At 72.0% G+C, this 50,900-nt stretch carries 10 protein-coding genes; 4 read left to right on the top strand and 6 right to left on the bottom strand.

Annotated features, from left to right (window positions below; genetic code table 11):
- Positions 1-1,771: type I polyketide synthase (locus ACIP8W_RS29225; protein WP_402154084.1), on the bottom strand; the 1,771-nt coding region annotated here is incomplete at its 3' end.
- Between the two features lie 47 nt (positions 1,772-1,818).
- A complete protein-coding gene (locus ACIP8W_RS29220) occupies positions 1,819-5,967 on the bottom strand; it encodes a type I polyketide synthase (RefSeq protein WP_402205363.1) in 4,149 nt (1,382 codons plus the stop codon).
- A gap of 296 nt (positions 5,968-6,263) precedes the next feature.
- On the opposite strand from ACIP8W_RS29220, the gene ACIP8W_RS29215 reads away from it, so the two are divergent.
- The 4 genes from ACIP8W_RS29215 to ACIP8W_RS29200 are packed head-to-tail and all read left to right on the top strand — an operon-like array spanning position 6,264 to position 10,194.
- A complete protein-coding gene (locus ACIP8W_RS29215) occupies positions 6,264-7,646 on the top strand; it encodes a glycosyltransferase (RefSeq protein WP_401958402.1) in 1,383 nt (460 codons plus the stop codon).
- A 12-nt stretch (positions 7,647-7,658) separates the two neighbouring features.
- Entirely contained in the window at positions 7,659-8,717 is a 1,059-nt protein-coding gene (locus ACIP8W_RS29210) for a DegT/DnrJ/EryC1/StrS family aminotransferase (RefSeq protein WP_401958403.1), read from the top strand.
- Positions 8,718-8,759: 42 nt separating this feature from the next.
- On the top strand, positions 8,760-9,965 hold the full coding sequence (locus ACIP8W_RS29205; RefSeq protein WP_401958405.1) for a cytochrome P450: 1,206 nt from the start codon (positions 8,760-8,762) through the stop codon (positions 9,963-9,965).
- 28 nt (positions 9,966-9,993) lie between these two features.
- Positions 9,994-10,194, top strand: coding sequence for a ferredoxin (locus ACIP8W_RS29200; protein ID WP_402153432.1), 201 nt, complete (start codon positions 9,994-9,996; stop codon positions 10,192-10,194).
- A gap of 86 nt (positions 10,195-10,280) precedes the next feature.
- On the opposite strand, the gene ACIP8W_RS29195 is transcribed toward ACIP8W_RS29200, so the two are convergent.
- The 4 genes from ACIP8W_RS29195 to ACIP8W_RS29180 form a co-directional block, all read right to left on the bottom strand.
- Positions 10,281-11,465, bottom strand: a complete 1,185-nt coding sequence (locus ACIP8W_RS29195; RefSeq protein WP_401958409.1) for a cytochrome P450 — start codon at positions 11,463-11,465, stop codon at positions 10,281-10,283.
- Between the two features lie 84 nt (positions 11,466-11,549).
- A complete protein-coding gene (locus ACIP8W_RS29190; RefSeq protein ID WP_402205360.1) occupies positions 11,550-17,702 on the bottom strand; it encodes a type I polyketide synthase in 6,153 nt (2,050 codons plus the stop codon).
- A gap of 91 nt (positions 17,703-17,793) precedes the next feature.
- A complete protein-coding gene (locus ACIP8W_RS29185) occupies positions 17,794-34,488 on the bottom strand; it encodes a type I polyketide synthase (RefSeq protein ID WP_402205358.1) in 16,695 nt (5,564 codons plus the stop codon).
- A gap of 26 nt (positions 34,489-34,514) precedes the next feature.
- Positions 34,515-50,900, bottom strand: a 16,386-nt coding sequence (locus tag ACIP8W_RS29180) for a type I polyketide synthase (RefSeq protein WP_402205356.1), incomplete at its 5' end; no start/stop codon positions are given.

Here is a 50,900-nt window from a genome sequence, read left to right as displayed (position 1 = left end):
GCGACTCCTCCAACAAACGAGCCCCCATCCCCACCCACTGCGACCCCTGCCCCGGAAAAACGAACACCGTCTTCCCCCCGACATCCGCCACACCCTCGGCAAGACCGCTCCAGGGGCCTCCAGCTCCCAAAGTGCTTGTTCCTGCGAGGAGTTCGTCGCGGTCCCTGCCGATGACGACGGCCCGGTGCTCGAAGAGGGAGCGGGTCGATACCAGAGAGTGGGCCACATCGACCGCGCGCTTCTCCGGGGAGGTTTCCAGCGCCGTGACCAGCGCCCGCGCCTGGCCCCGTACGGCTTCCCGACCGTGGCCGGACAGGACCCACGGAATGCCGTTCGCCGCGACCGTGTTCCCGGTGCCCGGGTCCGGCTGTTCCGTGTCCGACGGCGTCTCGGGGGTCGGCGCCTGCTCCAGCAGTGCGTGTGCGTTGGTACCGCTGATACCGAACGACGACACCGCGCATCGGCGCGGCCTGCCCGTCTCCGGCCACTCCACGGCCTCCGACAGCAGCCGGACCGCGCCCGCGTCCCAGTCGACGTGCGAGGACGGGGTCCCGGCATGCAGTGTCCTGGGCAGTACGCCGTGGCGCATGGCCTGCACCATCTTGATGACACCCGCGACACCGGCCGCCGCCTGCGTGTGCCCGATGTTCGACTTCAGAGAACCCAGCCACAACGGCCGCCCCGGCTCCCGGTCCTGCCCATACGTCGCCAGCAACGCCTGCGCCTCGATCGGATCACCCAACCTCGTACCCGTACCATGCGCCTCCACCACGTCCACATCCGACGCGGACAACCCCGCATTGGCAAGCGCCTGACGAACAACACGTTCCTGGGAAGGGCCGTTGGGCGCGGTCAGGCCATTGGACGCACCGTCCTGGTTGACGGCGGAAGCGCGCAGCACGGCGAGGACCTGGTGACCGTTGCGCCGGGCGTCGGAGAGCCGCTCCGCGACGAGCACACCGACGCCCTCGCCCCAGCCCGTACCGTCGGCTTCGTCGGAGAACGCCTTGCAGCGACCGTCGGCGGCCAGCCCGCCCTGTTTGCTGAACTCCACGAAGACCGAGGGCTCGGTCAGTACGGTGACCCCGCCGATGAGCGCGAGCGAGGACTCGCCGTTACGCAGGGACTGTGCCGCCACATGCAGGGCGACCAGCGAGGAGGAGCAGGCGGTGTCGACGGTGAGGGCGGGGCCTTCGAGCCCGAGGGTGTAGGCGAGGCGTCCCGACAGCACGCTGGCCGCCGTACCGGTCAGCGCGTGGCCCTGGAGCTCTCCCGCGCTCTCCGCCGACGGCTGTCCCCAGTGGTAGGCGCCGACGAACACACCGACATCGGTGCCCCTCAGTGTGCCGGGGGCGATCCCGGAGCGTTCGAGCGCCTCCCACGACACTTCCAGCAACAGCCGCTGCTGGGGATCCATGGCGAGGGCCTCGCGCGGCGAGATCCCGAAGAATCCGGCGTCGAACTCCGCCGCCTCGTAGAGGAATCCGCCCTCGTGAGTAGTGCTGCTCCCTTCGCCGTTCCCGGTGAGCCGGTCCAGGTTCCAGCCCCGGTCCGTGGGGAATCCGGCGATGGCGTCGCCGCCGGAGGCGACCAGGTCCCAGAGTTCCTCGGGGGACCGGACGCCTCCGGGGAGGCGGCAGCCCATTCCGACGATGGCGATGGGTTCGTTGCTCTTGAGTTCGAGTTCGCCGATGCGCTGGCGCGCGCGGCGGAGATCGGAGGTGACTCGCCTCAAGTAGTCGACGACTTTTTCCTGCTGCTCTTCTGGCACCGGCCTGTCCTTATTATCATCGTGTCGCGAACGAAAACAGCAATTCTCTACATGGTTTCGAACTCTTCATCGATGATGTCGAGCAATCTGTCGACCGAAACCGTCTCGATGTCCTCGTCGGAGCATTCCATGGCGTTCCGCTTGGACGGTCTGAGTTCGGAAATGATGCGTTCCATTCGATCGACGATCGTCTGCCGTTCGGAACCGTCCGCCGACATCGCGCGCAAAGCCGTCTCGAACTTCGTGAGTTCGTCGTCCGCCGACCCGGTCGCGGTGCGGGCCCGTCCGCCGAGAACCTTCGCGAGATGCCCGGCGACCAGAGCCGGCGTCGGGAAGCTGAAGACGAGGGTGCTGGGGAACCGGCGCCCGGCGAGAGCACCCAGCCGGTCCCGGAGTTCGACCCCGGCCAGCGAGTCGAACCCCAGCTCCTTGAAGACCTCGTGCGCCCCGACCGCCTCCGGGCCGTCGTGTCCCAGGACGGCCGCGGTCTCGGACCGTACGAGATCCAGCAGATACCCGCACTGTTCGGCCTCGGGCAGCTCCGCCAGCCGGGCGGCGAGCGCGGGCCGCGCCCCGCCGCCCCGCGCCACCGGCCGCGAAACAGAAGATGACCCCGCGGAAGAGGACCGCACGGAGGACGACAGCGCGGAAGAAGGCAGCGAAGAGATACGGGAGCCCCCCGGCGAGGACCCGGTCGCCGAGTCGCCCGCGTCCAGCGGCCGTACGCGCAGCGCCTCGGCCGAGAAGACCGGCGCTCCGGAGCCATCGGCGGCCAGCAGCGCCATGGTCCCGTCGCTGTCGGGGGACATCCTGACCCGCAGCGCGGTCGCCCCCGAGGCGTGCAGGGACACCCCGCGCCAGGTGGCCGGGAGACCACCCGCGCCGTCCGTCATGGCCGGGTGGCGGGCCGCGTCGAGCAGGGCGGGGTGAATGCCGTACGGCTGCGCTTCGGCGCCCAGAGCGCCCACATCGTCCAGAGCAACCTCGCCGAAGAGGTCGTCGTCGCGTCGCCACAGCGCCCGCAGCCCCCGGAAGGCCGGGCCGTAGTCGAAGCCCCGGTCGGCCAGCCGCTCGTAGTGGTCGTCGATGTCCACCGGTTCCGCGCCCGGCGGCGGCCACGCTTCCGTACCGAGGCCCGTACCGGAGGAGGTCTCCGTGGCCGGGGCCAGGACGCCGGTCGCGTGCCGGGTCCAGGGCTCCTCGGGCGCGCTCCCCTCGGGCCGGGAGTGGATGGTGAGGGTGCGGCGGCCGATGCCGTCGGCCACGCCGACGCGTACGAGCAGCCGTACGGCGCCGTGTCCCGTCAGGACGAGCGGCTCGGTCAGGTCGAGGGTTTCGACCCGGTCGCAGCCGGTGCCGTCGCCCGCGTGGACCGCCAGTTCCACGAGGGCCGAGGCGGGCAGCACGGTGCGGCCCGCGATCGTGTGCTGGAGCGTCCAGGGGTGTGTGTGCGGGGAGATCCTGCCGGTGAACACCGTGCCCTCGTCGTCGGCGAGTTCCAGCCCGGCGCCCAGCAGCGGGTGTCCGGGGGTGTCGGTGTTCTCCGGCGGCGGTGCGGGCCAGAAGCGTTCGTGCTGGAAGGCGTAGGTGGGCAGGTCGACGCGGTGGGCGCCCGTACCGGCGAAGTAGGCGTGCCAGTCGACGGAGACCCCGGCGGTGTGCAGCCGTCCCAGCGCGGTGGCGAAGGCGCCCTCCTCGCCGCGCCCCTTGCGCAGGGCGGGTACGGCGGTCGGCCGCCGGGCGGGCGCGCTGCCACCCGGGGCAGGGCTGTCGTACCGCTCGAAGCTGTCCTCGGCCATCGCGCACAGGACGCTGCCGGGGCCCAGCTCCAGCAGGATGTCCACGCGCGCGTCCTGGAGCGCCGCGATGCCGTCGGCGAAGCGCACGGCCTCCCGGGCGTGCCGTACCCAGTGGTCGGGTGTGGTCAGTGAGCCGGTCGTCGACCGGCCCGCGAGGTGGGAGATCACGGGCAGGGTGGGCGGGTGGAAGGCCAGGGACTCCGCGACGGTCCGGAAGTCGTCGAGCATCGGGTCCATCAGAGGGGAGTGGAAGGCGTGCGAGACGGGCAGCCGCTTCGTGGCGCGTCCCCGGCCGGCGAAGTGCGCGGCGATCTCCTCGACGGCGCGCTCCTCGCCCGCGACGACCACCGCCGCGGGGCCGTTGACGGCGGCGACCGACACCGTGTCCTCCCGCCCGGCGAGCAGCGGCGCGACCTCGTCCTCCGTCGCCTGTACGGCCACCATCGCGCCGCCCGCGGGCAGCGCCTGCATCAGCTTCGCGCGGGCCGCGACCAGGGTGCACGCGTCGGCCAGCGACAGCACCCCCGCCACATGCGCCGCGGTGATCTCGCCGATGGAGTGGCCGCCGACGACGGCCGGGCGGATGCCGAGCGATGCGGCCAGCCGGAAGAGCGCGGTCCCGACCGCGAACAGGGCGGGCTGGGTACGGTCGGTGCGGTTCAGCGGCTCCGGGTCGTCGCCCCACATGATCTCGCGCAGGGGGCGGTCGAGGAGCGGATCGAGTACGGCGAGTACGGCGTCCAGCGCCTCGGCGAACACCGGGAAGCGCTCGTACAGTTCGCGTCCCATGCCGAGCCGCTGGCTGCCCTGGCCGGGGAAGAGTACGGCGACGGCGGGGTCGCCCGCGCGGCCTCTGGCGGCCTCGGTGACGCTCCGCCCGTCCGCGAGGAGGACCGCCCGGTGGCGCAGCGCCGCCCGGCCGGTGGCGAGCGAGAAGCCGATGTCCACCGGGGCGGCGTCGGGACGGGCGGCCACGAAGGAGGCGAGCCGGTCGAGTTGGGCGTCGAGCGCGACTTCGGTGGCGGCCGATACGGGCCAGGGGACGGCCGTGGGGGTCGGCGCCGGTGCCATGGCGGGGGGCGCGGGGGCTTCGGGTGCCTGTTCGATGATCATGTGCGCGTTGGTGCCGCTGATGCCGAAGGAGGACACTCCGGCACGGCGCGGGCGCCCGTTCTCCGGCCAGGCGAGGGTGTCGGTCAGCGGTTCGACGGTGCCGGCCGACCAGTCCACGTGCGAGGTGCGCCGGGTCAGGTGCAGGATGCGGGGCATCGTCGCGTGCCGCAGGGCCAGCACGGTCTTGATGACGCCCGCGACCCCGGCCGCCGCCTGGGCGTGTCCGATGCTGGACTTCACCGAGCCGATCCGCAGCGGCCGCCCGGGGTCGCGGCCCTGGCCGTACGTGGCGAGCAGGGCCCGTGCCTCGATCGGGTCGCCCAGTTTCGTACCCGTACCGTGTGCTTCGACGAGGTCGATGTCGGCGGCGGAGAGTCCCGCGTCGGCCAGGGCTTGGCGGATCACCTGTTCCTGTGCGTGGCCGCTGGGTGAGGTGAGTCCGTCGGAGGCGCCGTCCTGGTTGACGGCGCTGCCGCGCAGCACGGCCAGGACGGTGCGCCCGGCGTCCCGGGCGGTGGAGAGGCGTTCCAGGACGAGGATGCCGGCACCCTCGGCCCAGGCGGTGCCGTCCGCGTCGGCGGAGAAGGGTTTGCAGCGCCCGTCGGGGGCGAGGCCGCCCTGCCGGGAGTAGCCGACGAAGCCGATGGGGGTGGACATCACCGTGACTCCGCCGGCCAGGGCCATCCCGCACTCCCCGGCGCGCAGCGAGCGCGCGGCCCAGTGCAGGGCGACGAGGGAGGAGGAGGACGCGGTGTCGACGGTGACGGCGGGGCCTTCGAGGCCGAGGGTGTAGGCGACCCGGCCCGAGGCGACGCTCGGCGAGAGGCCGGTCATGGCGTGGCCCGCGAGGTCCTCGGCGGAGCGCCGGGTGACGTCGGCGTAGTCCTGGCCGTTGGTGCCGACGAACACGCCGGTACGGGTGGAGCGCAGCGCGTGCGGGTCGAGGCCGGCGCGTTCCAGCGCCTCCCAGGAGGTTTCCAGGACGAGGCGCTGCTGGGGGTCGGTGGAGCGGGCCTCGCGGGGGGACATGCCGAAGAACGCGGCGTCGAAGCCGGCGGCTCCGTGCAGGAATCCGCCGTGCCGGGTGACGCTGGAGCCGGGGCCGTCCCCGGCGAGTGCGGCGAGGTCCCAGTCACGGTCCACCGGGAAGCCGCTGATCGCGTCGCGGCCGGACAGGACCAGTTCCCAGAGATCCTCGGGGGACCGGACTCCGCCCGGATAGCGGCAGGCCATCCCGACGACCACGATCGGGTCTTCGTCGGCTCCGCTCGTCATGACGTGCACACCCCTCGGGAATTACTCGGGACCACCGGATCAGGCCGTGGACCGGTATACGGATCCGGCCCTGGGTCAAGCCTCGGACAACTTTTCATCAGCTCTCCGTGCCGGATCGTACGGGCGTCAACGCTGTACTTTTCCCTAGGGAATTCGGCGGGACCGCCCCGGCCTGTGGGATTCCCGGCGGAAGTTCACCGAAGACTAGGGATTCTCCGGAACGTGGCGTGAGATCAAGTTACGTGTTCCGCTTCATCGCACGGCGCACCGAGCCATCGGGCCGCCGCTTCCGGAGGGTGTAGTTCATGAGCTCGAATCGGCGGCCGATCCTGTTCGTCAGTTATGCCGAGAGCGGTCTTCTCAATCCGCTGCTCGTGCTGGCGGAGGAGTTGTCCCGGCGCGGTGTGGAGGACGTGTGGTTCGCGGCCGACGAGAAGGCGCGTCCGGCCGTCGAGGCGGCCTCGGTGGGAACGCCCGTCTCGTTCGCGTCGCTCGGTGATGTCGTCTCCACGATGTCGGCCGTCACCTGGGACGACGCGACCTATCGGGAGGTCACGCAGCGTTCGCGGTTCCGGGCACACCGCGCGGTGGTCAGGAAGTCGTTCGTGCCGCGGGCGCGGGTGGACAAGTACCGGCGGCTGGAGGCGGTCGTCGACGAGGTCGGGCCGGCGCTGATGGTGGTCGAGAGCATGTGCCAGTTCGGCTACGAGCTGGCGATCACGCGGAAGATCCCGTACGTGCTGGGGGTGCCGTTCGTACCGAGCAATGTGCTCACCTCGCATGTGCCGTTCGCCAGGTCGTACACCCCTAAGGGGTTTCCGGTGCCGCACTCCGGGCTGCCGGGGGCGATGAACTTCACGCAGCGGGTGGCCAATCAGGTGTTCCGGCTGCGGACGCTGGGGCTGTTCATGACCTCGTCGATGCGGAAGGTGGCGCAGGAGGACAACCAGGTCCGTGCGGAGCTGGGGATCTCTTCGGAGGCACGTCAGATGATGGCCAGGATCGACCATGCCGAACAGGTGTTGTGTTATTCGGTGCCCGAGCTGGATTATCCGTTCACCGTGCCGGAGAAGATGCGGCTGGTCGGGGCGATGGTGCCGCCGCTGCCGCAGGCGCCGGACGACGACGGTCTCTCGCGGTGGCTGGACTCCCACGAGTCGGTGGTCTACATGGGATTCGGCACGGTCACCCGGCTGACGCGGGAGCAGGTCGGGAAGCTGCTGGAGGTGGTGGGGCGGCTCTCGGACCGGCACACGGTGCTCTGGAAACTCCCCAAGGATCAGCAGGAGTTGCTGCCGCCGAAGGAGGCGCTTCCGGGGAATCTGCGGATCGAGAGCTGGGTTCCCTCGCAGCTCGATGTGCTGGCGCATCCGCATGTGCGGGTCTTCTTCACCCACGCGGGCGGCAATGGTTTCCACGAGGGGCTGTACTTCGGCAAGCCCCTGGTGGTGCGGCCGTTGTGGGTGGACTGTGACGATCAGGCCGTCCGGGGGCGGGATTTCGGGGTGAGCCTGACGGTGGGGCGTTCGGAGACGATCGATCCGGACGATGTGTTCGACAAGTTGACCCGGGTGCTCGACGACGGCGCGTTCCGTGAACGCGCCGAGTACTTCGGTGCGTTGCTGCGGGCCGCCGGTGGTCGTGACGCCGCGGCTGATGTTCTCCTCGGCCTTCCGGCCCTGAACTGATCGAGGCATTCCATGTCATTCACTCATCCTGTCGCCATGCCCTGGCTCGCCGGGCGGGAGCTGGAATATGTGACGGAGGCGGTAAGCGACGGCTGGATCTCGTCACAGGGGCCGTATGTCCGGCGGTTCGAGGGCGCGTTCGCCGAGTATCACGGGGTCGCGCACGGGGTCGCCTGTTCCTCCGGTACGACGGCGCTCACCCTGGCGCTGCGGGCGCTCGGGATCGGTCCGGGGGACGAGGTGATCGTCCCCGAGTTCACGATGATCGCGAGCGCGTGGGCGGTGACGTACACGGGTGCGACGCCGGTGTTCGTGGACTGCGGGGACGATCTCAATATCGATGTGTCGCTGATCGAGGCGCGCATCACCCCCCGGACCAGGGCGATCATGCCGGTGCATATCTACGGGCGGCGCTGCGACATGGGTCCGATCATGGATCTCGCCCATGAGTACAACCTGCGGGTGGTGGAGGATTCCGCCGAGGCGCACGGGGTGGAGCCGGTCGGGGACATCGCCTGTTTCTCGCTGTTCACCAACAAGATCATCACGGCTGGTGAGGGCGGCATCTGCCTGACGGACGACCGTCGGCTCGCGGAGCAGATGGCGCATCTGCGGGGGATGGCGTTCACCAAGGACCACAGTTTCCTGCACAAGAAACTGGCCTACAACTTCCGGATGACGAGCATGCAGGCGGCCGTCGCGCTCGCGCAGACCGAGCGGTTCGCGACGATCCTGGAGCGGCGCCGGGAGATCGAGCGGCGTTACGACGAGGGGCTGCGCGGTATCGAGGGGATCACCCTGATGCCGCCGCGCGATGTGCTGTGGATGTACGACCTGCGCGTCGAACGCCGGGAGGAGTTGCGGGACTTCCTCGCCACGCAGTCGATCGAGACCCGGGTCTTCTTCAAGCCGATGAGCCGGCAGCCGGGGTACTACGACGCGAACTGGCCGGCGCTGAAGGCCAGCCGGTTCAGCGAGGACGGCCTCTATCTGCCGACACACACCGGGCTGTCGGCGGAGGACCAGGAGTTCATCACGGGAAGGATCCGCAAGTTCTACAGCGTGCGGTGAGTGTGCCGCCGGGACGTTTTGACCCCTCAGGGAAATCGAGAGATGACAACTACCGACAGATGCCCGGTCGCCTTCCCGCTGCGGCGGCCCGGCAAGCCCTTCCCGCCGCGGGAGTACGTGGACTACCGGAAGCTCGACGGTCTGGTCGAGTCGGTGCTGCCCACGGGTGCCCGGGTCTGGCTGGTGACCCGGCACGAGGATGTGCGGACGGTGCTCACCGATCCGAGGATCAGCTCCAACCCCTCGCATCCGGGTTTTCCCCGGCCGGGGAAGACCGTCGGGGTGCCGTCCCAGGACGAGGTGCCCGGCTGGTTCGTGGCGCTGGATCCGCCGGAGCACGGCAGGTTCCGCAGGACGCTGATCCCGGAGTTCACGGTCCGTCAGGTCAGGGAGATGCGGCCGGCGATCCAGCAGATCGTGGACGCGCGGATCGACGCCCTGCTCGCCGCGGGGAACACCGCCGATCTCATCGCGGACTTCGCGCTGCCCGTGCCGTCCCTGGTGATCTCGAATCTGCTCGGGGTGCCCAGGGCGGACCGTGATTTCTTCGAGGCGAAGACGCGGGTCATGGTGACGCTCACCTCGACGGACGAGGAGCGGCAGGCGGCGTCCCAGGCGCTGCTGCGCTATCTCAACCGGCTGATCGCCGTCAAGCAGAAGCGGCCGGGGGACGATCTGCTCAGCAGGCTGCTGGCCGACGCGACGCTGTCGAAGCAGGAGTTGTCCGGTGTGTCGATGCTGCTGCTCATCGCCGGGCACGAGACGACGGCGAACAACATCGGGCTCGGGGTGGTGACCCTGCTGTCCCATCCGGAGTGGATCGGCGACGAGCGGGCGGTGGAGGAGCTGCTGCGCTACTACTCGGTGGCGGATCTGGTGGCGTTCCGGGTGGCCGTCGAGGATGTGGAGATCGGCGGGCAGCTCATCAGGGCGGGCGAGGGCATCGTGCCGCTGGTCGCCGCCGCCAACCACGACGGCACCGTCTTCGACCATCCCGCCGAGTTCGACCCCGGCCGGTCGGCCCGCTCCCATGTGGCGTTCGGGTACGGGGTGCACCAGTGCCTGGGACAGAACCTGGTCCGGGTCGAGATGGACATCGCGTACCGGACGCTGTTCGAGCGGATCCCCTCGCTGGAGCTGGCCGTGCCGGTCGAGGAGCTGCCGCTCAAGTACGACGGAGTGCTGTACGGGCTGCACGAGCTGCCCGTCCGCTGGCAGGCCGGCCAGTGCCCCTCCCGGCAAGGTTGACCTGTCCGACTCAGTGACCGACGGAGGAATGATGGTTCGTATCGGTGTGGACACCGAGCGCTGTGTCGGAGCCGGGCAGTGTGTGCTGACGGCTCCGGACGTCTTCGACCAGGGCGACAACGGGATCGTGCTGCTCCTGGGGGAGCCCGGGGACGAGCCCACACGCGACGCGGTACGGCAGGCGGTGACCGCCTGCCCGTCCCAGGCGATCACCGTACGGGAGGAGTGAGCCGGGGCGTACCGCGGCACATGCGACGGGCGCTGTCCCCCACTGGCCGGTGGGGGACAGCGCCCGTCCCGCTGCTCGGGCGGCCGTTACCAGACGACCGGGAGTTCGCTGAGGCCGCCGGACAACTGACCGCCGGGCACCCGCAGTTCCTCGACCGGGCGGGCGAGCCGCAGCCCGGGGAGGCGGGTGAACAGCAGGGTGTACGCCGTCCTGAGCTGCATCCGGGCCAGCGGGGCACCGATGCAGTGCCACATCCCGTGGCCGAAGGTCAGATGCGGGTTGGGCGAGCGGCGGATGTCGAACAGCTCGGGGGCGTCGAAGACCTGCCGGTCGAAGTTGGAGAGGGTGAAGTCCAGCAGGACGAGTTCGCCGGTACGGATGGTGACTCCGCCGATCTCGACGTCGTCGGTGGCGTAGCGCGGCAGTACCGAGCCGCCGGCCTTGGCCGAGCGCAGGATCTCCTCCACGGCGCCCGCCATCAGCCCGGGGTCCCCCATCGCCGCGGCGCGCTGTTCCGGGTGGAGGCTGAAGAGCGCCACGCCCAGGTCGATATGGCCGGCGACGCTCTCCAGTCCGGCGAAGAGCAGTCCGGCGGAGATCGGGCCGATGCGTTCGTCGGAGGGCTCGCTCTCGCAGAGCCGTGAGATCACGTCGTCGGCCGGTTCGGTCCTCTTACGGCCCGCCAGTTCGCCCAGATAGCCGAAGAGGTCCCGCTGTCCCTCCTGGACGCCCGCGAGGTCGCCGAGGTCGCCCATCCGGGCCAGCGCCGAGACGAGCCTGCCCCGGTCCTCGGCGGGCACCCCGAGGAGTTCACTGAGCACACCCAGGGACATCGGGGTCGAGAACCCGCTGTGCAGGTCGGCGGGTGGCCCCTGGGCGAGGAAGTTCTCCAGCACCGCTTCGGCGACGGCCTCGACCTTGGGCATCAGATTGAGGACACGGCGGGCCGAGAAGTTCGGTGTGAGCAGCGCGCGGGCCTCGGCGTGCACCTTGCGGGCGAGGTCCGCGTCGTCGACGACGAGCATGTCCAGGAACGGGTTGCGGACATACCGTGGGGCGTTCGCGAGGTCCGCGTGTGCCCGGCCCAGCCGTTCGTCGTGGAGCAGCTGCTTGAGTTCGGCGTGGCGTGTCACCAGCCAGCCCTCGTCGCCGGCCGGTGTGCGTACCTTGCACAGCGGTGCGCGGGTCTGGAGGTCGCGCAGCAGCGGGCTCAGCCGCAGCACGGACGGTGACTCACCCCGGTACGCGGGCAGTTCCTGTGATGTGACCATGGAATTCTCCGTAGGTTGTCGGACGGTCCGCTCGTGCCCCTCCCGGCAAGCTTTGCCCCGGGGCAAACATCGCCGGTCACGGCACTAGTGCCGGGGAAGGCCGGCGAGCCACTGCTCGATCGTCCGTGCCGTCAGCGCCGAGTGCTCCTTGGCGAGCGACAGATGGTCGGCCTCGATGTCGCGGATGTCGTCCGCGGGGACCGAGGAGGTGTCGAAGAGGAAGCCGTCCAGCGCGCGGGCGCATCGCACCAGGAGGGTCGGCGCGGTGGTCGGCGGTGCCTCGATGTCGGTCATCGCCATGAACCAGTGGGCCATCGCGGACATCCTGGCGCTGTTCAGTGTGACCGAGGGGGAGTCGATGTCCGCCAGGTAGAAGCGGGTGGTCCGGTCGAGGTCGTTGTTCTCGCCGCTGCTGTAGCGGATGCTCGCGGTGTCCAGCAGGATGACCGCCTCGGGGGTGACGCCCCAGGTCTCCTCCAGTACGCCCGCGGCCAGATAGGCGAGTGAGCCGCCCGTGGAGTGTCCCGCCATGACGAAGGGTTCGCCGTCGCTGGCGTGCAGCGCGCTCTCGGCGACGACCCGGGCCGCGGCCGCGCTGGTGGCGGGCAGTGGCTCGCCGGGGGCGAAGCCCATGAGCGGGAGCGCGGACACCTGCCGCTTGCCCCGGAAGTGTGCCGCGATCCGCGCGTACTGGTGTACGCCACCGGTCGCGCCCGGGGCGCTGACGAAGACCAGCCTGGGGGTGCTCGGGCCCTCGGCCAGGACGACGGGCGCCGACAGCTCCTCCAGGTCGGCGGGGGTCTCGAAGGTCGGCCGGGTGTTGGCGACCGCCTTCAGCATGCGCATGGCCTCGACGAGTCTCCCGGACTGTACGGCGCTGTGGAACAGGCCGACGAGTGTCTCGTCGGCGTTCCTGGGCGAACTCACCCCAGTTGTACGCCCGTTGGGTGATCCCGCGTCGAGATGTCCGGCCAGTTCGCCGCGGAGCCAACGGGCGAGCTTCAGCGGGGTCTCGTTGTCGAAGACCATCGAGGTGGGCAGCCGCAGTCCGAGCGCCTCGGCGAGCTGGTTGCGCAGGCCCACGGAGACCAGTGAGTCGAATCCCAGCTCCAGGAAGCCACGTTCGGGGTCGACGGCGCCCGGGTCGCGGTGGCCGAGCAGCGCGGCGGCGTGGCCGACGACCAGGTCGATGAGCAGGCTCTCCTGTTCGGCGGCGGCGAGACCGCGCAGCCGCTCCCGCAGGGTGACCGGGGAGCGGCCACCTGAGGCGGCCGCGCGGCGGGGGCGGGGCACCAGCTCCTGCCAGAGCGCCGGCAGGCCCTGCTGCTCCCGGAGCCCGGCGATGTTGAGCCGCGTCGGGACGATCACCGCCCCGGGCCGGGCGACGGCGGCGTCGAAGAGTTCCAGCCCCCGCTCGGCGGACAGGGGCGGCATGCCGGTACGGGACATCCGCTCCAGATCGGCCTCGCCGATATGGCCGGCCATGCCGCTGTCGCCGCCCCAGGGGCCCCAGGCGAGGGACAGCGCGGGCAGTCCCCGGCTCGTCCGGTGCCGGGCGAGCGCGTCGAGATACGCGTTGGCCGCGGCGTAGTTGCCCTGTCCCGGGCTGCCCAGGACTCCGGAGACCGAGGAGTACAGGATGAACGCCGCCAGGTCGAGGCCACGGGTCGCCTCGTGCAGATACCAGGCTCCGTCGGCCTTGGACCGTCGTACGCTCTCCAGCTTCGCGGGCGTCAGCGAGCCGGTCAGCGCATCGTCCAGCACCCCGGCGGCGTGCACCACGGCAGTCAGCGGATGTCCGTCCGCCACGCCGGCCAGCAGCGCGGTGACCGCGTCGCGGTCGCCGATGTCGCAGGCGACCGCCGAGGCCCGCGCGCCCCGCCGTTCCAGGTCGGCGATCAGCTCCGGCGCGCCGGGCGCGTCCGGGCCGCGCCGACCGGCCAGCAGGAGGTGCCGTACCCCGTGCGTGGTCACCAGGTGGCGGGCCAGGGCGGCGCCGAGTCCGCCCGTACCTCCGGTGATCAGTACGGTGCCCTCGGGGTCCCAGGGCGTCCGGGGCGCCGTGCCGTGCTCGGGCAGCCGGGTCAGCCGTGCGGCCCTGACGGCGTTGGCCCGGACGACCACCTGCTCTTCGTCGAGGGTGAGCAGCCACGGCAGCACCCCGGCCGACAGGAACGTGTCGTCCATGTCGACGAGGAGAAAGCTGCCCGGGGTCTCCGTCTGCGCCGACCGTACGAGGCCCCGGGCCGCGGCGGCGGGCAGGTCCCGTACGTCCTCGTCGTCCACGGCGACGGCGCCCCGGGTGACGAAGACCAGCCGGGTGTCCGCGAGCCGGGGCTCGCTCTGCCACTCCTGGAGCAGCGCGAGCACCCAGGAGGTGAGGGCGTGCACCGCCTCGGGCTGGTCCTGGCCGGGGCCCGCGACGACGGGGACGAGGACGGCGTCGGGCGCCACCCCGCTGTCGCCGATCACTCCGGCCAGGGAGGCGGCGTACGCGCTGACGGTCTCGTCGGCGCGGTGCATCGCGTATCCCAGGTCGAGTTCGTCGACACCGACGACCGCCCAGCGGGTGCCCACGACCGGTGCCCGCTCCGCGACCTCCACCCAGTCCAGGGCGAGGAGCGAGCCCCGCTCGGCGGCGGATCCGCTCTCCTGCCGTACGGAGGGCGCGCCGAGGACCACCGATTCCGCCGAGAGGACCGGGGCGCCCGTCGCGTCGACGGCCCGCAGTGTGATCCCGTCGGGCCCCGCCGCGGTGATCCGTACCCGCAGTGTGGCGGATCCGGTGGCGTACAGGGTCAGCCCGTGCCACTCCACCGGCAGTGGGGTGGCCCGCCCGTCCTCGGGGTCCAGCGCGACCGCGGCCCGCAACGCGGCGTCCAGCAGCGCCGGGTGGACGCCGTAGGCGCCGCTGTCGCCCGCCCCGGCTGCCTGCGCGACCTCGGCGAACACCTCTCCCTCGCGCCGCCATACGCCCAACAGGCCCCGGAACGCGGGCCCGTAGGCCATCCCGGCCGCGGTGAGCCGTTCGTACAGTCCGTCCAGCGCGACCGGCCGCGCGTCGCGCGGCGGCCAGAGCGTGGTGTCGAACGTGTCCTCGCCGGCGTCGCCCGGGGCCAGCACACCACGGGCGTGCAGCGTCCAGGGTTCCTCGTCCCGGCCCGCCGGGCGGGAGTGGACGGTCAGCTCCCGGTGGCCCGTACCTGCCTCCTCGGGACCCACCCGTACCTGCGTGATGACCGCCTCCCGCTCCGGCAGCACGAGCGGTTCCAGCAGGGTCAGTTCGGCCAGCCGGTCCGCCCCCGCCCGGTCCCCGGCGTGCAGCGCCAGCTCGGCGAAGGCCGTCGCGGGCAGGACGGTCCGGCCCTCGACCCGGTGGTCGGCGAGCCACGGATGCGCCCGCGCCGACAGCCGTCCGGTCAGTACGGTCTCGTCCGAGCCCGCCATCATGACGGCCGCCCCGAGCAGCGGATGCCCCGCCGCCGCCAGGCCGAGGCCCGAGGCGTCGCCCGCGACCGCCCGTACCGTGGGCCAGAACCGCTCGCGCTGGAACGCGTACGTCGGCAGCTCCACCCGCCGGGCGCCGGTGCCCGCGAACAGCGCGGCCCAGTCGACCGCCACCCCCCGCGCGTACAGCCCGGCGAGCGCGGTGACGGCCGTGGCCTCCTCGGGCCGGTCCTTGCGCAGCAGCGGCAGCGCGGCGACGGCCGGGTCCTGGACGGATTCCGGTACGAGCGCGGAGAGCACCCCGTCCGGGCCCAGCTCCAGGAAGGTGGTCACCCCGTGGTCGGCCAGCTCGGTCACGGCGTCACCGAACCGTACGGTGTCACGGACATGACGGACCCAGTACGCGGCGGAGCACAGCTCGTCGGCGGTGGCGAGCGCGCCGGTCACATTCGAGACGACCGGCACACTCGGTGCCCGGTAGGTCAACTCGGCAGCCACGGACCGGAATTCTTCGAGCATCGGCTCCATGAGCGGCGAGTGGAACGCGTGACTGACCGCGAGCCGCCTGGTCGTGCGCCCCTCCGCCGCCAGCCGCTCGGTGAGCGCCAGCACACTGTCCTCACCACCGGAAATCACCACGGACGAAGGCCCGTTGACCGCCGCGACCGACACCCCGTCGGTCAGCAGCTCCGTGACCTCGGCCTCGGTGGCCCGTACGGCCGCCATCGTGCCGCCCGCGGGCAGTGCGCGCATCAGCCGCGCCCGCGCGGCCACCAGTCGGCCCGCGTCCTGGAGCGAGAGCACCCCGGCGGCATGCGCGGCCGCGATCTCGCCGATCGAGTGACCGGCCAGGAAGTCCGGGGCGACCCCCCAGGAGCGGACCAGCCGGAACAGCGCCACCTCCACGGCGAACAGCGCGGGCTGGGCGAGTCCGGTGTCGTCGAGCGGCCCGGAGCCCTCGGTCGTGTCCCCGGCGTCCTCCCGCTGGATGGCCTCGCGGAGCGAACATCCGAGGAGCGGGTCGAGTACGGCGCACACCTCGTCCAGCGCCTCGGCGAAGACGGGGAACCGCCCGTACAACTCGCTTCCCATACCGGCTCGTTGGGATCCCTGGCCGGTGAAGAGCAGCGCCAGCCGGCCCCGGCCGGTGACACCGCGCGCCACCTCGGTGAGTTCGCCGCCCGAGGCGATCAGGACCGCCCGGTGTTCGAAGGCGGAGCGGGTCGTGGCGAGGGAGAGGCCGATGTCGAGCGGAGTGTGGCCGGGGGCCGGGGCCGTGGCGAAGGCCCTGATCCGGTCCAGCTGCGCGTCAAGTGCGGCGGCGCCACGGCCCGACACCGGCCAGGGCACCACACCGGGCACGGTCCGCGCGACGGCCGGTGGCTCCTCGGCCGGTGTCTCCTCGGCCGTGGGCAGCGGCGCCTGCTCGATGAGTACGTGTGCGTTGGTGCCGCTGATCCCGAAGGACGACACGCCCGCGCGCCGCACCCGGTCACCCTCGGGCCACTCCACCGGCTTCGTCAGCAGGCTGACGCCACCGGCCTTCCAGTCCACGTGCGACGACGGCGCGTCCACGTGCAGGGTCTGGGGCAGTACGCCGTGGCGCAGCGCCAGCACCATTTTCATGACGCCCGCGACGCCCGCGGCCGCCTGGGTGTGGCCGATGTTCGACTTGACCGAGCCGAGCCACAGCGGGCGCCTCGGTTCGCGGTCCTGCCCATAGGCGGCCAGCAGGGCTCCCGCCTCGATCGGGTCGCCCAGGGTGGTCCCCGTACCGTGTGCCTCCACCGCGTCCACATCCGCCGGGGAGAGTCCGGCACCCGCCAGGGCCTGGCGGATGACCCGCTGCTGGGCGGGGCCGTTGGGGGCGCTCAGGCCGTTGGACGCGCCGTCCTGGTTGACTGCGGAGCCGCGCAGCACCGCGAGGATCCGGTGTCCGTTGCTGCGGGCGTCCGAGAGGCGTTCCACGACCAGCAGGCCGACGCCCTCGGACCAGGCGGTGCCGTCGGCGGTGTCGGAGAACGCCTTGCAGCGCCCGTCGGGGGCCAGGCCGCCCTGGACGGTGAACCCGGCGAAGCTCGCGGGCGTGGTCATCAGGGTGACACCACCGGCCAGCGCCAGAGCGCACTCACCGTTGCGTACGGCCTGCGCGGCGAGGTGGAGGGTCACCAGCGACGAGGAGCACGCGGTGTCGAGGGTGACCGCGGGGCCTTCCAGGCCGAGGGCGTAGGACAGCCGGCCGGAAAGGACGCTGGCCGCGAGGCCGTTGGCCGCGTAGCCGCCCATGTCGTCCTGTGCGGCGAGGACGAGGTGGGTGTAGTCCTGCGAGTTGGTGCCGATGAACACACCGGTCCTGCTGCCGCGCAGGGTGGCCGGGTCGAGGCCGGTCCGTTCGACGGCCTCCCACGCCACTTCCAGGAGCAGCCGCTGCTGGGGGTCCATCGCCAGGGCCTCGCGCGGCGAGATCCCGAAGAAGGCGGGGTCGAAGTCGGCCGCGTCGTACAGGAATCCGCCTTCCTGGGTGGCGCTGCGGCCCGGTCCGTCGCCGGCGAGCGCCTCCAGGTCCCAGCCCCGGTCGGCGGGGAATCCGGCGATGGCGCTGCGGCCGGTCGCGAGCAGTTCCCAGAGGTCTTCCGGGGAGCGGACCCCGCCGGGGAAGCGGCAGCCCATTCCGACGATCGCCACCGGTTCCTGGCGGCCGGACTCGGCCTCCTGGAGGCGTCGGCGGGTCTGATGCAGATCGGTGGTGACCCACTTCAGGTATTCGACGAGTTTCTTTTCGTCCGGCATCGTCCGTGAACCTTCCATAAGTTTTCGCGTGCGAGGCGCGAGGTGCGAAGTTCGAAGTGCGGAGGGGTACGACCGGGAGGGCGGGGCCCGGTCAGGCGCCGGCCGAGCGGCCCAACTCGTTGTCGATGAAGGCGAAGACCTCGTCGGCGCTCGCGGCCTCGATCCGTTCCGTGATCACCAGCGCGCCGGTCCCGTCCCCGGTGTCGGACGCTGTCCCGTCCCAGCGGGCGAGGAGGCCGCGCAGCCGGCCGGCGACACCGGCCCTGGTGGCCTCGTCGGCCTCGCCCGCGTTCAACGCCGCTTCCAGTCGGTCGAGTTCGGCCAGCGGCGACGCGTTCGCACCCGGTTTCCCGGCCCCGAGCAGGAGCGCGGCGAGATGCCGGGCGACGGCGACCGGGGTGGGATGGTCGAACACCAGTGTGGCGGGGAGCCTGGCGCCCGTCCGCGCGGTCAGCCGGGTGCGCGCCTCGACCGCCATCAGGGAGTCGAAGCCGAGCCTGCTGAAGTCCCGGTCGGCCGGGATCGCGTCGGGGGTGGCGTGTCCCAGCACGGCGGCCGTCTCGGTACGTACCAACTCCACCAGCAGGCCGAGCTGTTCGTCCGCGCCGAGCGGGGCAAGCTGCCTGACCAGCCCCGCCTTCCGGTTGCCCGCTCCCGCCGTACGGCGCCGGGTGCGCACCAGGGCGCGCAGGATCGGCGGCACCTCGTCCACGGAACGCGGCGCGTCGGCGCCCGCCCCGGTGACGACACGGATCGCGACCACCAGCGGCTCGTCGCGTACGGTCGCCGCGTCGAACAGTGCGAGGCCCTGCTCCACCGACAGCGGGGGCATGCCCGAGCGGGCCATCCGCTCCATGTCGGCGGCGCTCAGCGAGCTGGTCATGCCACCGCCCTGCGCCCACGGCCCCCAGGCCAGGGAAAGGGCAGGCAGCCCGAGCCCGGCGCGGTGTCCGGCCAGGGCGTCCAGGAAGGTGTTGGCCGCGGCGTAGTTGCCCTGGCCGGGACCTCCGGTGATGCCGGAGACCGAGGAGTAGAGGACGAACCCGGCGAGGTCGAGGTCCCGGGTCGCCTCGTGCAGATGCCAGGCGGCGTACGACTTGGGCCGCAGGACCCGGTCGAGCAGACCGGGGGTGAGCGATCCGACCGTGGCGTCCTCCAGGGTGCCCGCGGTGTGCACCACCGCGGTCAGCGGATGCCCCTCGGGTACGGCCGCGAGCAGCGCGTCCAGCGCCGTACGGTCGGAGACGTCACAGACGGCGAGGGTCACCTCGGCGCCCAGGGCGGTCAGTTCGGCCCGCAGCGCGTCCGCGCCGGGCGCCTGCGCCCCACGCCGTCCGGCGAGCAGCAGATGCCGCATCCCGTGCTCGGCGACCAGGTGCCGGGCGAGCACACCGCCCAGTCCGCCGGTGCCACCCGTGATCAGCACCGTACCGTCGCGGTCCCACGCGCGGGACCGGGCCCAAGGTGTGCGTACACCCTCCTCGGGCATCCGGGCCAGCCTGGCCACCCGTACCCCGTCGCCGCGCAGCGCCGCGTGGCACTCTCCCGCGTCGAGCAGACCCGGCAGCGTGGGGAGGGCGCGGCCGAAGGCGGCGCCGATGGCCGCGGTGGCGGCGAGGTCGTCGGTGTGGTCGAGAGGGTCGGTGTCTTCGAGACTGTCGGTGTCATCGAGGTCGAGGAGCAGGAAGGTGCCGGGGTTCTCCGACTGCGCGGAGCGGACCAGGCCCCAGACTGCGGCGGCGGCCAGGTCCCGTACGCCTTCGTCGGCGGTCGCGACCGCGCCCCTGGTGACGAACACCAGCCGTGATCCGGCCGCGCGTTCGTCGGCCGACCACGCCTGCAGCAGGTCGAGCGCCGCCTCCGTCAGGGCGCCCACCGCGTCGGGCAGACAGGACGCGTCATCGGTGGGGCGGCCGATCACCGGGGCCAGTACGACGTCCGGCACCGGTCCCGGCGCGTCGAGGAGTTCGCCGAGCGACCGGGCGCGCACGGCGGACAGGCCGTCCACCGCTTCGAGCGCGCGGTACAGCCCCGTACCGACCGCGCCTTCCGTACGATCCGTGTCACCGATGACCGCCCAGCGCAGGCTGTGGGGGGCGGCCGGGGGCGCGGCGGCGGGGGCCATCCACTCGACGCCGAACAGCAGGGCGCGTTCGGTCTCGCCGTCCGCCTCGTCCGTACCGTCCGCCCCATCGGTACCGGCGGCGGTGTCATCGTCGAAGAGCGACCGCAGGGTCAGCGAGCGCGCCGAGACCACCGGGGCCCCGTTCTCGTCGACGGCGGCGAACGACACCGTGTCCCGGCCGGTCGCCGCGAGCCGTACCCGCAGGGCCGTGGCGGCGCCCGCGTGCAGGGTCAGCCCGTGCCACACCACAGCCTCCGCGCCCCCCGGCGCGGTGTCGTCGTCCAGCAGTCCCGCCGCCCGGACCGCGGTGTCCAGGAGCGCCGGATGGATCCCGAACACCTCGCCCGTACGGGCCTCTTCGGGCAGTTCCACCACGGCGAACACCTCTTCGTCACGGGTCCAGGCGGCCCGCAGGCCCCGGAACGCCGGGCCGTGGTCGAGGCCCGTCGCGGCGGGCCGCTCGTCACCGTCGGCCAGGTCCACGGGCACGGCCCCGGCGGGCGGCCACACCGCCGTACCGAACTCCGTACCGTCCGCCGCGTCCGGTGTCCCGGCGGCGCGGGTGGTCAGCACACCGGTGGCGTGCAGGGTCCACGGCAGATCGACCGCCGCCTCGGAGCGCGCGTGCACCTTCAGCACGCGTCGGCCCGCCGTGTCGGGGGCGCCGACGCCCACCTGGAGCCGTACCGCGCCCTGCGCGGGCACAACGAGAGGGGCGGTGACGGTCAGCTCCTCGACCAGGTCGCAGCCCGTCTCGTCACCGGCCCGTACGGCGAGTTCCGCGAAGGCCGACGCGGGCAGTGTGATCCGGCCCCGCAGTCGGTGACCCGCCAGCCAGGGATGGGTCCCGGCCGACAGCCTGCCGGTCAGCACCACCTCGTCGGAGCCCGCCACCGCCACCGCCGCGCCGAGCAGCGCGTGCCCGGCGGCCACCAGCCCGAGACCGGAGGCGTCCCCCACCGACACCGGTCCCGACAGCGACGGCCAGAACCGCTCGCGCTGGAACGCGTACGTCGGCAGCTCCACCCGGCGCGCACCCGTACCGGCGAAGAATCCGGCCCAGTCGACACCCGCCCCGTCCATATCCGTCCCGTCCGCGCCGACCCCGTTCGCGTACAGAACGGCCAGCGCTGTCACGGCAGTTCGCTCCTCGGAGCGGTCCTTGCGCAGTACGGGAACCACCACGGCGTCCGCCGGAACGACCGCGCGGACCATGGCGCACAGCACACCGTCGGGTCCCAGCTCCAGGAACATACCGACCCCCCGGTCCGCGAGCGCCCGTACCCCGTCCGAGAAGCGCACCGCCTCGCGCACATGCCGTACCCAGTAGTCGGCGGTGCACAGCTCGGCGTCGGTCGCGAACGCTCCCGTGAGGTTCGAGACCACCGGAATCCGGGGCGCCCCGAACGTCAACGTCTCTGCCACAGAATGGAATTCCGCCAGCATCGGGTCCATCAGGGGCGAGTGGAACGCGTGACTGACCGGAAGCCGGGTGGTCCTGCGACCGCTCGCCGCCAGACGCTCCGCGATCCCCAGCACACTGGCCTCGGCACCGGAAATCACCACGGCCGAGGGCCCGTTGACAGCTGCGATCGAGACATCACCGGCCAGCAGCGGCCGTACCTCGTCCTCCGTTGCCTGTACGGCGACCATCGCGCCGCCCACGGGCAGCGCCCCCATCAGCCGCGCGCGGGCCGTCACCAGCCGCGCCGCGTCCTCCAGCGGGAACACCTCCGCGACATGGGCGGCGGCGATCTCACCGATCGAATGCCCGGCGACGAAGTCCGGGGTGACACCCCACGACTCGACCAGCCGGTACAGCGCCACCTCGACCGCGAACAGCGCGGGCTGGGTGACGGCCGTGTCATTGAGCGCGTCGGCGTCGTCCCCCCACATCACCTCGCGCAGCGACACACCACCGCCGGCATTCCGCGCGGTGTCCAGATGTGCCAGTACGGAGTCCAGCGCGTCGGCGAAGACCGGGAAGCGTTCGTACAGTTCACGGCCCATACCGAGCCGCTGCGAGCCCTGCCCGGAGAACAGCACCGCCGAAGGACGGTCCGCCGCCTCTCCCCTGGCCACTTCCACCACAGCCCCAGCGGGCTCGGTGGTCCCACCGGTCTCGGAGGACCGCGATTCCGCCATCAGCACGGCCCGGTACTCGAACCGCCCCCGGCTCGTGGCCAGCGAGAACCCGATATCGGCGGGGGACAGCCCCGGACGGTCCGCGACGAAGGACCGCAGCCGGGCCACCTGGCCGTCCAGCGCGGCCTCGCTCCTGGCCGAGACCGGCCACGGCACCACAGCAGGTGCCGCATCGACGGCCGGCGGGACCATGGCCGGGAGCGCCGGTGCCGACGGGGCCTCCTCCAGGATCACATGCGCGTTCGTACCGCTCATACCGAAGGACGACACGGCGGCCCGGCGGGAACGCCCGGTCTCCGGCCACTGCCGCTGCTCGGTCAGCAACTCCACCGCACCAGAAGCCCAGTTGACCCGGGTCGAGGGCTCGGTGACATGCAGGGTGCGCGGCAGGACGCCGTGCTGGAGCGCCAGGACCATCTTCATCACACCGGCGACCCCCGCCGCCGCCTGGGTGTGGCCGATGTTCGACTTGAAGGACCCGAGCAGCAGCGGCCGCTCCGGGGCGCGGTCCCGTCCGTACGTCGCCAGCAGGGCCTGCGCCTCGATGGGATCGCCCAGCATCGTGCCCGTACCGTGTGCCTCCACCGCGTCCACATCGACGGTGGTCAGCCCGCCCGAGGCGAGGGCCTGGCGGATGACCCGCTGTTGTGAGGGGCCGTTCGGGGCCGTCAGCCCGTTCGACGCGCCGTCCTGGTTGACGGCGGACCCGCGCAGCACCGCCAGGATCTCGTGGCCCTGGCGGCGCGCCTCCGACAGCCGCTCGATCACCACCACCCCGACCCCTTCGGACCAGCCGGTGCCGTCCGCCGAGTCGGAGAACGCCTTGCAGCGGCCGTCCGGGGCCAGCCCGCCCTGCCGGGTGAACCCGGCGTAACTCGTCGAGGTCGTCATGACCGTGACCCCGCCGACCAGCGCCATGGAACACTCACCGGCCCGCAGCGCCTGGGCGGCCCAGTGCAGGGCGACCAGCGACGAGGAGCAGGCCGTGTCCACGGTGACCGCGGGCCCCTCGAAACCGAAGGCGTACGACAGTCTGCCGGAAATGACACTGGCCGCCAGCCCCGTACCTGCGTGCCCCTCCACGTCCTCCTTGGCCCGCATGATCAGGTTGGCGTAGTCCTGCCCGTTGGTCCCGATGAACACGCCGGTACGGCTGGAGCGCAGCGCCGCCGGATCGGTCCCGGTCCGTTCGACGGCTTCCCACGAGGTTTCCAGCAACAACCGCTGCTGGGGGTCCATCGCCAGCGCCTCGCGCGGCGAGATCCCGAAGAAGCCCGGGTCGAAGTCCGCCGCGTCGTACAGGAATCCGCCCTCGGTGGTGGCGCTGCGCCCCTGTCCGTCGCCGACGAGCGCGTCGAGGTCCCAGCCCCGGTCGGTGGGGAATTCCGCGATGCCGTCCCGGCCCTCGGTGAGCATCCGCCACAACTCCTCGGGCGAGTTCACACCGCCGGGGAAGCGGCACGCCATGCCGACGACGACGATCGGGTCGCCGTCCGGGCCGTCGTGACCGGTGTGGCCGCCGAGCCGCTCGCCGAGGAGCCCCTCCGTCCCTCCCCCGCCCAGCAGTTCGGCCAGCAGATACCCAGCCAGCGCCTGCGGTGTGGGGTAGTCGAACACCAGGCTGGCGGGCAGCTCCAGACCTGTCAGCCCGCGCAGCCGCGCGCTCAGCTCCACCGCGGTCAGCGAGTCGAAGCCGACATCGCTGAACGCCTTGTCGCCCCGGATCGTCCCGGCGTCCGCGTGCCCGAGCACGGCGGCGGACTCCGTACGGACAACGGTCAGCAGCAGTGCGGCCCGCTCGGATTCCGGTGTGCCGCGCAGCCGCTCCCGGAGCCCCGACGCGGCCGACCCGCTCTCCCCGCGCTCCCCTTGGAGCACCTTCCACGTACGGCGGGCCTCGGGCAGATCCCCGAGCAGCGGGCTGGGCCGCAGGCTGAGCATGGCGGCCAGCGGCCGGGGCTGCTGGAGATCGGCGAAGACCATGGTCGGCTCGGGCTCCACGACCGCGCGCAGCAGCGCGGCGACCGCGAGCCCCGGGTCGAGGACACGCACCGCCGCCGGCCGACCCGTCGTACCACCGCCGTTCCCACTCTCGCCACCGCCCCATGCGACAGAGGTCGCCGGAAGCCCCCGCGACCGGCGCCGCTCGGCCAGCGCGTCCAGCACCGAACCCGCGGCGGCGTGGTGGGCCTGCCCCAGTGTGCCCACGGCGCCCGCGGCGGTGGAGCAGAGAGCGAACACCGACAGACCGAGACTGGTCGTCAGCTCGTCGAGGAGCAGCGCCGGTACGACCTTCGACCGGAACACCGCCCCGAACCGCTCGGCCGACACCTCCGACCGCTGTCCCTCGGCAGCCGGCACACGGACCCCCGCCGCGTGTACGACCCCGGTCAGCGGCAGATCCTCCGGAATCGCGGCGAGCACCCGCGCCAGCTGCTCCCGGTCGGCGGCGTCACACGCCGTGACCGTGACCCGGGCGCCGAGACCGGTCAACTCCGCGACCAGCTCCGCAGCCCCGGGCGCCTCGATCCCACGACGACCGAGCAGTACGAGATGGGGCGCGCCCCCGCCCGCCAGCCGACGGGCGACATGCGCGCCGAACGCACCGGTACCGCCCGTGATGAGCACCGTGCCGGACGGCTCCCAGCGGTCCTCCTCGGTGTCTCCCACGGACTCCGCGAGGGGCGCGGACACCATGCGTCGGCCGAACACACCCGACGCGCGGACCACCACCTGGTCCTCGCCGTCCCCACTCGCCAGCACGGCGGCGAACCGCCGTACCGCCCGCTCGTCCAACTCCACGGGCAGATCGACCAACCCGCCCCACTGCCGCGGGTGTTCGAGCGCGGCGACCCGGCCGAAGCCCCAAACGGCGGCCTGCGCGGGGCTGAGCGGCGGTTCGGACCCGCCGGACCGTCCGAGGCTGACGGCTCCCCGCGTGACAGCCCAGAGCGGAGCCCCGACGCCCGCGTCCCCGAGCGCCCGCAGCAGCGCGGCCGTGTCGACCAGCCCGGCGGGAACCCCCGCCACCTCCCGCGATACGTCGAGCGCGAGCAGTGACACCACACCCGCGATGCCCCCCGGAGCGTCCGAGGACGCCTCCTTCAGCCGCGCGACCAGGCTGCCGTCGTCCCCGTACCCGACACACCGCACAGCCGGGCCGAGAGCCGCGATCAGCTCGGCCGTCCACCCGTCGGCCACCCCGGCCGCAGGGGTCAGAACCAGCCAAACCCCCTTCAACATAACGGAGTTACCGGTCAGCGGCTTCCATGCCTGCCGGTAGCGCCAGGCATCCATGGCCGTACGGGCCCGGCGCCGAGTGCGCCAGGACGACAGCGCAGGCAGTACGGCCCCGAGCGAGTCGCCGTCCACCTCCAGCCCCGCCGCCAGAGACTCCAGATCCTCCCGTTCCACCGCCGCCCAGAACTCCGCGTCGACCGGGTCCACACCGTCCGCCGACCCGGCCCCGGCCACCTCGGGCCAGAACCGCTGCCGCTGGAAGGCGTACGTCGGCAGATCCACCCGCGCCGCACCCGTACCGGCGAACAAGGTCTCCCAGTCCGGAGAAACCCCCCGGACATGAAGCTGAGCCAACGCGGTCACAGCCGCCAGCTCTTCGGACCTGTCCTTACGGAGCAGGGGTACGGTCACCGCGCCCCCCTCGACCGACTCCTGAGCCAGCGCCGACAACACCCCGTCCGGCCCCAACTCCAGGAAGGCGGTCACACCCGCATCAGCCAACGCCCGCACCCCGTCACCGAACCGGACAGCCTCCCGGACATGCCGCACCCAGTACTCAACCGCACACAACTCCCCAGCCGCGGCCGGCCTCCCCGTCAGATTCGACACCACCGGAACAGACGGCTCCCGGAAAACAAGCCCCGAAACCACCGCCCGGAACTCATCCAGCATCGGATCCATCAACGACGAATGAAACGCATGCGACACCCGAAGCCGAGCCACCTTCCGACCCTGCCCCTCCAACCGGGCCACAACCCCCAGAACAGCATCCTCCACACCCGAAACCACCACGGAAGAAGGACCGTTGACAGCGGCGATCGACACGTCACCGGCCAGCAGCGGCAGAACCTCGCCCTCCGCCGCCTGCACAGCCACCATCGCACCCCCCACCGGAAGCGCGGCCATCAACGACGCCCGCGCAGCCACCAGACGGCACGCGTCCTCCAACGAGAACACCCCCGCCACATGGGCCGCCGCAACCTCACCGATCGAATGACCCGCCACAAAATCCGGGACCACACCCCACGACTCCACCAACCGGAACAGCGCCACCTCCACCGCGAACAACGCAGGCTGAGCAGCCCCCGTACCGTTCAACAGCTCCGCGTCATCACCCCACATCACATCACGCAGGGACTCGCCCAATTGCTCCAGCACCGCATCCAACGCCTCCGCGAAGACAGGGAACCGCCCATACAGCTCACGCCCCATCCCCAACCGCTGCGAACCCTGCCCCGAAAACAGGAACGCGCACTTCCCACCAACAACCGAACCCGACACCACCGAAACATCCGGCTCACCCACCGCCAGCGCCGCCAGCGCACGTACCGTCTCCACCGGCTCACCGGCCGCCACCACCGCCCGGTGCTCGAACCGCGAACGGCCCGTCGCCAGGGAAAAAGCGATGTCGACCCGTCGACCCTCGGGCCGCGCCTGCATATACGAGAGCAACCGGGCCGCCTGCCCCCGCAACGCCCCGGGTGTCTTGCCCGAGAGCACCCACGGCACAACAACCGGCTCCCCCACCGGCTCCCCGGAACCATCCACCCGCCCCTCCACATCCACCCCCCCGGTCAAAGCATCGATCGGCTGCTCCAGAATGACGTGTGCGTTCGTCCCACTGATCCCGAACGACGACACCCCCGCACGCCGCACCCGACCCAACTCAGGCCACACCTGCTCCGACCTCAACAGCTCCACCGCACCCACAGACCAATCCACATGCGACGACGGCTCCGACACATGCAACGTCCGCGGCAGCACACCGTGGCGCATCGCCATGATCATCTTGATCAGGCCCGCCGCGCCCGCAGCGGCCTGCGTGTGCCCAATGTTGGACTTCACCGAACCGAGCAGCAACGGCCGCTCCGGATCACGGTCCCGGCCGTACGTCGCCAACAGCGCCTGCGCCTCGATCGGGTCACCCAGCGGTGTTCCGGTGCCGTGGGCCTCGACCGCGTCCACGTCGGACGGGGAGAGTCCGGCGTTGGCGAGTGCCTGCCGGATGACGCGCTGCTGCGCAGGACCGTTCGGAGCCGTCAGACCGTTCGACGCACCGTCCTGGTTGACGGCGGAACCCCGCACCACAGCCAACACCTCATGACCATGACGCCGGGCATCCGACAACCGCTCCAGGACCAGGACCGCCGCGCCTTCCGACCAGCCGGTGCCGTCCGCAGAGTCGGAGAACGCCTTGCAGCGGCCGTCCTCGGCCAGCCCGCCCATCCGGGAGAATCCGGCGAAGTTGGCCGAGGTGGTCATCACTGTCACACCGCCCGCCAGGGCGAGCGAGCACTCACCGCCGCGCAGGGCCTGTGCGGCCAGGTGCAGCGATACGAGCGACGACGAACACGCGGTGTCGATGGACATCGCCGGGCCTTCGAGGCCGAGCGCGTACGCGAGCCTGCCCGATACGACACTGACCGCGAGTCCGGTGGTCGCGTGGCCCGCCATATCGTCCTTGGAGCGCATGACGAGACCCGCGTAGTCCTGTCCGCTGACACCGATGAAGACGCCGGTACGGCTGGCGCTCAGGGACGCCGGGTCGATTCCGGCGCGTTCCGCCGCCTCCCAGGAGACTTCGAGCAGCACACGCTGTTGCGGGTCCATCGCCAGCGCCTCGCGCGGCGAGATGCCGAAGAACTCGGCGTCGAAGTCTGCCACGTCCCGCAGGAATCCGCCCTGCGCCTCGACCGCGCCGAGGGACGGTCCGGCTTCCCAGCCCCGGTCGGTGGGGAAGCCGGAGATGGCGTCCTCACCGGAGAGGAGCAGGTCCCAGAGCCCTTCCGGGGATTCCACACCGCCGGGGAAGCGGCAGCTCATGCCGACGATCGCGATCGGTTCGTCCAGTGTGTTCCCCGCGCCCGCCGATTCCCGTGCGGTGACCGTGTCCGTCTGCTCGTCCCCCACCAGTTCGTCGAGCAGGTACGCGGCCAGCCGGGCCGGTGTCGGGTAGTCGAAGATGAGGGTGGCGGGGAGGGTCAGTCCGGTGGCGGACGCCAGCCTGTTGCGCAGTTCGACGGCGGTCAGCGAGTCGAAGCCGAGCTGCCTGAACTCCCTTTCCACCGAGATGGCTTCGGGCGAGGAGTGGGCGAGCACCACCGCCGCCTCGGTGCGGACGAGATCGGTCAGCAGCCGGGGCCGTTCGCTCTCCCGCAGTTCGGTCAGCCGCTCGACCAGCCCTGCCCTGGACACGCCCGCCGCGCCGCTCTTCGCCGCCCGGCGGCCGGTCCGTACCAGCCCTCGGAGGATCGCGGGAACGCCCGCCCCGCGCGGAGCCGCGCCGCCCCCCTGGCCCCCGGCTCCGTCACCGATACCGAGCGGCACCACCAGTGCCTCGTCGCTCACGATGGCCGTGTCGAACAGCGCGAGTCCCCGGGCCACTTGGAGCAGCGGCATCCCGGATCCCGCGCTCACCCGGCGTACATCGTGGTCCTCCAGGGTGCTGGTCATGCCCACCCCTTGCTCCCAGGCTCCCCAGGCCAGCGAGGTTCCGGCCAACCCGTGTTGCCTCCGGTACGCGGCCAGCGCGTCCAGGAAGGTGTTGCCCGCCGCGTAGTTGGCCTGCCCCGGGCTGCCCATGACACCGGCCGTCGAGGAGTACAGGACGAATCCGGCGAGGGGGAGATCGCGGGTCAGCTCGTGCAGGTTCCACGCAGCGTCGGTCTTGGGCCGCAGTACGGCGTCGAGGCGCTGGTCCGTCAGCGCGCCGATGGTGCCGTCGTCGAGTACGCCCGCGGTGTGGACGACAGCGGTCAGCGGATGCTCGGCCGGCACCGTTGACAGCAGCCGCGCCAGCGCGTCCCGGTCCGCCGCGTCGCAAGCGACGACCGACACCTCCGCACCGTGTGTCCGCAGGTCGGCGGCGAGCTGGGCGGCGCCGGGCGCCTCCGTACCCCGTCGGCTCATCAGCAGCAGACGCCGTACGCCGTGCCCGGTGACCAGGTGCCGGGCGAGCACACCGCCGAGACCGCCCGTACCACCGGTGATCAGTACGGTCCCTCCGGGGCTCCACACCGGGGGCATCGTCAGCACGATCTTGCCCACATGCCTGGCCAGGCTCATGAACCGGAACGCGTCACGCGCCCGTCGTACATCCCACGAGCGGACGGGCAGCGGCTCCAGCACTCCCCGGCCGAACAGCTCCATCAGCTCCGCCAGCATCCGCTGAATGCTGGGGGCGTCCACCCAACCGAGGTCGAAGGAGCGGTAGTTGAGTCCCTCGGGCAGATCCGCCGCCTCCCTGACATCGGTCTTGCCCATCTCCAGGAACCTGCCCCCGGGGCCGACCAGCCGCAGGGACGCGTCCACGAACTCACCGGCCAGCGAGTTCAGTACGACATCGATGCCCCCGCCCCCGGCGACCCCGGCGAACGCCGCCTCGAAGTCCGTCGTGCGCGACGAGGCGATATGGTCGTCCGCCACGCCCAGGGAGCGCAGCACCTCCCACTTTCCCTCACTGGCGGTCGCGAAGACCTCCGCGCCCATGTGCACGGCCAGTTGGATCGCCGCCATTCCCACGCCGCCCGCGCCGGCGTGGATCAGCACCTTCTCCCCTCGGCGCAACTCCGCCAGTTCCAAAAGTGCGTGATAGGCCGTCAGGAAGACGAGCGGCACCGATGCGGCCGTCTCCCACGACCACTCCTCGGGTACGGAGATCATCCGGCGCCCGTCGCCCACCGCGTGGGTGCCGAAACCGCCGAAGAGCATGCCCATGACCCGGTCACCGACCCGCAGTCCGGTCTCCTCGGGGCCGACCTCGACGACCACACCCGCCGCCTCGGAGCCGAACAGGCCCGCGTCACCGGGGTACATTCCGAGGGCGTTGAGGACATCGCGGAAATTCACCCCGGCCGCGCGGACCTTGATCCGTACATCGTGGCCGGTCAGCGGCTCCAGAACCTCGGGGTACGGGGCCAGCTCCAGCCCGTCCAGGCTGCCCTTGGCCCGGCTGCCGAGCCGCCACGGCACCCCCACGGGCGGCACAAGCCCCGTACCGGACTCCAGTCGCGCCAGCCGCCCGACACGCAGCGCGCCCGCGCGGACCACGGCCTGCGGTTCGTCGGCGTCCATGAGGCCGGGCAGCAGTCCCGGCAGCGCCGACAGTGCCTCCATGTCGCCGCCCACACCGCCATCAGCGTCTGCGCCCACGTCCACCAGCAGGAACCGTCCGGGATTCTCCGCCTGCGCGGACCGCACGAGACCCCACACGCAAGCGGCGGCGACATCGGTCACGGCCGAACCGCCCGCCTCCACCGCTCCCCGGGTGACAAACACCAATCGCGAGTCGGCGAACCGCTCCCCCGCCAGCCACTCCTGCACCAACGCCAGTGTGTGGGAAGCGAGTTCGCGCGACGACTCGACAACCCGCGTGCCGTCTCCCACCAGGGGGACAACAACCACGCCCCCCGGCTGGTCCAGCTCCGCGAGTGTGTCCACGGGGGTACGGAGACGTACGGTGCCCGCAGAACCGAGCGCGGCCGTCAGCCCCAGCCCGTCCGCCCCCAGCACCACCCACTCCGTGTCGGTGGTCTTCCGCGGTGTGCCGGGCGCCCCGTCGACTGTGCTGGGCACCCAGTCGACACGGAACAGCGAGTTCAGCTCGTCGCGCCGGCTCGTGTCGGCGGGCTGTGGCGCGGCGGACCGCAGGGTCAGCGACTCCACCGAGATCACCGGCTCACCCTGGGCATCCACGGCCGCCAGCTCCACCGCGTCCCGGCCGCTGCTCGTCACCCGTACCCGAAGGACCGACGCGCCGGAGGCGTGCAGGGACACCCCGTTCCAGGCGAACGGCAGCAGACTCCGTCCGTCGCCGTCCGCGCTGGCGAACACCGTGCTGTGCAGGACCGCGTCGAACAGCGCCGGGTGCACCCCGTACGCCTCCGCGTCCTGCGCCTCTCTCGGGAGGGCGACCTCCGCGAAGACCTCCTCGCCCCGACGCCAGACCGCGCGCAGCCCCCGGAACACCGGCCCGTACTCCAGCCCGGTGCTCGCGTAACGCTCGTACAGCCCCTCCACATCGACCACGGTCGCGCCCTTGGGCGGCCACACCGACGCGTCGAAACCGATCACCCGCTCGCCGGTGCCGATCCGGCCCGAGGCGTGCAGTGTCCACTCGTCGTCGGGCGCGTCGACGGGGCTGGTGTGGAAACGCAGCTCGCGCCGGCCCTCGTCGTCCGCGCCGCCGATGAAGATCTGGACGCGCACCGCGCCCATACGGGGCAGGATGAGCGGCGCGGCCAGTGTCAGCTCCTCGACCCGGTCGCATCCTGCCTGGTCAGCGGCTCGGATGGCCAGTTCGAGGAAGCCGGTGCCGGGGAAGAAGACCATCCCGCCGACCACATGATCGGCCAGCCAGGGGTGGGTGGCGAGCGATAGCGTCCCGGTCAGCAGCAGCTCGTCGGAGCCCGCCACGGACATGGCCGCGCCGAGCAGCGGATGATCGGCGGAGGCCAGCCCGAGCCCGGTGGCATCCGCGGGCCGGAAGGTCGCCTTCGGCCAGTACCGCTCCCGCTGGAAGGCGTACGTCGGCAGATCAACCCGCGCCGCACCGGTGCCCGCGAAGAAACCGGGCCAGTCCACCCGTACACCCCGGACATGAAGCTGAGCCAACGCGGTCACAGCCGCCAGCTCTTCGGACCTGTCCTTACGGAGCAGGGGTACGGTCACCGCGCCCCCCGCGACCGACTCCTGAGCCAGCGCCGACAGCACCCCGTCCGGCCCCAGCTCCAGGAAGGCGGTCACACCCGCATCGGCCAACGCCCGCACCCCGTCACCGAACCGGACAGCCTCCCGGACATGCCGCACCCAGTACTCAACCGCACACAACTCCCCAGCCGCAGCCGGCCTCCCCGTCAGATTCGACACCACCGGAACAGACGGCTCCCGGAAAACAAGCCCCGAAACCACCGCCCGGAACTCATCCAGCATCGGATCCATCAACGACGAATGAAACGCATGCGACACCCGAAGCCGAGCCACCTTCCGACCCTGCCCCTCCAACCGGGCCACAACCCCCAGAACAGCATCCTCCACACCCGAAACCACCACGGAAGAAGGACCGTTGACAGCAGCGATCGACACGTCACCGGCCAGCAGCGGCAGAACCTCATCCTCCGCCGCCTGCACAGCCACCATCGCACCCCCCACCGGAAGCGCGGCCATCAACGACGCCCGCGCGGCCACCAGACGACACGCATCCTCCAACGAGAACACCCCCGCCACATAAGCAGCCGCAACCTCACCGATCGAATGACCCGCCACAAAGTCCGGGACCACACCCCACGACTCCACCAACCGGAACAGCGCCACCTCCACCGCGAACAACGCGGGCTGAGCAGCCCCCGTACCGTTCAACAGCTCCGCGTCATCACCCCACATCACCCCACGCAGAGACTCGCCCAACCGCTCCAGCACCGCATCCAACGCCTCCGCGAAGACAGGGAACCGCCCATACAACTCACGCCCCATCCCCAACCGCTGCGAACCCTGCCCCGAAAACAGGAACGCGCACTTCGTCCGCCCCATGGCCGTGCCCTCGACCGTGCCCGGTGCCGCGCCGTTTCTGAGCCATGTCTCCAGTGCGGCACGGCCCGCCACACACTGGTCCTCGCCCTCGGCGACGACGGCGAGGCGGTGTTCCATGCTCGCCCTGGTGGTGGCCAGGGAGAGGGCGATGTCCGCAGGACGCAGTTCGGGTTCGCGTTCCAGCCTGCTCAGCAGGATGGTCGCCTGGTCCCGCAGCGCCTCGGCCGTCCGGCCCGAGACGACCCACGGCAGCGCGAACGCCCGCCGGACGGGAGCGGCCTCGGCGGCCGCCGGTTCGACGACGGGGTCCGGGGCCTGCTCGACGATCACATGCGCGTTGGTGCCGCTGACCCCGAACGAGGAGACACCGGTACGGCGCGGGCGGCCCGCGTTCGGCCACGCGCGGGCCTCGGTGAGCAGCTCGACGCTGCCCGCCGTCCAGTCGACGTGTGACGAAGGGCGGTCCGCGTGCAGGGTTTTGGGCGCCATGCCGTGGCGCATCGCCATGACCATCTTGATCACACCGGCGACGCCCGAAGCGGCCTGTGTGTGGCCGATGTTGGACTTCACCGACCCGAGGAGCAGCGGTCGTTCGCGGTCCTGGCCGTATCCGGCGAGCAGGCTCTGGGCCTCGATGGGGTCGCCCAGCGGTGTCCCCGTACCGTGTGCTTCCACCGCGTCCACATCGGCCGGGGAGAGACCGGCGTTGGCGAGTGCCTGGCGGATCACGCGTTGCTGGGAGGGGCCGTTGGGGGCAGTGAAGCCGTTGGAGGCGCCGTCCTGGTTGACGGCGGAGCCCCGGATGACGGCGAGGACGGGGTGGCCGTTGCGTTGTGCGTCCGAGAGGCGTTCCAGCATCAGGACGCCCGCCCCCTCGGCCCAGCCGGTGCCGTCCGCCTCTTCGGCGAACGCCTTGCAGCGGCCGTCCCGCGCGAGGCCGCCCTGCCTGCTGAATTCGATGAGCGAGCCGGGGGTGGACATCACGTTGACACCGCCCGCGAGCGCGAGTCCGCACTCGCCGCCGCGCAGCGACTGCACCGCCAGGTGGAGGGCGACCAGCGAGGACGAGCAAGCGGTGTCGACCGTGATCGCGGGGCCTTCGAGGCCGAGTGTGTACGAGAGCCGGCCGGACACCGCGCTGGCGGCGATGCCGGTGCCGACATCTCCGGTCGCGTCGTCCAGCGACCTGACCAGGAGGTAGGCGTAGTCCTGTCCGTTGGTGCCGATGAACGCTCCGGTACGGGTGGAACGCAGCCTGGTGGCGTCGATGCCGGACCGTTCGATGGCTTCCCACGCGGTCTCCAGCAGCAGCCGCTGCTGGGGGTCCATGGTGACGGCCTCGCGCGGTGAGATGCCGAAGAAGCCCGGGTCGAAGTCGGCGACGCTGCTGAGGAATCCGCCCTGCTGGCTGACGGAGGTGTCCCGTGCGTCGGTGGTGCTGTCGCGCAGTGCGTCGAGGTCCCAGCCACGGTCGGTGGGGAAGCCGGAGATGGCGTCGGTGCCGGAGGCGACCAGGTCCCAGAGGTCTTCGGGTGAGTGGACCCCACCGGGGAACCGGCAGCCCATTCCGACGATGGCGATGGGCTCCTTGGCGGCCGCGACGAACATCCTGTTCTGCCGCCGCAGCCGCTCCGCCTCCTTCATCGCGGCGCGGAGCGCTTCGACCACACTCGCCGTGGAGGCGCTTCCGGCGGAGGTACCTCCCGTCGAGGTGGTCTGCGGGGGGACGTTCTGGATGGGGGCGTTCATCGTCTCTGCTCCGTCAATCATTCGCACTACAGGTCGGACAGGTCGGACTGATCGCCCAGCGCGGCCCGTACCAGGTCTGCCACTGCCATCGAGTCGATGGACTCGTCGGATTCCTCGTCGCTCCGGTCCGGGGCGGCCCCGCCCCGCCCGGCCAGCCGGAGCAGTGGTTCCAGCACCCCGATGTCCCGCATCCGGTCGAGTGGTACGGCGGCCAGCAGGGCCCTGATCTCCGCTTCCTCGCCGTCGTCCACGGTGCCGGGGGCCTCGGCGGGGACGAGTTGGCGGAGCACGTGCTCGCCGAGGGCGGTGGGGGTCGGGTGGTCGAAGACGAGCGTCGCGGAGAGCGCCAGACCGGTGGCGGTGTTGAGCTGGTTTCGCAGTTCGACGGCTCCGAGCGAGTCCACTCCGAGGTCGCGGAAGGACCGTTCGGCGCCGACCGCGTCCGTGTCGGGATAGCCCAGCACCTGGGCGGCCCGGGTGCGGACCAGTTCCACAACGGTTTCGAGGCGCCGGTTCGCCGGCAGGGCCGCGAGCTTCTCCCGCAGACCGCCACCGGCCACGCCGTGTTCGGGCGCCGGGACGGTCAGTTCCCGGTATCCGGGGAACTCGCGCAGCAGGGCGCTCGGCCGTCCTGCTCCGAAGGCCCCGGCGAAGCGGTCGAGGGCGACCTCCGCGACGACCGCGGTCGCCTCGCCGCCCGCGACCAGCCGGAACAGCGCCTCGCAGGCGAGTTCGGGGGCCATGGCGCCGACCCCGGCGCGCCGGGCTGCCTCGTCGACGCCCGCGCCTTCGGCCATTCCGCCGCCGCCCCAGGCCCCCCAGGCGATGGAGGTCGCCGCCCTCCCCTGTGCCCGGCGCCGCTCGGCCAGCGCGTCCAGAACCGCGTTGGCCGCCGCGTAGTTGGCCTGGCCGAGGTTGCCGACCGCCGCGGACGCGGAGGAGAACAGCACGAAGGCGGTCAGTTCCCGGTCGCGGGTGAGTTCGTCGAGCAGGAGCGCGGAGGCGACCTTCGAGCGGAACACCGCCTCGAACCGTTCCGGGGTGAGCCGGTCGAGGATTCCGTCGTCGAGGACTCCGGCCGCGTGCACCACACCGGTCAGCGGGTGCTCGGCCGGGATGTCCGCGAGTACGGCGGTCAGCGCGTCCCGGTCGGCGGCATCGCAGGCGACGATCTCGACGCGTGCGCCCAACTCCTCGATTTCTGAACGGAGTTCAGCAGCACCGGGTGCGTCGGGGCCTCGGCGGCCGAGCAGCACCAGATGGTGTGTTCCACTCCGGGCGAGCCTGCGGGCGACATGGGCGCCGAGGGCGCCGGTGCCTCCGGTGATCAGTACGGTGCCGTCCGGGTCCCAGCTGCCGTCCTGCCGCTTGCCGGGCGCCGGGACGAGCCTGCGGGCGAGCAGCGCGGAGGTCCGTACGGCGACCTGGTCCTCGCCGTCGAGCCCCGCGAGCACCGCCGCGAATCCGGTGGCCGTCCGCGCGTCCAGTGTTCCCGGCAGGTCGACCAGTCCGCCCCAGCGCTCCGGGTACTCCAGCGCGGCGACCCGGCCGAGTCCCCAGATCCCTGCCTGGAGCGGGTGGTGCGGTTCGTCCGTGCGGTGGGTGGAGACCGCGCTCCGGGTGACACACCACAACGGCGCGCCGATGCCCGCGTCGCCCAGGGCCTGGAGCAGTACGGCGGTGAGGGCGATGCCCTCGGGCACACTGCCGCCCGCCGTGGTGTCCCGCAGCGCCAGCAGCGATACGACCCCGGTGAACGCGGCCGTGTCCAGGGCGCGCAGCTCCTCGGCCAGCGCGGTCCGGTCCGGGGAGCCGGTCTCCACTCGTACGGTGGTGGTGCCCAGCACGTCGAGCGCGCCGTTCACCCACGGGTCCCCGGCCAGTTCCCGGGGAACGACCGCGAGCCAGGTGCCCGTCAGCGGCTTCCGGTGTGCGGTGGAGCCGCCCGGGAGTGCCTTCCACACGATCCGGTGGCGCCAGCCGTCCATGACCGACTCGTCGTCGAGCCGGCTGCGCCAGTCCAGCAGCGCGGGCAGCACCTTGGACAGGGCGTCGCCCTCGATGTCCAGGGTGGATTCCAGCGAGGTGAAGTCCTCCTGCCGCACCGCGTCCCAGAAGGCGCGGTCGGTCGTGCCCGTGTCCCGGGACGTGTCCGTGGCTCCGGGCATGGCATCGGGCCAGAACCGGCCCCGCTGGAAGGCGTAGGTCGGCAGGTCCACCCGCTGCGCTCCGGTGCCCTCGAAGAACGCGGGCCAGTCCACCCGTACACCTCGTACATGCAGCCGGGTGAGCGCGGTGACCAAGGTGGTTTCCTCGTCCCGGCCCTTGCGCAGCAGTGGTACGGCCAAGGCCGCGGGGTCCAGGGATTCCTGGGCCAGCGCGGAGAGCGCCCCGTCCGGGCCCAGCTCCAGGAAAGTGGTCACACCGCGCTCGGCCATCGCCCGTACGCCGTCCGCGAAGCGGACCACCTCGCTGACGTGCCGTACCCAGTAGTCGGGTGTGCGCAGTGTGTCGCCCGAGGCGGGGGCGCCGGTCAGATGGGACACGACGGTGATCCGGGGCGCGCGGTAGGTCAGTCCTTCCGCCACTGCCCGGAACGCGTCCAGCATCGGCCGCATCAGCGGCGAGTGGAACGCGTGCGACACCCGGAGCCGGGTCGTCTTCCGGCCCTGCTTCTCCAGCCGGGCCGCGACGTCCTGGACAGCGTCCTCCGCACCCGAAATCACCACGGCCGAGGGACCGTTGACGGCGGCGATCGACACGTCACCGGCCAGCAGCGGCAGGACCTCGTCCTCCGTTGCCTGTACAGCGACCATCGCACCGCCACCCGGAAGCGCGGCCATCAGCGACGCCCGCGCGGCCACCAGACGGCACGCGTCCTCCAACGAGAACACCCCCGCCACATGGGCCGCCGCAACCTCACCGATCGAATGACCCGCCACAAAATCCGGGACCACACCCCACGACTCCACCAACCGGAACAGCGCCACCTCCACCGCGAACAACGCGGGCTGAGTGCGTCCCGTGTCGTTCAACAGCTCCGCGTCATCGCCCCACATCACATCACGCAGGGACTCGCCCAATTGCTCCAGTACGGAGTCCAGCGCCGCCGCGAAGACGGGGAACCGCCCGTACAGCTCACGCCCCATCCCCAACCGCTGCGAACCCTGCCCGGAGAACAAGAACGCACTCTTCCCGACCCGTTCCACCCGGTGTTCGACCAGGTCCGGGGTGGTGCCGCCGTCGGCCAGCGCGGCCAGCCCGGACAGCAGTCCGTCGTGTGCGGTGGCGGTCAGGGCGGCCCGGTGCTCGAAGACCGAGCGGGTGGTGGCAAGGGAGAGTGCCAGGTCGGGCAGGGGTGTGTCCGGGTGGGCCGTCATCCGGGTGAGCAGTCGGCGGGCCTGGGCGCGCAGGGCGCTCTGCGACCTGGCGGAGAGCAGGACCGGGAGGGCGTCCGGGTCCCGTACCGGTGTGCCGGGTGTCGCCGGGGCGGGCGGGGCCTGCTCCAGGATGACGTGGGCGTTCGTGCCACTGGCTCCGAACGAGGAGACCGCGGCGCGGCGCGCACGGCCCGTGTCGGGCCAGTCGGTCCGTTCGGTGAGCAGCCGGGCGGCGCCCGCCGTCCAGTCGACGTGTGACGACGGTGTGTCGGCGTACAGCGACTTGGGGAGGGTGCCGTGGCGCATCGCCATGACCATCTTGATGACGCCGCCGACACCCGAAGCGGCTTGTGTGTGACCGATGTTGGTCTTCAGGGAGCCGAGCAGGACCGGCCGTTCGGGGTGCCGGTCCTGGCCGTAGGTGGCCAGGAGCGCCTGTGCCTCGATCGGGTCGCCGAGGCGGGTGCCGGTGCCGTGTGCCTCCACCGCGTCGATGTCGGCGGGGACGAGGCCCGTGTTGGCGAGGGCCTGGCGGATGACGCGCTGCTGGGCGGGTCCGCTGGGGGCGGTCAGGCCGTTGGAGGCGCCGTCCTGGTTGATGGCGGAGCCGCGCAGGACCGCCAGGACGTGGTGGCCGTTGCGATGTGCGTCGGAGAGCCGTTCGACGACGAGCATGCCCACGCCTTCGGACCAGCCGGTGCCGTCGGCCTCTTCGGAGAACGCCTTGCAGCGGCCGTCCGGGGAGAGCGCGCCCTGGGCGCTGAACTCGACGAAGCCCACCGGGGTGGACATCACGGTCACACCGCCCGCCAGCGCGATCGAGCACTCGCCACCGCGCACCGCCTGTGCCGCCAGATGCAGGGCGACCAGCGACGACGAGCAGGCCGTGTCCACGGACACGGTGGGTCCCTGGAGGCCGAAGGAGTAGGCGAGGCGGCCGGAGAGGAGGCTCGCCGACTGGGCGGTCTCCCACTGCCCGGTCTCGGCGGGCGGCCGGTAGTCGCCGCTGCCGCCGCCCACGTACACCCCGGTCGTACTGCCCTTGAGGGTGGCCGCGTCGATGCCCGCGCGTTCCAGCGCCTCCCAGGCGACTTCGAGTACGAGGCGCTGCTGCGGGTCCATGACCAGGGCTTCGCGCGGCGAGATGCCGAAGAGGCCGGGGTCGAAGTCGGCGGCGTCGTAGAGGAATCCGCCGTGGCCGGTGGCGCTGCGTCCGTGTCCGCCCTCGGGCGGGCCCCCGAGCAGGGTGCCGAGGTCCCAGCCCCGGTCCGTGGGGAATTCCCCGACCGCATCGGTCCCGTCGAGGACGAGCTGCCACAGCTCCTCGGGCGAGCCGACCCCGCCGGGGTAGCGGCAGGCCATGCCGACGATCGCGAGGGGATCGTCGTCGGACCGTCCCGCTGCCGCGAGGGGCGCGCCGGTGTCCGGCTCCTCGCCGAGCAGCAAGTTCCTCATCCGGTCGGCGAGTTCGGCGGGGGTGGGGTGGTCGAAGACGAGGGTGGCGGGGAGGCTCAGTCCGGTTGTGGCGGTGAGCTGGTTGCGCAGATCGACGGCGGTGAGCGAGTCGAAGCCGAGGTCCCGGAAGGGCAGGTCGGCTTCGACGGTCCGGGGGTCCGGGTGTCCGAGCACCAGCGCGGCCTTCTCGGCGACCAGTGTGAGCAGTGTGTCCGCCCGTTCGGTCTCGGGCAGTGCGCGCAGTGTCCGCCGGTAGGCGCCCGCGGCCGACTGTTCTTCGGTACGGGCACGGCGCACCGCCTCAATGGCGGTGCGGGCTTCCGGCAGGCCGGCCAGCAGGGTGCTGGGGCGGGTTTCGGTGAAGGCGGGGGCGAAGGTCTCCCAGCGCACATCGGCCACGGTCACGGCGGTCTCGTCGGCGGCGACGGCCCGGCCGAGTGCGGCGAGCGCCGTACCGGGGTCCAGCATCGGCAGCCCGCTCATCCGCAGGTGGGCGGCCGTGCCCCGGTCGACGGTCGCCTCCCAGGCTCCCCAGGCGACGGCGAGTCCGGTGGTTCCCCGGTGGCGGCGGCGCCGCGCGAGGGCGTCGAGGTACGCGCCGATCGCGGCCTCTGTCCGGCGGCCCCGGACACCCCAGACCCCGGCGACGGAACCGAAGAGGACGAACGCGTCGAGCGGCCGGTCCCCGAGAACAGCGTCCAGTTGTACGGGCCCGGCGAGCGCGGCGGTCAGCGCGTCCCGCTCCCGCTCCTGGCCCGTCGCGGTCTCCTCCGCGTGGACGACCGCGCTGAGCGGCGCGTCCTCGGGGATCGTGGCCAGCAGCGCGGTCAGCGCCTCGCGGTCGGACACATCGCAGACAGCGACGGTGACCGTGGCGCCGAGCCGCCGCAGCTCGGCTTCCAGCGCGTCGGTGTTCTCGGCCCGCGAAACATGACGTTCCGTCAGCACGAGGTGGGGCGCGCCCTCTTGGGCCAGCCAGCGGGCGACCCGGCCGCCCATCACGCCCGTACCCCCGACGACGAGGACGGTGCCGGTGGGCCGCCAGGAACCGCCGTCCGGGGAGGCGTCCGGCTGCGTACGCACCAGCCTGCGGCCGAGGGCTCCGGTGGCGCGGACCGCGAGCTGGTCCTCGCCGCTGCCGTGGTGGCCGGTCAGGGCCCCGGCGAAGACGGCGCCCGCGCGGTCGTCCGGTGTGACGGGCAGATCGATCAGCCCGCCCCAGCGCTCCGGGTGCTCCAGCGCGGTGACACGGCCCTCGCCCCAGATGGCGGCCTGTCCGGCGTGCGGCGGCGGCTCGTGGGGGGTGGTGGACACGGCGCCCCGGGTCACACACCACAGCGGTGCGTCGATCCCGGCCGCGTCCAGCGCCCGGAGCAGGGCGTCGGGCCGGGCCGCCTCCGGGGGCAGGCCGTTGACGTCGGCCGGTCCGGTGGCGAGCAGCGAAACGACGGCGGTGTATCCGGCGGCGTCCTCGCGCGGCGCGGCGAGCCGCCGCACCAGGTTGGCGTGGTCGGCCGCGTCGGCCTCCACCCGTACCGCTTCCGCGCCCAGCGCCCCGACCGCGGCCGTGAGCCACGCGGATCCGTCGCCGGACGGCACGATCACCAGCGGGCGGCCGGGTGTGACGGTCCCCGCAGGGGCCGGCAGGGGGGTCCAGGTCTCGCGGTAGAGCCAGTCGGTCCCGTCCGGGCGCTCGTCCGGTACGGCGACGGCGGACTCCGGCGCGGCGGTGAACTCCGGTGCGGCGGCGGGCTCGGGCCAGTACCGCTCGCGCTGGAAGGCGTAGGTCGGCAGTTCGACGCGGCGCGCCCCGGTGGCCTCGAAATACGCCGACCAGCGCGGTCCCGCGCCGTGTGTGTGCAGTGTGGCGAGCGCGCCGGTCAGGGCAGCCTCCTCGCCCTGCCCGGGAAGGAGCCTGAGCAGCGGCACCACCAGGGACGCCGGTTCCGTACCGTCCAGGGCCTGTCCCACCAGGGCGGAGAGCACCGCGTCGGGCCCGAGTTCCACGAAGGTGGTGGCGCCCGCGTCCCGCAGGGTGTGGATGCCGTCGGCGAACCGTACGGCTTCGCGTACATGCCGCACCCAGTACTCCGCCGAGCACACCTCTTCGACCTCGGCGATCCGACCGGTCACGTTCGACACCACGGGGATACGCGGCTCCCCGTACGCCAACTTCTGCGCCACCGAACGGAATGCGCCCAGCATCGGGTCCATCAGCGACGAGTGGAAGGCGTGCGAGACCCGCAGCCGCTTCGTCCGCCGCCCGTCCGCCGCCAGCCTCTCCGCGAGAGCCAGCACAGCACCCTCCGCACCCGAAATCACCACGGAAGAAGGACCGTTGACGGCGGCGATCGACACGTCACCGGCCAGCAGCGGCAGAACCTCATCCTCCGTCGCCTGCACAGCCACCATCGCACCCCCCACCGGAAGCGCGGCCATCAACGACGCCCGCGCGGCCACCAGACGGCACGCGTCCTCCAACGAGAACACCCCCGCCACATGGGCCGCCGCGATCTCACCGATCGAATGACCCGCCACAAAATCCGGGACCACACCCCACGACTCCACCAACCGGAACAGCGCCACCTCCACCGCGAACAACGCGGGCTGAGCAGCCCCCGTACCGTTCAACAGCTCCGCGTCCGGGGTGCCCGGGTCGGCGAACAGCACGTCGCGCAGCGGGAATTCCAGCTCCGTGTCCAGCTGGGCGAGGACCGCGTCCAGCGCTTCGGCGAAGGCGGGGAAGCGGCCGTACAGCTCCCGGCCCATCGCGGCGCGCTGGCTGCCCTGGCCGGGGAAGAGGAAGACCGACCTGCCGGGGGCACGGCCCGCGACCGCGCGCGCCACTTCCCGTACGCCTTCGGGAGCGGCCAGCAGCACCGCCCGGTGCGGGAAGGAGGTGCGGTCGGTGGCGAGCGAGCGGCCGATGTCCAGGGGGGAGAGTTCCGTGCGGTGTGCGGCGAAGGCGGTGAGCTTCTCGATCTGCGCCTGGAGCGCCTCGTGGGTCCGTCCTGAGACGACCCACGGCACAGCGGCCGGGGCGGTGGGGGGCTCCTCGCTCGGTGCGGGGGCCGCCGGCGCCTGCTCGACGATGACATGCGCGTTCGTACCGCTCACACCGAAGGCCGACACCCCGGCGCGGCGAGGGTGTCCGGTTCCCGGCCAGGTCACGGCCTCGCGCAGCAGTGACACGGCCCCGGAGGACCAGTCGACGTGTGCCGAGGGGGCGTCGATGTGGAGGGACCGGGGGAGGATGCCGTGGCGCATGGCCAGCAGCATCTTGATGACCCCGGCGACACCGGCCGCGGCCTGGGTGTGGCCGATGTTGGACTTGATCGTGCCGAGCAGCAGCGGGTGTTCGCGGTCCATACCGTACGTGGCGAGCAGGGCCTGCGCCTCGATCGGGTCGCCGAGTGTGGTCCCCGTGCCGTGTGCCTCGACCGCGTCCACGTCCGACGCGGACAGTCCGGCGTTGGCGAGGGCCTGACGGATCACCCGTTGCTGGGAGGGGCCGTTGGGCGCGGTGAGGCCGTTGGACGCGCCGTCCTGGTTGACGGCTGTGGCGCGGATGATGCCGTGAACCTCGTGTCCGTTGCGTACGGCGTCGGAGAGCCGTTCCAGCACCAGGATGCCGACACCTTCTGACCAGGCCGTGCCGTCCGCGCTGTCGGAGAACGCCTTGCAGCGGCCGTCCGGGGCGAGGCCGCCCTGTCGGGAGAACTCGACGAAGGAGTCCGGGCTCGACATCACGGACACACCGCCCGTGATCACCAGCGAGCACTCCCCCGCGGCCAGTGCCTTGCCCGCCCAGTCCAGCGCGACCAGCGAGGACGAGCAGGCGGTGTCGACCGTAACCGCCGGGCCCTCCAGGCCGAGTGCGTAGGAGAGCCGGCCCGACATCACACTCGCCGTGTTGCCGGTGGCGACATAGCCCTGGACATCGGAGGCCGACCGGCGCAGCAGGGTCGGATAGTCCTGGCCGTTGGTGCCGATGAAGACGCCGGTGGTGGAGCCGCGCAGGGTGGACGGGTCGATACCGGCGCGCTCCAGCGCCTCCCAGGTGGTCTCCAGCAGCAGCCGCTGCTGGGGGTCCATGGCCAGTGCCTCGCGCGGTGAGATACCGAAGAAACGGGCGTCGAAGTCGGCGACCGAGGTGAGGAATCCGCCTTCGAGGGTGTCGGAGGCGCCCGCACCGAGTGTGGTGATGTCCCAGCCCCGGTCGGCGGGGAAGGCGGAGATGCCGTCCGTGCCTTCGTCGAGGAATCGCCACAGTTCGTCGGGGGAGGTGACTCCCCCGGGGAAGCGGCAGCCGATGCCGACGACGGCGATCGGGTCGTTGTCGGATGTGTGGCCCACCGGTACGGGGGCCGTGGCGGCGGGGAGCGAGCCGAGCAGTTCGGCCAGGAGGTGGTCCGCCAGCGCGTTCGGGGTCGGCAGGTCGTAGACGAGCGACGCGGGGAGCCGCAGACCGGTGACGGCGGCGAGGGTGTTGCGGAGTTCGAGTGTGGTCAGGGAGTCGAATCCGAGGTCGCGGAAGGCCCGGTCGTCCTCGATGTCCCCGGCGTCGGTGTGTCCGAGGACCGCAGCGATCTGGGAGCGCAGCAACTCCCTTACGTGTCCTGCCTGTTCGTTCTCGGGCAGGGCCGCGAGCCGCTGTCGGAGCGCGGGTTCGCCGGTCTCCTCGGCGGGTGCGGACCGTCGCACCTCGGGCAGTTCTCCGATGAGCGGCAGGGGGCGGGTCGCGGCGAACGCGCGCTGGAAGCGGGTCCAGTCGATGTCGGCGACGGCAACGGCCGTGTCGTCATACGCGATGGCGCGCAGCAGCGCCTGGACGGCCGGTTCGGGTGCCAGCGGTTCGAATCCGCCGCGTCGTACCCGGCTCTCGATCCCGGCGTCGCCCGCGACCATACCGGATCCCGCCCACGGGCCCCAGGCGACGGAGAGCGCGGTCAGTCCGTGGGCCCTGCGGTGTTCGGCAAGGGCGTCCAAGTAGGCGTTGGCGGCTGCGTAGTTGCCCTGTCCGGCGGCGCCGAAGACACCTGCGGTGGAGGAGAACAGGACGAACGCCGACAGGTCGAGGCCGGCGGTCAGCTCGTGCAGATGACGGGCCGGGGCCGCCTTGGCGCGCAGCACGGAGGCGAAGGAGTCCGGCGTCAGGGCGTCCACGACGCTGTCCTCGACCACGCCCGCCGTGTGGATCACGGCGGTGAGCGGTGCGTCCTCGGGGATGGCGGCGAGTACGGCCGCCAGCGCGTCGCGGTCCGCGGCGTCGCAGGCCGTGATGGTGACCCGCGCGCCGAGTGCGCCGAGTTCGTCGCGGAGTTCACCCGCGCCGGGGGCGTCCTCACCGCGTCGGCTGATGAGCAGCAGGTGTGCGGCTCCGGCGCGGGCGAGCCCGCGGGCGACATGGCCGCCGAGGCCGCCGGTGCCGCCGGTGATCAGGACGGTGCCGTTCGGTGTCCGGCCGCCGGGGGCCGCGCTCCGTCCGATGGGGCTGTGGACGAGGCGGCGTACGAAGACTCCGGAGGCGCGTACGGCGACCGCGTCCTCGCCGTCCGCTGCGACCAGGACGGTACGCAGCCGGTGGGCGGCCCGGTCGTCGATGCGGTCGGGCAGATCCACCGAGCCGCCCCAGCGGCCCGGCTGTTCCAGCGCGACGACCCGGCCGAGGCCCCACACGGCGGCCTGCTCCGGATCGGTGACCTTCTCGGAACGGCCCACCGCGACCGCGCCCCGGGTGACACTCCACAGCGGGGCGTCGATCCCGGCGTCGCCGAGCGCCTGGACCGCGACCGCCGTCAGGAGGGCGGCGGGCTCCCCCGAGCCGCCCGCGAAGGCCGACCCGCCCTCAAGAGCAGAGCCGTCCGCGAGGGCGAGAAGCGACAGGACCCCGGTGAACTCACTTCCTTCGGTAAGGAGTTGACGCAGCCGGGCGGCGAGGCCGGCCCGGTCGGTGTCCGCGACCTCGACGGTGACGGTCGGTGTGCCGAGGGCGGCGACGACCTCGGCGGCCCACGCGGTGTGTTCCGTACGCGCGGGGAGGAGCACCAGCCGGGTTCCGGTGAGCGCGTCCGGCGCGGCGGGGCCGGTGTGCGGCTTCCAGGTGACGCGGTAGCGCCAGGCGTCGACGGCGGACTGCTCGCCCCTGCGGCGGCGCCACGCGGTGAGCGCGGGCACCATGGCGCCCACCGTGGAGTCGTCCAGGCCGAGCGAGGCGGCCAGCGAGGTGACGTCGTCGCGCTCCACCGCCGCCCAGAACTCGGCGTCCACCGAGTTCTCGGCCAGGGGTTCGGCGGTGGCGTCGGGGGTCTCGGGCCAGTACCGGCGGCGCTGGAAGGCGTAGGTCGGCAGCTCGACGCGGTGGGCTCCGGAGCCCGCGAAGAACGCCGCCCAGTCCACCTCGGTCCCGTGGGCGTGTGCGCCGGCCAGCGCCGTGGTCAGCGCCCGTACCTCGGGGCGGTCGCCGCGCAGCGCCGGGAGCAACGCGGTGTGCGGCGCGTCCGTCAGGCTCTCGCGTGCCAGTGCGCAGAGCACCCCGTCGGGTCCGAGTTCCAGGAAGGTGTGGACGCCGCCGTGTGCGGAGAGCCAGCCGATCCCGTCGGCGAAGCGGACCGCCTCGCGCACGTGCCGGACCCAGTACTCCGGGGAGCACACCTGGTCCGTGGTGGCGAGTGTGCCGGTGCCGTTGGAGACGAGCGGGATCAGCGGCGGATGGTAGGTGAGGGAGCGCGCGACGGCGGCGAAGTCGTCGAGCATGGCGTCCATGAGCGGCGAGTGGAAGGCATGACTCACCCGCAGTCTCTTCGTCCGGCGCCCCGCGGCGGCGAGTTCCGCCGCGATGGCGAGCACGCCGTCCTCCGCACCTGAAATCACCACCGCCGAAGGCCCGTTGACGGCGGCGATCGATACATCACCGGCCAGCAGCGGCCGTACCTCGTCCTCGGTTGCCTGTACGGCGACCATCGCACCGCCCTCGGGCAGCGCCTGCATCAGCCTGCCGCGCGCCGCCACCAGGGCGCAGGCGTCGTCCAGGGAGAACACACCCCCGATGTGTGCGGCGGCGAGCTCCCCGATGGAGTGTCCGGCCAGGTAGTCGGGGGTGACGCCCCAGGACTCGATGAGCCGGAACAGGGCGACCTCGACGGCGAACAGCGCGGGCTGCGCGTACTCCGTCCGGTCGAGCAGAGCGGCCTCGGGCGAGCCCTCGGCGCTGAACACGAGGTCGCGCAGCGGCCGGGGCAGCACCCGGTCGACCCGGGCCAGTACGGCGTCGAGCGCGTCGGCGAACGCCGGGAACCGCTCGTACAGTTCACGTCCCATGCCGGGGTGCTGGCTGCCCTGGCCGCTGAACAGGAACGCCGTACGGCCACGGCCCGTACCGCCCTGGATCACGCCGGGGCCCGGCACTCCGTCGCGCAGCGCGAGCAGTCCGCGCAGGAGTTCGTCGCGGTCCGTGGCGACCACTGCGGCCCGGCGCTCCAACCGCGCACGGGAAGTGGCCAGCGAGAACGCCAGATCGTCGAGGCGCGTCCCGGGCCGCTCCTCGACCAGGGACAGCAGCCGTCCCGCCTGGGCCCGCAGCGCGGCCTCGCCCCGGCCGGACACCAGCACGGGTACAACGCCGGGGGGCGCCCACGTCACAGCGGGCTCCTGCGCCGGGTCCGGCTCGGGTGCCTGCTCCAGGATGGTGTGCGCGTTGGTGCCACTGAGCCCGAACGAGGAAACGGCGCCCCGGCGCGGGCGGCCGGTCTCCGGCCAGCGGGTCTGCTCGGTGAGCAGCCCGATCGCGCCCGAGGCCCAGTCCACGTGTGACGACGGGCTGTCGATGTGCAGGGTCTTCGCCGCGATGCCCTGCTGGAGCGCGTGGACCATCTTGATGACACTGGCGACGCCGGAGGCCATCTGGGTGTGCCCGATGTTGGACTTCACCGAGCCGAGCAGCAGCGGACTCGCCGGGTCCCGGTCCTGCCCGTACGTGGTCAGCAGGGCCTGTGCCTCGATGGGGTCGCCGAGCGCGGTGCCCGTGCCGTGGCCCTCGATGACATCGATCTCGCCGGGGGTCAGTCCCGCGTTGTCGAGCGCGGCGCGGATCACACGCTGCTGGGAGGGGCCGTTGGGGGCGGTCAGACCATTGGACGCGCCGTCCTGGTTGACGGCGGAGCCGCGTACCACCGCGAGGACCTGATGGCCCTGGCGCCGTGCCTCGGAGAGGCGTTCCAGCAGGACGAGCCCGACGCCCTCCGCGAGGGTCATCCCGTCGGCGGCCTCGGCGTACGCCTTGCAGCGGCCGTCCACCGCGAGCGCCCGCTGCCTGCTGAAGCCGACGAACGCACTGGGGGTGGACATGATGCTGACACCGCCCGCGAGCGCGAGGGTGCTCTCGCCGTTGCGCAGCGACTGGCAGGCCAGATGCAGTGCGACGAGCGAGGACGAGCAGGCGGTGTCGAGGGTGACCGCCGGACCCTCGAATCCGAAGAGGTACGAGACCCGCCCGGACAGCACACTGGAGAGTGTGCCGGTGATCATGTGACCCTCGGAGCCCTCCGCCGCGCCCGGCACACTGGACGCGTAGTCCTGGTAGCTGGCGCCGATGAAGGTGCCGGTCGGGCTGGAGCGCCGGGAGACCGGGTCGATGCCGGCGTGCTCGAAGGCTTCCCAGGCCGTCTCCAGCAGCAGCCGCTGCTGGGGGTCCATCGACACGGCCTCGCGCGGCGAGATCCCGAAGAACCCGGGGTCGAAGTCGCCGACGTCGCGCAGGAATCCGCCCTGCACGGAGTAGGTACGGCCCTGTCGGTCGGGGTCCGGGTCGTACAGTTCCTCGGCGTCCCAGCCACGGTCGGCGGGGAAGGCCGAGATGGCGTCGCCGCCGTCCAGGACGAGTTTCCACAGGTCGTCCGGTGAGCTGATGCCGCCGGGATAACGGCAGCTCATCCCGATGATGGCGATCGGATCGTCGTCGGCGGCGGTCCGCACGCCGGTGGACGGTGTGCCGGTGGCGGGCCGTGCGCCTGCCAGTTCCGACTTCAGGAAACCCGCGAGCGCGGCCGGGTTCGGGTAGTCGAAGACCATGGTCGTCGGCAGGGTGAGCCCGGTGACCGAGGCGAGACGGTTGCGCAGCCCGACCGCAGTGAGCGAGTCGAACCCGACGTCGCGGAAGGCACGTTGGTCGGGCAGCGCCTCGGCGGAGGTGAGGCCCAGCACCGCCATGGCCTCGGTACGGACCGTCTCCAACAGCAGCCGCTCCCCCTCGGCGGCGGTCAGCATACGCAGTCGTGCGGTGAACTCGCCTTCCACGACGGTCCTGTTGGCCTGTTGCGCGGCTTCGGTGAGCCTCAACACCTCGGGGACTTGGGTGAAGAGAGGAGTGGGCCGGCTCGATGTGAAGACGGGGTAGTAGGTGTCCCAGTCGATATCGGCGACCGCGATGACGGTCTCGTCGTCGTCCAGAGCCCGCTTCAGTCCGGCCAGTGCGAGCTGCGGTGCCATGAACTCCAGGCCACTGCGGCGGATCAGCTGCGGGTCGACCCGGCCGAGCTTGATGTCGTCGGCCCAGATGCCCCAGGAGAGGGACACCGTACGCCGCCCACGCGCCCTGCGGTGGGCGGCGAGCGCGGCCAGATAGGCGTTGCCCGCCACATAGGCGGCGTGGGCGCCGCTGCCCCACATCCCCGCCGTGGACGAGTAGAGGATCAGGTCGTCCAGGTCGTCGTTGTCGAACAGCTCGTCCAGGACCTGGGCGCCCACCACCTTCGCGTGGGACACCCGGGCGAAGGCGTCAAGTGTGGTCTCGTCGAGTGACGCCAGCTCGATGAGAGCGGCGGTGTGGACGACGGTACGTACCGTACGGCCTTCGGCCTTGAGTCCGGCCAGCAGCACGGCCAGCGCGTCCCGGTCGGTCACATCGCACGCGGCGACCATGACCTCCGTACCCAACTCCGCCAACTCCGCGACGAGTTCCACCGCCCCGGGCGCCTCCCCACCCCGACGACTGACCAATACCACATGCTCCGCCCCCTGCCCCGCCAACCAACGGGCCAGATGAGGCGCGAGCGTCCCCGAACCCCCGGTCACCAGCGTGGTGCCACGCGGCCTCCAGTCACGGGCCGGACGGCGCTCATCCGTGGCACCCGCCCGGACGATCCGCCGGGCGAAAACCCCCGAGGACCGAACCGCCAGCTGATCCTCCTCCCCCAGACCACCCGCCAGAACCGACACCAGCCGACCCGCACCCCGCCGATCCAGCACCCCCGGCAGATCAACCACACCACCCCACCGCTGCGGATGCTCCAACGCCACCGTCCACCCCACACCCGCCACCTGCGCCTGCACCGGACTCAACACCACATCCGAACGCCCCGTCGACACCGCACCACACGTCAGGAACCACAACCGCGCACCAACCCCGGCATCCCCCAACGCCTGCACCAACGACACCGACAACGCCAGCCCCAACGAAAGCCCCGGATACCGCTCCCCCACCCCCTCAGCACCAGCCAGCACCGACACCACACCCACCACCCCGCCACAACCCACAAGCCGCCCGGCCAACACCCCCCGGTCGACACACGACTCGTCCAGCACCAACCGCCGCACCTCAGCACCCGCACCACCCAGCACACCAGCCACCTCGGCATCATCGACCCCCTCGGCCGACACCAGCAGCCACACACCGGACAACACCCCCCGCGGCACCGCCCCCACCGGAGACCACACCACCCGATACCGCCACGCATCCACCACCGACCGCTCCCGACGCGACCTCCGCCACGACGACAACCCCGGCAACACCGCCGCCACCGAACCCTCGTCCACACCCAACACCGACACCAGAGCCGACACATCCCCCGACTCCACCACCGACCAGAACTCGGCATCCACCGGATCGGCAGCCACACCCGGCTCCGCCACCGGCGCCACCGCCCACAGCCGTTCACGCTGGAAGGCGTAAGTGGGCAGGTCGACCCGCCGCGCACCCGTCCCCGCGAACACCCCGGCCCAGTCGACCCCCACACCCCGGACGAACACCTCGCCCGCCGACAACAGGACCCGGTCCATACCACCCTGGTCCCGGCGCAACGTACCCACCGCGACAGCCGGTTCAGGGGACGCGTCGATCATGTCCTGTACGGACATCGTCAGCACGGGATGCGAGCTGACCTCGACAAACGCACCATGACCCGACCCCAGCAGATCACGGACCGCATCCGCGAACAGCACCCGCTGCCGCAGATTACGGAACCAGTACCCCGCATCCATCCGAGCCGTATCCAGCCAGCCACCCGTCACCGTCGAAAAGAACGGAACCTTCGACGCACCAGGACACACCGGACCAAGCACATCCAACAGCTCGTCCCGCAAACCCTCCACCTGCACCGAATGCGACGCATAATCCACCGCGACACGACGAACCCGCACACCCCCGGCCGTCAGCTCCGCGAAAAGCTCATCCATCGCTTCGAGTTCACCGGAAACGACCACCGAACGGGGCCCGTTGACCGCCGCGACCGACACCCGGTCCGGCCACACCACCAGCCTGGCTTCCAACTCCTCCACCGGCAGCGCCACCGACATCATCCC

Origin of the sequence: Streptomyces sp. NPDC088554 (assembly GCF_044752945.1) — a bacterium.
Lineage (GTDB): Bacteria > Actinomycetota > Actinomycetes > Streptomycetales > Streptomycetaceae > Streptomyces.
This window is presented reverse-complemented; position numbering and strand designations above follow the sequence as displayed.

What these genes read in the sequence shown, in the direction of transcription:
- ACIP8W_RS29215 (WP_401958402.1), top strand. Translation starts at nt 6,264, where the DNA reads ATGAGCTCGAATCGGCGGCCGATCCTGTTCGTCAGTTATGCCGAGAGC.
- ACIP8W_RS29210 (WP_401958403.1), top strand. Translation starts at nt 7,659, where the DNA reads ATGTCATTCACTCATCCTGTCGCCATGCCCTGGCTCGCCGGGCGGGAG.
- ACIP8W_RS29205 (WP_401958405.1), top strand. Translation starts at nt 8,760, where the DNA reads ATGACAACTACCGACAGATGCCCGGTCGCCTTCCCGCTGCGGCGGCCC.
- ACIP8W_RS29200 (WP_402153432.1), top strand. Translation starts at nt 9,994, where the DNA reads ATGATGGTTCGTATCGGTGTGGACACCGAGCGCTGTGTCGGAGCCGGG.
- ACIP8W_RS29195 (WP_401958409.1), bottom strand. Translation starts at nt 11,465, where the DNA reads ATGGTCACATCACAGGAACTGCCCGCGTACCGGGGTGAGTCACCGTCC.
- ACIP8W_RS29190 (WP_402205360.1), bottom strand. Translation starts at nt 17,702, where the DNA reads ATGCCGGACGAAAAGAAACTCGTCGAATACCTGAAGTGGGTCACCACC.
- ACIP8W_RS29185 (WP_402205358.1), bottom strand. Translation starts at nt 34,488, where the DNA reads ATGAACGCCCCCATCCAGAACGTCCCCCCGCAGACCACCTCGACGGGA.